The sequence below is a fragment of the Ruegeria sp. ABD4_443 genome, from assembly GCF_056160865.1.
Map to the genome: position 1 here is coordinate 1 of NZ_JBSWYA010000006.1, position 54,685 is coordinate 54,685.

The window sequence follows — 54,685 nt, forward strand, 5'->3', positions numbered from 1 at the left end:
CTCCCTTTTTTTTTTCCCTTTGGTTTTGGGTTGGGGTGGGGCTTCCCATGTCTGGGTGCAGGTGGACGGTTGTTTTTTTTTTGCCCTTTGGGGTCTTTTTTTTCCCCCCCCCCGCCAGCCTCAAACGCTAGAGTGACAGGCGTTCGATTTCTTCCTTGAGCTTTAGCTTTTGCTTTTTCAGTTGGGCGATGTGGAGATCATCGATTCCTGGAGAGCGCTGGGCTTCTTCGACTTCGACACTGAGGTTCTCGTGCTTCTTCTTCAGTTCAGTCAGATGTGCGCTCACGCTCATGGCGATCCTCCTTCTATCGTGTATGACTCTCACTTAGGAAGTTGACCACATCGTTTCCACCCTGTCACGCCGCAGGCGCACACAATCCGTCATAAATCCGACAAATTAGGCTGGTCATCGCTTATCGAAGCTTTGGCCAGGGCAGTTCTGCCGCGTCGCGCAATACGGCAGCAATGTCTTGGCGGTAACTTTCGGCGTCCTGAACGTGGCGGGTGCCCTCATGCAGAATCAGCGGAGTGTGCAGGCGAAACGCGGCTTTGCCGCCTTTGCGGGCCCGCAATATCAGCAATTCGGGGGTGCGACCGATGCGCGCGGAAAGCGGCAGAACCTCGATCGAGCCAAGCCGCCCCGAACAGGCGTTCAACATTTCCGGCAGGCGTTCTGCCCTTTGAATCATGTGCAGATACCCCCGCGGTGCCAGCCGTTTGGCGGCCACTTCGATCCAGCGATCCAGCGGGGTACGCTCGCCCAAAGCCACTTGGCGGCCGGTGTCCTCGGCGGGGCTGTGGGCGCCTGCGCGAAAATAGGGCGGGTTGGCGATGACATGATCGAACTGTTCCTGCCGGACCGCGTCGGGCAGCGCGGATAAATCGCCTTGGATCACCCGCACCGCCTGCATGTTCTCGGCCGCGTTTTTGCGGGCCAGCGCGGCATAGGCGGGCTGCAGCTCGACACCTGCGGCGCGCAGATCGGGAACCCGCGCGGACAGGCACAGAATGGCGGCACCAGCACCGCATCCCAGTTCAAGAACGGCCTGACCGCGTGTCGCCGGAACCGCAGCGGCAAGCAAAACCGGATCAATGCCCGCGCGGTAACCCGACACAGGCTGCCACAGCCGGACCTTGCCACCCAGAAAATTGTTGCAGCTCAGTTCGGTATCCTGGAACCCGGTCATCGGCCCAGCGGTATTTCGTTATCCAGCATCACCCGTTCCGCGCGCACCAGGTCGTCGGACCGCACCATCAGCCGGCGCGGGAAAATCCCGATTCCGCCTTCGAGGATGCTCATATTTACGTCCATCTGAAAGATGTCTATATCCTCGCCCTCAAGAAGAGCGGTTGCAAAGGCCAGGACTGTCGGGTCGGTACTGCGCAGAAGTTCTTTCATGGGGATGGATGTAAGGGCAAGGTGCGGTGGAAGTCGAGCCTTGTATCAGGAGTGTGATGACTATCAGCACGATCGCGAAACCACATGAGCGCCTGGCGGAAATACTGACCGGCGAGATGGATTTGGTAAACACGCTGATCCGGACACGGATGGCGTCGGAACATGCGCCCCGCATCCCCGAGGTTACGGCCCACCTGGTAGAGGCAGGCGGCAAGCGCCTGCGCCCCATGCTGACATTGGCGGCGGCGCGGCTGTTCGGGTATGGCGGCGATCACCACATCCGCCTGGCTGCAACGGTCGAGTTCATTCACACCGCGACCCTGTTGCATGATGACGTGGTCGACGAAAGCGCCCAGCGGCGCGGGCGGCCCACGGCAAACCTGCTTTGGGACAACAAATCCAGCGTTCTTGTTGGCGACTACCTGTTTTCGCGCAGTTTCCAGTTGATGGTTGAAACCGGGTCATTGCGTGTGCTGGACATCCTTGCAAACGCCTCGGCGACCATTGCCGAAGGTGAAGTATTGCAGATGACCGCCGCCACCGACCTGGCCACTGACGAATCCGTCTATCTGCAGGTTGTGCGCGGCAAGACCGCGGCGCTGTTTTCCGCCGCAACCGAGGTGGGCGGCGTGATCGCCTCGGCCAGCGAAGATCAGGTCAGGGCGCTGTTTGCCTATGGTGATGCGCTGGGCATTGCGTTTCAGATCGCTGATGACCTGTTGGACTATCAGGGCGACAGCAAGGCGACGGGCAAGAATGTCGGCGATGATTTTCGCGAACGCAAACTGACCCTGCCGGTCATCAAGGCCGTCGCACAGGCCACGCCCGACGAACGCGCCTTTTGGGACAGGACCATCGGCCGGGGCCGCCAGGAAGACGGCGACCTGGACCATGCGCTGAGCCTGATGAACAAGTACAGCACGCTGGACGCCACCCGCGCGGACGCGTTCGGCTGGGCGGCCAAGGCAAAATCGGCGCTGGAATCCCTGCCTGATCATGAAATCCGGTCGCTGCTGCGGGATCTGGCCGATTACGTGGTCTCGCGCCTTAACTGAGGGTCGCGGCCCGGCACCACCATTTCGGATGGGCGGCCCCGATTTCATAAGCAGCAAAATGTGCCGCCTTTTGCGACGGGTACAGCCCAAAGCAGGTTGAGCCTGATCCCGACATTCGGGCCAGCAACACATCGCGCGACGCGCCCAGCGCATCCAGAACCTGCGCAACCTCGGGCGCAATCTGGCAGGCCGGTGTTTCAAGGTCGTTGCGCTGGTCACAAAGCCAGTCGGCACAGTCCCCGACCCCGGAAAACACAGGGATGTTCGGCGGCATCGCCTGATTTTCCCGCGACGCAAGGGCAGAAAAAACGGACCCGGTGGGCACAGAAACACCCGGATTGACCAAAACCGCGTAAAGCTCGGGCAATTGCACCGGCTCGATCCGCTCGCCGATACCACCCATCCGGGCAGCCCTGGCGTGCAGACAGACCGGAACGTCAGCCCCCAACCGCAGCGGGATGTCCGGCGAAACGGCACTGCCCGCGCTGGCGGCCGCCTTCAAAAAGGCGGCGGCATCCGACGACCCGCCACCGATCCCCCCGCCATGGGGCAGAACCTTGTCCAGATGAACCGACCCAGTCCACCCAATGGCCTGCGCGGCCTGCCAGACAAGGTTTCGCGCATCGTCCGGGACACCGGGCGCGTATTCACCCGTGACCTCAAGCGTCATCCGCGCCTGGCGATTCAGCACCAGCCGGTCACCCACATCGGCGAAAACGACCAGCGAATCCAGCAGGTGATACCCATCGGTGCGCTGGCCGGTAATATGCAGGGTCAGGTTTACCTTGGCGGGCGCAAAGGCCTCAGTTGCCATTTGCCACCTTCAACGGATCGGCACCTTCGGCGGCCAGAACCGCGTCCAGCCCGGTTTCGATCTTGTTGCGAATACGTTCGGGGTCGGCTTCGCCATCGGTATCTTCGGGGTCGATGAAGGACAGCGCGCGCTTCCATTGGAACTCGGCCTCGCGGGCGCGGCCAACGGCCCAGTAAACATCCCCAAGATGGTCATTCACGACCGGGTCAACGGGCATCAGCTCGACCGCCCGTTCCATATGTGCGACCGCTTCCTGATATCGGCCCAACCGGAACAGGACCCACCCAAGGCTGTCGACGATATAGCCGCTATCAGGTCGCGCGGCGACGGCCCGCTCGATCATGTCCAGCGCCTCGTCCAGCTTCTCGCGCCGTTCGACCAGCGAATAGCCAAGGTAATTCAACACCTGGGGCTGATCCGGGTTCAGTTCCAGCGCCCGGCGGAAGTCGCGCTCGGCGCCGTCCCAGTTCTTGAGCCGTTCATGCGATATTCCGCGTGCGTAATGCAGGAACCAATTGCCGCCCGATTCTGTTTCCGTCAGGTCGATTGCACGGTCATAGGACGAAACCGCGCCGGCATAGTCTTCCTGCTGGCGTTGCAGATCGGCCAGGGCGACGTGGACACTGGGCAGGTCCGGCTGCTGGCTGGCCAACGCCTGAAGAACCTCGACCGCGGCGTCGACCTTGCCCGAACGGTTCAAAACGTCGGCGCGCCCCAATTCGGCAACATGGTGGTCAGTGCTGCCCGAGGGGACCGCGCGATAGGCCTCGACGGCCAGATCGTATTGCTGCAACTCTTCCAGCAGCTCGGCGCTCAGCAATATGGCGTCGATGTGATCCGGGCGCAGGTAGCTGGCGATGCGCGCATACATCAGGACATAGTCATGCGCCGCCTCGGCGTTGAGGGCGGCGCCCACCGAAAAGTAGATTTCGGCCATACCGTCCCGCGCCGACCGCACATGCGTAAAGGGCAGGGTTTCGCCCGCGCTCAGCCGCGAAACGTAATTGTCGATCGACGGATCGTTCCCGGCGGCGAATACGTCATCCAGGAATTGCAGCGCCTCCTGATTGCGGTCCAGCTGGGACAGCACCTCGGCGCGTGCAAGGGCCGCGCGGCGCGAAAACCGGCCCACGACGCCGCCGTTTTCCGCGAATATCGCGTCCGCGCCTTCGAAATCCCCGACCGAGGCAAGCGCCATCGCCTTGTGGTACATTGCGAATTCCGTCAGCCCGTCCTGCGTTGCGACTTGGTCGAACTGCCCCATCGCCTTGGTCATCTGGCCCTGGCCCATATAAGCCCAGGCGATCATCAACCCGTCGACCAGCGGCCCGACACCCTGCGTTTCGGGGTCGCGGGACAGCAGTTCGTCCAAACGGTCTTCGGCGACAAGGTTGGCAAAGATGACCATGCGCCCGGTCTGGCTGGACAGGTCCCCGCCCTCCATCGCTTGCGCAATCGGCAGCGCGCGGTCGACCTGACCCAGCGCCACACGGGCCAGCAGGACACTTTCCTGCAGCTTGGCATTGTAGGGATCGAAATTCAGCGCCTTGGCGTAATATTCGGCGGCCGCGGCATAGTCGCTTTCATAGATCGCCTGCCGCCCGGCCAGATAGGACCCCGCTCCGGTATCCGCGGCAGACGGGCCGGCGAAAAACGCTGTTACGAATGCGGCCAATGCCGCGCTGCGAACCAGGGAAACCACGAATATCCTGCCTTTTGTCATTGCTCGACAGGTAAGCTAGGGCTTTGCCCGGAAAGAGGCAATGGCACAGCCTTCACGACCGTGCCATTGCCCAGATTCTTGCCTACATATTGGGGTAGTTCGGTCCATCGCCGCCCTGGGGCGTGGTCCAGGTGATGTTCTGGCTGGGATCCTTGATGTCACAGGTCTTGCAGTGAACGCAGTTCTGGAAATTGATCACGAACCGCGGTTCTCCGTCGCCCTCGACCAGCTCGTACACACCTGCGGGACAGTAGCGCTGTGCCGGTTCGTCAAACTTGGGCAGGTTGACCTTGACCGGGATATCGGGGTCGCCAAGCCTCAGGTGGCAGGGCTGGCTTTCCTCGTGATTGGTCATCGCGAACGAGACATTGGTCAGCCGGTCGAAGGACAGCGTGCCATCGGGTTTGGGGTAGTCGATCGGCGTGTGCTTGCTGGCGTCTTCGGTCGCTTCGGCGTCGGACTTGCCATGCCCCAATGTCCCGAACAACGAAAACCCAAGCGTGTTGGTCCACATGTCAAACCCGCCCAGGGCAAGTGACGGCAACAGCCCCCATTTCGACCACATCGGCTTGACGTTGCGTACTTTTTTCAGGTCTGCGCCGATGGGGCCGTCACGCACATCCGCCTCATAGGCGGCCAGTTCGTCGCCCGAACGGTCGGCCTTGATCGCGGCGTGCGCGGCCTCGGCCGCGGCTTTGCCCGACAGCATGGCGTTATGGTTGCCCTTGATGCGCGGCACGTTGACCATACCCGCCGAACATCCCAGCAGCGCAACGCCGGGGGCCACCAGTTTCGGCATCGACTGATACCCGCCCTCGGTGATCGCACGCGCACCGTAAGCCACGCGTTTGCCGCCTTTCAGCAACTCGGCCACAACCGGGTGATGCTTGAAGCGCTGGAATTCCATATAGGGGTACAGATACGGGTTCTTGTAGTTCAGGTGCACCACGAAACCGACATAGACCTGATTGTTTTCAAGGTGATAGATGAAGGACCCGCCACCTGCGTTGCTGCCCAGGGGCCAGCCCATCGTGTGCGTGACGCTGCCTTCCTTGTGCTTGGCCGGATCGATCTCCCAGATCTCTTTCATGCCGACGCCGTATTTCTGCACTTCCTTACCGGCTTGCAGGTCGTATTTGGCGATGACTTCCTTGGACAGCGAACCGCGCACACCTTCCGAAAGGAAGACATACTTGCCGTGCAGCTCCATGCCCGGCTCGGTGTTCGGGCCATAAGAGCCGTCGGCTTCCAGACCAAAGACACCGGCGACCACGCCTTTGACTTCGCCATTGTCGCCATAAACCAGCTCGGAACAGGCCATGCCGGGGAAGATTTCGACGCCCAGCTCTTCGGCCTGTTCGGCCATCCAGCGGCACACATTGCCCATCGAGACGATATAGTTGCCATGGTTGTTCATAAGCGGCGGCATAGGCGCGTTGGGAATGCGGATATGACCCGCCTCGCCCAGCATATAGAAATTGTCTTCCTTGACCGGCACGTTCAGCGGCGCGCCTTTTTCCTTCCAGTCGGGGATCAGCGCATCCAGCCCGCACGGGTCCAGTACCGCGCCGGACAGAATATGCGCGCCCACTTCGGACCCTTTTTCCAGAACCACAACGTTCAGGTCGGCATCCAGCTGTTTCAGACGGATGGCCGCCGACAGGCCAGCAGGACCGGCCCCAACGATCACCACGTCGTATTCCATCGCTTCGCGTTCAATCTCGGCCATCGCGGGCTCCTTAGCTAACTATTCCGAATTGGCGCTTTCACCGCATGGTCCGCGCAATTTTGTTACTCGGCTGATTACCCGTTTGCAAAGACCTTGGTCAATCGAAACACGGCGTAACATCGCTGCAATGCGGCAAATTAGCCTTCAGGTGCGTCACCCATCAGGTATCTGGGGCCGCTGCCACGCGCCTGGGCCCGGTCATCGGGATTGTACAGCGCACATTTGGGCAGGCTCAGGCAGCCACAGCCGATACAGCCGTCCAGGTTGTCGCGCAGACGCACAAGCGTATCGATTCGCTGGTCCAGCCGGGTGCGCAACGCGATGCTGATCGCCTGCCAGTCCTGCGGTGTCGGGGTACGATTTCCGGGCAGGCCGGACAGGACAGTCCGGATTTCCGGCAGGGTCAGGCCGAACTGCTGCGCGATCATGACAAAGCTCAGGCGCCGGATGTCGGCGCGCTGATACCGCCGCTGCCCGCCGGGATTGCGCCAGGGCGAAATCAGGCCCTGTGCCTCGTAATACCGTATCGCCGATACCGCCAGCCCGGTTCGGCGCGCCAAGGCACCGATGGACAACCCGTCTGAAACCGCCATGAAAAACCTCGCCGAAAATATCTTGACCTAAAGTTAGGTTTAGAAATTACGGTGAGTCGAAGCAAGCCCGAATCTGGAAAGGAGTTCCCATGATGGCGACACTTGAACATACCAATTTCACCGTCCGCGACCCCAAAGCATCCGCTGACTGGATGAAAACCGTCTTTGGCTGGAAAACCCGCTGGGAAGGCCCGTCGATTGCGGGCGGCTATACGGTGCATGTGGGCAGCCAGCACACGTATCTTGCGCTATACGCGCCCGCTGACCCACAGCCCGCTGGCGAAAGCAGCTATGATACCGTTGGCGGCCTGAACCATGTCGGCGTTCTGGTCGAAGACATCGACGCCACCGAAGCCAAGGTTCGTGCCGCCGGTTTCGTGCCGCATAACCACGCGGATTATGAACCGGGTCGGCGGTTCTATTTCGACGATGGCGACGGTATCGAATTCGAGGTGGTTCAATATGATTGAACTGCTCTGGCTTGGAACCGATGTGCATCGTTGGCGCCGCGGCGACCTTCTTGGGCATCGCCACAGGCGGCCGCCACGCCCAACACGGCGGCGCTAAGGCGCAATTCCGCCACCGCAGCGGCCATGGCCTCTTGCAATTCACGCGCCATTTGGGTCAGGTATTCGCCAACCCATCATTCGCCCCGACGCTTGTCCAATGCGGCGGGGCGACTCAATTTATGCGTGGACAAAGACACTATGGAAAAAGTTCCAATGACGCCTACGGGCTTCTCCGCGCTCGAATCAGAGCTGAAACAGCTCAAATCCGTCGAGCGCCCTGCGATTATCGAAGCCATCGCCTCGGCGCGCGAGCTTGGTGACCTCAAGGAAAACGCTGAATACCATTCGGCGCGCGAAAAACAGGGCTTTATCGAAGGGCGCATCAAAGAGCTTGAGGGCATCCTGTCCCTGGCCGATGTAATTGACCCCAGCAAGCTGAAAGGCGCGATCAAGTTCGGCGCCAAGGTGACGCTGGTCGACGAGGACACCGACGAGGAAAAGACCTGGCAGATTGTCGGTGAATACGAGGCGAACATCGAAAACGGCCTGCTCAACATCAAGTCGCCGATCGCGCGCGCCCTGATTGGCAAGGACGAGGGCGACAGCGTCGAGGTCCGTACACCGGGTGGCGTACGTTCGTACGAAGTTCTGACCATCGAATACGCCTGACCGGAGCGTTCATTATGTCGGGACAAGACCCTGACCACGAAAACGACCGACCGACTTCGCTAGGTATCTATGACCGTCCGGGACGCCCCGCCGTCACCGCGATTGAAATCGTGGCTGTGGCGCTCAGCGTTGTCTGGTTGATTTTCTCGCTGGTTTTCCTGGTCTTTCCCGGCCAGGGCCAGGGCGGTGGCCCTGTGGTGACCTTGCTTGGGGTTTTCATGCCGGTTGCCATGATCTGGGTAGCGGCGACGGCCATGCGCGCAAGCCGGATCATGCGCGAGGAAAGCGCGCGGTTGCAGACCGCGATCGATGCGATCCGCCAAGCCTATGTCGTTCAGCAGCAACGGGCCGCCAGCACCTATGAGCCGGCAGTAACCAAGAAGCTGGACGAAATCGCGCAGGCCACCAAAAAGACCGAAGACACGCTGGCCACCTTTTCATCCAAGCGCGCCGAACCGGTCCGCACCAACACCCGGACGGCCGTACAGGGCGACCAGACATCGCTGGCGCTGGGAACCTCTGCCGAAGAAATGGCGCCGCGCCTGCCGACGGATATTTTCATCCGCGCCCTCAATTTCCCCGCGACCCAGGACGATGCCGAAGGGTTCGACGCCTTGCGCGCCGCGCTAAAGGACCGAAAGGCCGCGCAACTGATCCAGGCCTCGCAGGATGTGCTGACGCTGCTCAGCCAGGAAGGCATTTACATGGACGACCTGCGCCCGGATATGGCGCGGCCCGAAATCTGGCGGCAGTTCGCCCAGGGCGCGCGCGGGCGGTCCATTGCTGCATTGGGCGGGATTCGCGACCGGTCTTCGCTGGCGCTGACGGCAGCGCGGATGAAACAGGACCCGATCTTCCGGGATGCCGCGCACCACTTTCTGCGCCGCTTCGACACCATGATCGTCGATTTCGAACCCGAAGCCAGCGATGCCGAGCTTACCGCACTGGGCGATACCCGCACGGCGCGGGCCTTCATGCTTGTCGGCCGCGTCGCCGGAACATTCGACTGACCGGTTTCCTGGGCAAATCTCAGGGCCAAAAGCTGGCAAAGGGGATGAAACGGACCGGATCACCGGGTTGGATATGGCGTGCGCCGTCTTCGATTTCGACAAGGCCCTCGGCCCAGCTAAGGCCGCTGATCCGCCCGGACCCTTCCGAGTGAAACACCTCGGCCCGGCCATCGCGGATACGGGCGCGCAAATATTCACGCCGCCCCGGTTTCTTGCGTTTTTCAAAGGCCGCTGGAACCTGGAACGCTTGCGGGTCACGCCAGCCCTCACCAGCCATCAGCCCCAGTGCCGGGCGCGCAAAGATCAGCGTGCAGACCAGCGCGGCAACAGGGTTTCCCGGCAGTCCGAATACCGGCGTGCCATCCCACATGCCAAGCGCCAAGGGCCGGCCGGGTTTCAAGGCAATGCGCCATTCCTGCATCGCCCCGGCCTGACGCAGCAGCGCGGATACATGATCTTCGTCACCAGCCGAGGCGCCGCCGCTTGTCACGATGGCATCGGCCTGTTCAGCGGCCTGATTCAACCGCTGGCGCAGCGCATCGCGATCATCGGGCACCCGCCCCATATCAACCGGCGCAAACCCCATGCGGCGCATCAGCGACAACAGCATCGGGCGGTTGGCATCATATATCTGGCCGGGTCCCGCGGTCTGACCAGGATCAACCAACTCGTCACCGGTCGACAAGATTGCCACGCGCAGCTTGGTGCGGACTGGAACCGACGCCACGCCCACGGCGGACAACAAGGCAAGATCCGCAGGCGTCAGGCGCCTTTGTCGCGGCAAGGCCAGTGCTCCTTTGCACAGGTCTTCACCTGCCTTTCGCGTGTTTGCCCCCGTCTTCAACGGTCCGCGAAAGGCGATATGCCCATCCTGAACCTTGACGTCCTCTTCCAGAATCACGGTATCCACCCCATCGGGCAGCGCGGCCCCTGTCAGCACACGCAAGGCGGACCCATCAGGGACCTTGCCCGCAAAAGGCAGGCCCGCCGCCGCGCGCCCTTGGATCAACGGCAGAACATGTGCGCCATCCGGGCGGCCCCGTGCAAACCCATAACCGTCGACGGCGGTATTGGGCAAAGGCGGGTTGGACCGAAGCGCCCGCACGTCCTGCGCAAGCACCAGCCCCTCGGCATCGGCCACCGGAACCTCTTGCACATCTGTAACCGGGGTCAGCCTTTGGCGCAGCGTTGTCAGGGCGTCATCGACCGGTGTCCAGTCGACCCCGGCGGGCAATGCGAAACAATCGTTCCTGAGCGGCGGCGGCGTTATATCCGGCTTATCCTGCATATCTGCCAATCTTTTGCCCTTCCGCCTGGTTTCCGCGCGCTTGCCGTCACGACGCGCCGGGGATCAAACCGACCTCGGCCAGAACAAAGTCGGCGATGGCCCGCGTGTCATCAAGGTTGAATACCGGCCGGTCAATGTCCAGCGGCGTATCACTGGCAATGGCGCGGATGCTGTCGTCATCCACAGCGATCAGCGGATTGGACGGCGCGGCGCGAAAGGCTTCGACCTTGGGGTGACGCGCGCGTTTGTACCCCTCGATCAGCACCAGATCGACGGGTGACAGCCGCGCCAGCAACGTATCGAGGTCAGGTTCCGGCGCGCCACGCAGCTCTTGCATCAAAGCCACACGTTGCCCCGAGGCCAGCAAAACCTCGCGGGCACCCGCCGCCCGGTGGCGATAGCTGTCCGTGCCTACCTGGTCGACATCAACGCCGTGATGCGCGTGTTTGACGGTTGAAACCGAAAAGCCGCGCCCGGAGATATCCGCCACCAGCCTTTCCATGAGCCTGGTCTTGCCCGCGTTCTTCCAACCTGTAACGCCGTAGAGTTTCATGCCCCCTCCAGCATCTTTTGCGCTGCTTCAAGGTCCTGTGGCGTGTTTACGTTGAAAAACGGATCAAACGGGTCCGCAGGAAACAGCGCCTCGCGCCCCTGATGGCGGTCGGTCCACAACACGACCTTGCGCAGCCCGTCCTCAAGCGCCGACCGCAGATCATCCCGCAGGGCAACCGGCCACAGGCCAAAGGTCGGATGCCGGTTGACCGCGCCGCTGCCGCCGGATTTCAGCGCCTTGTCGCCTTGCCTGCGGGTCGTGGCCAACACAAGCGGGTGGTCCTGACCCTTTGCCGCCATGGTCAGGCGCGCCACCAGGTCATGCGGGAAAAACGGGGTATCGGCGGCGACCGAGACAACAGTGTCGGCCCCCTGTTGCGCGGCCCAGTCCAAACCGGCCAGCACGCCTGCCAACGGCCCGGCAAACCCGTCAATCGTGTCGGGCAGCACCGGCAGGTCGAACTCGGAAAAGCGGCCCGGTTCGCCATTGGCATTCAGCGCCAGCCCGGCGACCTGCGGGGCCAGCCGTTCAATCACACGCGACAAAAGGGGCCGCCCCCCGAGATCCAGCAGCGCCTTGTCACCGCCCCCCATTCTGGTGGCCAGTCCGCCTGCCAGGATTATGCCCAATGGGGTCTTCATGCCTGTGTCCCGCCGCCAGCTTGTTCATTCACTGTCCAAGGTTCTAGGGCCGTTTCCGAGCAAATGGAATGCTGTCGCACATGGTCGGTGCAGGACAAAGGGCCACAGCCGGACGTGTGGCACGGCTGTGCTGACCACCTTGCATGTGGCAAAGCCGATGCCGCTGGCTGATCAGGTCTCTGCGCCCTTGCGCCGCTGCTTGCCATCTTCGGCAGCGATACTGGCCGGGTCTGCATCCCGGACCAGGCGGTCTTCGCCCGCAAGACAGACGAAACGCTGGCCCCGCATGCGGCCTATCAGGGTCAGGCCAACCTCGCGCGCGATTTCGACACCCCAGGCGGTGAACCCGGACCGCGACGCAAGAACCGGGATACCCATCATCGCTGTCTTGATCACCATCTCGGATGTCAGGCGCCCGGTGGTATAAAGGATCTTGTCCGCCGCGCTTTGGTTCTCGGACATCATCCAGCCTGCGATCTTGTCGACCGCGTTATGGCGACCGACATCTTCCATATAGACAAGGGGCTGGTTTTCGCGGCACAGAACCGTCCCGTGGATTGCGCCTGCCTCAAGATACAGGGACGGCGTGCGGTTGATGCGCGAAGCCAACGCATAAAGCCAGGATGTGCGCACTGCCGCAGGCGGCAATTGCACGCCTTCCAGCCCGTCCATCATGTCACCGAACACGGTGCCCACGGCGCAGCCGCTGGTGCGGGTCTTTTTCTTCAGCTTGTCCTCGTACGAGGTCACGCGGGCCGTCCGCACAACAACCGTTTCAAGGTCTTCGTCATAATCAACCGCCGTGATTTCGTCATCGGCCAGCAACATCCCCTGATTGCGCAGAAACCCAAGCGCCAGATATTCGGGATAATCGCCAATCGTCATCGCGGTAACGATTTCCTGGGCATTCAGGAAAATCGTAAGGGGGCGTTCCTCGACCACCGATATCCGGGTCACGGCCCCATTCTGATCGCGCCCCTCGACCGCCCGCGTCAGACGCTGCGCGCCCGGATCGGGGGCGATAATGAAATCTGACGGATCTGCCTTGGTACCCAATTGCAACCCTTTCTCAAGCCCGATACTGCTGCTGCGGACACCATAGGATTTCAGCATGGTCTACACCACAGACAAGTCATTTTTCTGGAAAGGGTTTCGCGACGGCGCCCCGTTCGTTCTGGTCGCGATCCCGTTTGGGACCCTGTTTGGCGTCTTTGCCACCGAAGCAGGCTTGTCCGTCGTACAGACCCTTGCCTTTTCCGCCACGGTTTTCGCCGGGGCCGCCCAGTTCACCGCGCTGCAACTGCTTCAGGACAACACGCCCACGGCGATCGTTCTGGCCTCGGCGCTGGCGGTCAATCTGCGGGTGGCGATGTATTCCGCCTCGCTGACGCCGTTTCTGGGGGCCGCCCCGATGTGGCAAAGAGCCTGCGCAGCCTACCTGACCGTCGATCAGTCCTATGCCTGCTCGATCATGCAGTTTGAAAAAGAACCCAAGATGTCCGTGCCGCAACGCATGGCCTATTTCTTTGGTTCGGTCACACCGATCACGCCGCTTTGGATATTGGCCACATATCTTGGGGCAGTCCTGGGTGCGCGCATCCCGGACAGCTGGGCGCTGGACTTCGCCCTGCCGATCACATTCCTGGCCATGATCGGCCCGATGATGCGCACGCTGGCGCATGTGATCGCCGCGCTGGTGGCCATCGTCGTCGCCCTGTTGACCGTATCCGTTCCGTTCAACCTGGGCCTGTTGATCGCAGGGGCGGCCGGGATGGTCGCAGGGGCACAGGCAGAACGTATGCTGGAGCGCAGATCGTCATGACCCAAATCGACCCGACCACCATGTGGATCGTCATAATCGGACTGGCAATCGGCAGTTTCGCCCTGCGCTTTGTCTTTATCGGCTTTGTCGGCGACCGGGCCATGCCCGCATGGCTGCTGCGGCACTTGCGCTATACCGCGGTTGCCATCATTCCGGCGCTGATCGCCCCGCTGGTCGTCTGGCCCACGGCAACCGAAGGGCAACCCGATATGCCCCGGATGGCCGCCGCTGCCGTTGCGCTGTCGGTCGGAGTGCTGACAAAGAACGTGATCGCCGCCATCCTGACCGGGGCGGCAACACTGTACGGGCTGCTGTACCTATTGGCCTGAGGCCGCTTCCAGCTGGTTCAGCCGGGCATTGTTCGCGGCCAGTCCGGCCTGAAGGTCCGCATCGTCGGATTCACGGTATTCCGTTGTCCGGACGCCGGGCAACTGGCCGAATTGATCCGCAAGCTTGACCGGGTAGAACGTCGTCTTGATCTGCTCGAACCCCGGAACCTGCTGCAACAGGCGCGAGGTCGAATTGGCGCAATAGGCACCCGGTACCGGCCCCATCTGCTTGGCCAGACGCAAGGCGGTTTCAGCTTGTTGCGGCGAGACTTCGATCGTCTGGATACGCGCATAATGCGTTTCCCGCGCGTGGGCGCTGCGATAGGCGCGCTCGACCTCGGGCGTGATGCCGTACAAAACGTCATCCTTGACGGGAACCACATCCGCACGGAACGATCCCGCTGGGTCAAATATGACCCGCTCGCTGCCACCGATCATCAACGAGGTATGCGCACCAGACCCCGTTCGGGTGCTGATCATCGTATAGAGCGTCAGCGTAGACGGCCCCGGATCGCGGTAAGATCTGGCCACGATCTCGGATTGATCGGCCTGCGGGCGTTGAGAGCCGGCGCAGCCGGCCACGGTCACTGCCAACAGGCAGGCAAGAACAATCCTGATCACGGTAAGTCCCGTTCCGGGTTAAGCGGCGAAAACCGCCAGGAAAAGGCACAGGAACGCAATAGCGACCACACACCATGTGGTGGCCTTGATGAACCCGTCAAAGGTCTTGGTTTGAACGGTAATGTCCATTTCGCCGTGCTTGTGTTCAGCCATGTCAAAAGAATCCCAATTCGCGTGTTTGAGATGTTGGATAATCGAAAAACCCGGCCCTGTCACGACGTCATTCGCGCGCAGGGCCACCCGATGCGAACACCGAGCATCCGGGATACCCGAACCCCCACCGCCAGGGCAGCCCCGTGCAGGGCCCCCCGCCGAACCGAACCGCCATATACATGGCCTCGGCCGTTATGGAATGGGCCGAGCGGATCTGGTCGGGCGTCATATCATACCGGACAGCATAGTCGTCGGCATGTGTGTCACCATGCGCCCGGACACAGGCGCGCAGCTCTTGATCGGCGTGCAGGCGGGCATCAAAGCTGTCGTCTGCATCCTGCGCGCCTGCGGCATTGTGATAGGCCCTGTCGTGGATCACGCAACAGCCCTCCCACGGGGGGTGGGCCTCGTACAGTTCGGCAAAGCCCGGGAACGTGTCCGCCACCACTTGCCAGCTGGCCGACATGCCACCCGAACAACCATCGGTTTCAAAGGGTGACAATGTGGACGGGTCGATATCGTTCATCAGGGCCCGGTGCCCCGGCATCTCGATACTGCGCATAACATCCTGCGCCGGGGCCGGGGACGCGGCGCATCCCAGGCAGGCCGCAAGGGCAAGCGTCAGGTTACGGGCTGTCATCACGCATCCCTTCGGTATCGACAGACAGGCCAAAGGCCGTTGCCAGCCACAGCAGCAACCGTTCGGCAGGCCCCATCCCGGCGCGCACGCGCAAAACCTCGCGCGCCATTGCCGGGTGGTCGGTGATCAGGCCGTCCACGCCCATCGACGCCAGCGAGGACATTTGCAGCGGGTCATTCACGGTCCAGGCATAGATGTCTTTTCCGGCCTCATGAACCGACCGGATCAGTCCGGGCGTCACCATGCCCGCGTTCACCGCCACGAAATCTCCGTCCAGACCCGACAGGTCGCCCACCGCCGTGGCCGCCAGAACCCCGGCCCGCCAATCCGGGCGCAAGGCTTTCATCTTTTGCACCGCAGGGTATTTCAACGACATCGTCGCGATATCGTCCTGCATCCCGAATTCTTCGACAATCGCTGCAACGCGGTTTTCCAGATCGACGTCGTGGCCATAGTATTTCAGCTCGATAATGACCTTTGCGCGCCCCTTGGCCGCAGCCAGGACATCCCGCAATGTCGGGCTGCGTTCCGACGCATATTGGGGGTCGAACCAGCTGCCGATGTCGATTTGGGCGACATCCTCCATCGTTGCGTCCCAAACCTTGATGTTGACACCGGCCAGCTTCATGAAATCGCTGTCATGGGCCACGATGACAACGTCATCCGCGGTTTCCTGCACGTCGATCTCGACCCAGTCCGCGCCGTCTTCAATTGCCTTGATCACGGATGCCATGGTGTTTTCCGGCCGCAGCGCCGCGGCGCCCCGGTGACCGATCACATCCGCATGATCGGGGGCCTGGACCCTTTCCAGCAAGTCCTGACCGAACCATATACCGACAACAACGGCGACCGCAGCCGCCGCAACGGTGGCCAAAAGCGGCGCTCGCAGGTTCTTTGGGTCCGGGTGGGGAATACGCGCATCGTCGGTCTTGAAGAACCCGTCCAGCAGCACGGCCAGTGCGCCCAGCGCCAGCGCCGCCAACACAAGCCCGGCCAGCGACCAAAGGCCCGCAACGCCCAGGCTGAGGGCCAGCGCCAGCCTCAGGTTCGCGCCCTGTTGCAGGGGAACAAGCGCGAACAATCCACTGGCGACGGCGGCAATCGCTGCCGCAATTGCCAGACGCAGCCCAAGCCAAAGGACAAGCTCTAGCTTAAGGCGGCCGCGCCTGCCCTCCATGCGTCGGGCGCTTTCGGCGAATGCCGCTGATGGCGCGCAGCGTTCGAACAACACCAGGTGCAAGGCCAGTGCCCAGGCCGACAGGCGGCGGATCAACACCCATGCCAGCGCCAGCACAACCAGGCCGATCAACACGACCGCCACCTTGAAGGCAGGTGGGTGAAAAGTCAGGTAGTAGTTGATGTCGTATTCCGTCAGCGCCCACCATGCGATGGCCGCCGCCACGGCGGCAAAGGGCAGCGCCAGAACCAACACCCGCAGGATGAAACGCAGCGCAAAGCCGAACAAGGCCGGAAGCCGCGACAGGATCAGCCGCAGGGCCGAACCACCTGCGCGCCACGGGTCAGGCTCGTGCATTCTGAGCGAACCAGCCATCACCGAGAACACGAAAACCTCGGCCAGCAGGAACAGGCTTGCCACAAGGACCGCGGCGCAGAACCCCGCCGGAGACAGGATGAACATGGCAATGTCCTGATCGGTCAGCGCCGCCTGATCCGACAGCGACACCGCCAGATTCACGGCAACCGCCACGCCGGGCGCAATCAGCGCGACCAGCAGCAGGCGCACCGCGATATAGATGGGCACAAAGACCCGCCGGCGTGACCACGCACCAGCATAGGCGCTTGTAACGGTTGAAAAATAGCTCACACGGCATCCTCCTGAATGGCTGTGCCATTCAAGGCCGCGCGGGCCTCAATTGCAAGATGCGACGTCAGCCGTCGTCGAGGTTGCCAGCCAGGCGAAATCCGATGCGGTTGGCTGGCTTGTCCTCAACCGGTTTCGGCAGGGCGCGCAGCATCACGTTCAACTGGCTGACATGCTGCACCAGTTGTGTCCTGGCCCCGGTGGCGTCCGATCCGTAAAAGGTGATGACATCCGGGTCGAAATACCCCATGCCCTCGATCCGCATGACCCCGGCATCCCCGCCGGTAAAGCCCATGGCGACCTCGTGATTGGCATCCAGTGTCTTTTCGAAATTCTGGATATACAGGATCAACCGTTCATAGGCCCATTGGGCCGGGCTTTTGCTGGCCACCGGTTGCTGCATATTCGCAGGCAGCACCTTGGTGCCGGACTGTCCGTCCTGACCGGCATGAACCTCATAACACTTGGGCAGGGCGGCGGCCTCGGCGGCCTCGGCAGAGGTTTCGATCTTGTCCTGCATTCTGTCCCTACCCTTTGCGCTGATACACCCAAGCCCCGTCCGCGCGTCGCGTCCGGGTCACCGACCCAATGTGGTAAAGATGGTTAACATGTGCAACCGCTTCGACCAGCGCAAGACCATATTCACCCTCGCGTATGGTGCGCTTGAACAGGGGAGCAAAACACTCGGCGGCCGATTTCGGGGTGCCCAGATCGTCAAGCAGACGGGCAAGCGCGCCGTGGTGATTGTCGATCAACTGGCGCATCCGCGTCGGCAGACCGCCAAAGGGCAGCTTGTGCCCGCCCAGGGCCAGGTGATCCGGTTTGGCCAGCGCCTCAAGCCGTTCGCAGGCATCCAACCACTCGGCCACGGGGTCGGCCATCGGTTCGGTGACATAGACGCCCAGATTGGGGCTGATCGAGCTGAGAACCTGATCGCCGGTGATCACAAGATTGTCGTCGCGGCTCCAGAATGTTGCGTGTTCCGGCGCATGGCCGTTGCCCATGTGAACGTCCCAGTCGCGGCCACCCATCCGGATAACGTCACCCTGCTTGATCCGGGAAAAGCCCAGCGGCATCGGATAGACCACGTCGGCAAAGTTGAAGGGGCGCTCGGCCATCCGTTTGGCCAGAACATCGGACGCCATGCCCGCGCTGCGGTAATAGTCGATGGTTTCGCCGGGCCAGCTGTCCTGAACATCCAGGGTCAGCATGCGGGCAAACAGCCAGGCGGTCCGGCTGGCCACCAGCTCGGCACCGTGTTCCGACTGAAACCATCCGGCATTTCCGACATGATCGGGGTGGTGGTGGGTTACCACGACCCGGGTAACCGGCTTGCCCTTCAGCGGTCCGTCCAACAGGGTCTGCCAGATCGCGCGGGTCTTTTTCGACGACAGCCCGGTATCGACGATCGTCCAACCGTCACCGTCATCCAGCGCATAGACATTGACGTGATCCAGCGCCATCGGCAGCGGCAGGCGAAGCCACAGGACACCCTCGGCGACCTCGACCGCGCAACCGGCCTCGGGCGGGTCGGACCATGGATGGCGGATCGCCGCAGAGGTCATGCCATCCATCAGGACGCCAGCTCGTCAATGTCCAGGGCGAACAGGTCATGCGCCCCCGCCTGGGCCCGCGCCAGAAGGCCCGCATACTCGGGCAGCAGCGCGTTGATATAGTACCGGGCCAGCTTGGCGCGCGGCCCGGTCGGATCGGCCAAAGCCGCCGTCAGGTGATAATGCCCCCCCAGAACCCGCGAAAAGCCCCCCAGATAAGAGGTGGCACCGGCAAAACGGTCGGCCATGTCGTCCTGTGCCACAAGCCATTCGGTCACTTCCCGCAGGGTTTCGGTGGCTTCCCATACGGGCCCTGCCAGTTCGGGCATTGTTGCGCGCGCACGTTCGGCATGATCTTCGATCTCGTCCAGCAGGCGCGAGGCGGCCTCGCCCCCGTCCATCATCTTGCGCCCCACAAGGTCCATGGCCTGGATGCCGTTGGTTCCCTCGTAGATCGCGGTGACGCGGACATCGCGGTAATATTGCGCCGCTCCGGTTTCCTCGACATAGCCCATGCCGCCATGCACCTGCAGCCCGGTTTCGGCAACACGCATGCCGGTTTGCGTGCCGAACGCCTTGCCGATCGGCGTCAGCAGCGCCGCACGCGCCGACCATTCCGCATCGCCGGTGGCCAGCGCCATGTCAATTGCCTGGGCGTTGGCCAGCATGATCGCACGGGCCGCGAAAGTGTCGGCGCGCATCTCCAGCAGCATCCGGCGCACGTCCGCATGGTCGATGATCGTCCCCGACGGGGTTTTGCCCTGCTTGCGCTCAAGCGCATAGGCCAGGGCGTGCTGATAGGCCCCCTCGGCCGTACCGACGCCCTGCCCGCCGACACCCAGCCGCGCATTGTTCATCATCGTGAACATGGCCGCCATCCCGCCATGCTCTTTCCCCACAAGCCAGCCCGTTGCGCCGTCATACTGCATCACACAGGTCGGCGAGCCGTGAAGGCCCATCTTGTGTTCCAGGGATACGACCTTGAGGTCATTGGCCACGCCCGGATTGCCGTTTTCATCGGGGATGAACTTGGGAACCAGGAACAGCGAAATCCCCTTGGTGCCCGGTACGCCATCCGGCAGACGGGCCAGCACCAGGTGACAGATGTTTTCGCAGAAATCGTTGTCGCCCCACGAGATAAAGATCTTTTGCCCGGTCACCGCATAGGTTCCGTCGCCGTTGGGCACGGCCTTGGATGTCAGCGCGCCAACATCGGACCCGGCCTGCGCCTCGGTCAGGTTCATCGTGCCCGACCATTCGCCCGACATCAGCTTGGGCAGGTACAGGTCCTTCAGCGCGTCGCTGGCATGATGCTCCAGGGCTTCGACCTGGCCCTGGCTCATGAGCGGGGCAAGCTGCAGCGACAGGCACGCCGCGCTCATCATCTCGTTCACGGCCGTGGTGACGGTCATGGGCAGCCCCATGCCCCCGTATTCGGGGTTTCCGCTCATCCCGATCCATCCGCCTTCGGCAATGGCTTTCCAACCTTCGGCATATCCGGGCGATGTCCGCAGCACACCGTTTTCAAGCCGCGCAGGCTGCAGGTCGCCGGGGCGCTGCAACGGGGCCATGACCTCTTCGCACATTTTGCCGGCTTCGGTCAGGATCGCGCTGACCACATCCGGGCTGGCCTCCGAGAAACGCTCGGTGGCGGCTACATCTTTGAACCCGATCACGTTGTTCAGCAGAAATTCGTAATCGGAAACTGGGGCGCGAAATGGCATGATATCCCTCGGCTAACTGTCGAAATGGATGCGTGGGCTTGGAATCCGTATCCCGCGCCTGTATTCATCTGGGCTCGCACGATTACCTACCCGTCCCCATGTTGCAATCAACCAAAACGCGGCGTCACCAACCATGATCCCATACCGCACCCAGAATTTGCCGGCCACGCCGGCAGGTATTGCGCAGGCTGCTGATCTTTTGCGGCAGGGGTTGCTGGTCGCGTTCCCCACCGAAACCGTCTATGGCCTGGGCGGGGATGCCCGCAACGGGCAGGCGGTCGCCGCGATCTATGCGGCCAAGGGACGGCCCAGCTTCAACCCGCTGATCGCACATGTCGCCTCGGCCGAGGCGGCGCAGTGTTATGTCGAATGGACGGACGAGGCCGAGCGTCTGGCCCGCGCGTTCTGGCCCGGACCCCTGTCGCTGGTCCTGCCCCTGCGCGACGGTCACGGGGTGTCTTCGCTGGTGACGGCGGGGCTGGATACGCTGGCGGTGCGGGTTCCGGCCCATCCGACTGCGCGGGCTTTGCTGAATGCGGTTGATGGCCCGGTTGCGGCTCCGTCCGCCAATCCGTCGGGGCGCATCAGCCCCACCACCGCCGATCATGTCCGCGCCGGTCTGGACGGGCGGATATCAGCCATCCTGGATGACGGGCCCTGCGGTGTCGGGCTGGAATCCACAATCGTCGGACTTGCGGGCCAACCGGCGCTGCTGCGCCCCGGAGGGGTTGCGCTGGACCGGATCGAGACCGTTCTGGGCAAAAAGCTGCACCACCACAGCGCCGGTGATCCCTTGTCGGCACCGGGACAGTTGCAATCCCACTATGCCCCTGACGCGCCTTTGCGCCTGAACGCCGCCGCGCCCGAAGGCGACGAGATCCTCTTGGGTTTTGGTCCGGTCGAATGCGATATGAACCTGTCGCGGGACGGAAACCTGTCTGAGGCCGCCGCGAACCTGTTTGCCTGCCTGCACCGGCTGGACCAGACCGCCCGCCCGATTGCGATCAGCCCGATTCCCGATCACGGGCTGGGTGCTGCGATCAACGACCGCCTGCGCCGCGCAGCCGCGCCGCGCGATACCTAGTCACGCGGTCACGCGCGCCCTGCATCCGCCGACAATGTCAGCGGATCGACCCCAAGCGTTGCCAGCGCGGCTTCCCATTTTTCGTCGTCGGGCACGTCGAAGACCAGCTTGGGCGAAGCGTCGGTCGTCAGCCATCCGTTCATAGATATCTCGTCCTCAAGCTGACCGGGGCCCCAGCCCGCATAACCAAGCATCAGCATCGAATTCAGCGGCCCCTGCCCGGCCGCTATGTCTTCCAGAACATCCAGCGTCGCCGTCATGCTGAACCCGTCATTGATCTGCAACGAGTGCAAATTGGCCTCGTAATCCGAGCTGTGCAGGACAAACCCGCGCGACATCTCGACCGGCCCGCCGAAATGCACCAGCCGTTCTCCGACTACGGGAATGCTGCACGCAATGTTGAGCTGGCCCAGCAAGACCTTGACGCGCAGATCGGAGGGTTTGTTGACGATCAGGCCCATCGCGCCGTCATCTCCGTGGCTGCACATGTAAACCACCGAATGGTCAAAGCGTGGATCGCCCATGCCGGGCATCGCGATCAGAAGTTTTCCGGTCAGGTTCATGTGCCTAAACCTCTTGCGTGGGCCGTTCAACAATGGCCCCGCCGACCCGCCCTTGGCAAGGGATCAGCGCCGATTTCCGCAGATTTCAGCGTGGTGAACCGAACGTGACTTGGCATTCGGGGTCGCAGGGCGCATTTATAGGTCATGAACAACCGTTGGAAACACATCGCCGCAACCCTTGCGACACAGCTGTGCCTGGCCGTGCCGGGCATGGCGCAGGGGGTCGAGGGGCTTGTGCAGCTGGATGTCCTGGATGGCGGGAAATCCGACAGCGGGACCTATCTGGGGGCCATTCGACTGACTCTTGCGGATGGCTGGAAAACCTATTGGCGCGCGCCCGGCGATGCGGGCATTCCGCCGCAATTCGACTGGAGCGCGTCGGGCAATGTCGGCGAGGTGTCGATTACCTGGCCTGCGCCGCACGTATTCGACCAAAACGGCCTGCGGTCCATCGGCTATGCGGATCAACTTGTGTTACCCATCGAGATTTCACCGCGAAACCCCGCCAAACCCGTGCGCTTGCGCGGCGAGGTTGATCTGGGCGTCTGCAAGGATGTCTGCGTGCCCGGACAGCTGACATTCGATCACACCCTGAACGCGGATGCCGGGCGTCATCCCGCAATCGCGGCGGCCCTTGCCCAGCGCCCGTTTTCGGCGCGCGAGGCAGGTGTTGCCTCGGCCACATGCCGCCTGTCTCCGACCGCCGACGGCATGCAGATCGAAGCGCGGATCGTCATGCCCCCGGCCGGCGGCGAGGAATTGGCCGTGATCGAGCCCGGCAATCCGGGCCTGTGGGCATCGCAACCCGAGACCCGCAGAAACGGCGACACGCTGATCGCACGGTCCGAGGTCATAAGCGCGGCGGGGGGCGCATTTGCGCTGGACCGCTCTGACGTCAGGATCACGGTCCTCGGGGCCCGGCACGCGGTGGACATTCGCGGATGCGCTGCGGGTTGAACCGGTGAACCGTTCCCCGAAAATCGGTGCTCTGGCGGTGGTTCTGCACGACGCGCAGGTTCTGCTGGTGCAACGCAGCAAGCAGCCCGACAAGGGGCTGTGGGGGTTTCCCGGCGGCCATGTGGAATGGGGCGAAACAGTGCTTGAGGCCGCAGCGCGGGAGTTGCACGAAGAAACCGGCATCCGGGCGCAGCCGCTGCAATTTCTTGGCAACCTGGACCTGTTGCTCCGGGACCAAAGCGGAGAGGTCGGTGCCCATTACCTGCTGGTTGGTGTCGCGTGCCGTTACCTGTCCGGCGTCCCCGTCGCGGGTGACGATGCGCAGGCCGCGCAATGGTTTGCCGTTGATCGTATCCTTGACGGCGACCTGCAGATGAGCGCCCGGGTTCCCGATCTCTTGGAGCAGGCCCTGCGTGCCGAAGGCGGTCAGGCCCCGGCGCGCCCGGAAAGCCGTGCATAAAGCAGGCTGGACACCCCGACCGAAACCGCAACGATCAGCACCGCCCCCATGGCGAACACGCCCAGCCCCATGCGCAAGGCCGACAGGCCATCCGCACCGGGATACAGCCCCGCCAGTACCGATACAGGCGCGCCGGTGACAAATGGCCAGACCATCGTCGTCACCAGCCAGGCCAAAAGAAGCAAGCCCGTTGCCCCAACCGCGGCCTGAACCACACGGTCGGGCGCGCGCAGGGCGCGCCGCATCGCAGTCATCGGGCGCGACAGGTCATGCAGGATTGCCAGCAATGCAGGCACCAAGAGCAGGACCAGGATCATCCCGAAACCCAAACCGTAGACCAGCGTGATCACTGTGGGTTGCAGAAACTGGGCCTGTTGCGACCCTTCGTACAACAGCGGCGTCAGCCCCAGCACCGTGGTCAGGGTGGTCAGCATGACCGGCCGCAACCGGTCGGCTGTTCCTTCCACGATCGACGGCACCAGGCCGCGTTCCTGCTGATACCCGTCAATCGTCGTCACCAACACGATCGAGTCATTGATGATAATGCCCGTCATGCCCAAAAGGCCGACGACCGAGAACATGCTTAACGGTACGTCCCACAGGTAATGGCCCCAGATAGCGCCCACCAACCCGAACGGGATGATCGCCATGACAACCATCGGCCGCAACCAGCTGGCAAAAACCCAGGCCAATACCAGGTAAATACCGGTCAGGCACAGGATCAAACCGGCGCGCGATTCCGACAGAAACTCGTCCTCTTGCTCGCTCAGCCCGGCCAGGCGGAACTCAATCTGCCGCTCGATGGCGATGTCGGGCAGGATTTCTTCGCGCAAGGCGCGACCGATCTCGGCGGCACGCGCGGGGTCATCTTCGGATATGTCCCCGTTTACCGAAATGACCCTAACCCCGTTTTCACGCCGCACGGTGGAAAACCCCGACTTGCGCTCGACCGAAACAATATCGGCCAATGGCACGAAAATCCCGTCGGGCGTCCGCATGAGCGTCCGTTCCAGGAAATCCGCCGTCAATTCGGTTTCAGGCAGTTCGACCCTGATTTCGACGCTGCGCGGCCCGTCGGGGAAGGTTGCCGCCTCGATCCCGTTCAGCCGGTTCCGCAACACGTTGCCCAAGGATTCGATGGTGAAACCCAGCGCCTGGCCCTGGGCCGTCAGATCAAGGATGTATTCTTCCTTGTCATAGGCCAGGTTGTCCTCAAGCGCCGAAACCTCGGGGTATTTGGACAGGGCCGTTCGCAGGTCTTCGGACGCGGCCTTCAGTTCGTTCACATCCGCGCCAAACAGCTGAACATCAATTGCATCCCCACCGGGCCCCGAGCGCCAGCCCCGGAAACTGAGAACCTCGACCTTGGGATGGCGCGGGACGAAATCCTGCAACTCTCCGACAAACTCGAAACTGGAATAGGGGCGCAGGTCGGCATCGATCAACTCGATCGAGATGCTGCCCAGCAAGTCGTCATCCTTGCCTTCGGCCGCCGACAATCCGCGCCCGGCAGAGCCGCCAACCTCGGCCAGGACATAGTCGATCGGGTTTCGGCCGTGGCGCTCTTCGTAGATCGTGCCAAGGTTCTGGGCCGCGTCCTGAAGAATATGCATCATCTCAAGCGTATCGGCGCGGGTGGCGCCTTCGGCCATGATGAAATTGCCGGTCACCGATCCGCGTTCGGGCGCATTGAAGAACCGCCAGTTCACGTCACCACGGATGAACAGCGCAATCTGGCTGGCCAGGATGACGACCATAAAGGCAACCACCACGTAGCGCGCCCAGACGACCCAGGCCACAAGCGGGCGGAAGAGATGGTCACGCACCCACCGGAAGCCGCGATTGACGACCCGGTTCGGCAGGTCGTACCAGTGCTCTTTTGCCGAATGCTTGATGGCATGGGCCATGTGGTTCGGCAGGATCAGAAAACATTCGATAAGCGATGCGATCAGGACCGCAATGACCGTAAAGGGAATGTCGCGGATCAACTCGCCGAACCGCCCATCGACCAAGGTCAGGCCGAAAAAGGCAATCACCGTCGTGATGGTGGCGGCAAAAACCGGCATGGCCATGCGCCGGGCGGCGCGTTCTGCGGCGACTACGGGCGCCTCGCCCAGGCGGCGGGCGCGGAAATCGGCATGCTCGCCCACGACAATGGCGTCATCCACGACGATACCAAGCGTTATGATAAGCCCGAATAGCGAGATCATGTTGATCGACAGCCCGCCGACATACATGAAAGCCACGGCCGCCGACATCGCCACCGGAATACCCGCAGCCACCCAAAAGGCGATGCGGGCATTGAGAAACAGAAACAACAGGCAAACGACCAGCCCAAGCCCGACCAGGCCATTGTCGACCAGGATATTCAGGCGATCGGTGATGGCCTGGGCCCGCGTGCGGATCAGGTCAATCGTGATCCCCTCGGGCAGGCTGGCCTGCATGTCGGCAACTACGTCTTCGACCGTGTGCTGGATGTCGATCGCATCCCCCTGATTGGAACGGTCGACCCGCACCGACATGGCCGGGTTGTCCCCGACAAAATAGCTGCGGTTGCGGGTGACACCCTGGACCGTGATCCGGGCCACGTCACCAACCAGCAGCATGGACCCGTCCGCAAAGTTGCGCAGCGTGATGCGCTCGATCTCTTCGGGGGTGCGCTTTTCGACACCTGTCCTGATCCGGGCATTGGCGCCTGAAACATCCCCCGCCGGGTTCGCGGTAACTTCGGCCGCGATGGCCGAGGCGACTTCGGCCAGGGTGATGTCATTGGCAATCAACTGGGCCGTCGGAACCTCGACCGAAATGCGGGGCGCGGCCAATCCGCGGATCGTGGTTCGGGTGACACCTGCGGCAAACAGGCGGTTGATCAGCTCGTCGGTGAAATTCGCCAGCTGGCCGGGCGCGATCGGGCCGGTTATCACGACATCCGTCACCCGGTCGCGCCAGGCGGACCGCTGGATCACGGGCTCTTCGGCGTCATCGGGCAGGTTGGACACCCCGTCAACGGCGGTCTTTACCTCTTCGACGGCGCGCGACATGTCCCAGTTCGGCTCGAACTCCAGCTCGATGCGCGCATATCCCTCGCGCGAGATCGCTTCGGTGCTTGCGACCCCCTCGACCGCCAACAGCGCCGGCTCAAGGACCTGAACGATGCCATTGTCCACATCCTCGGGGCCCGCCCCGTCCCATGAAACCGCGACGTTGACCTGTTCCAGCACCACGTCGGGAAAGAACTGCGCCCGCATATTGGGCACTGCGGCAAACCCAAGCACCAGCATCACCAGCAACAGCAGGTTGGCAACTGTCCGGTGCCGGGTGAAATAGCTGAGAAGACCGCTTGCCGCGTCGGGGATCTCGCGCATCATGGGATTTATCCCCCGGCCCGTTCTTCAAGGCGGCGCAGCAAGGATGCGGGAACCTTTTCCGCCCCCAACTGCGCGATGACCCGCGCCTTGACGTCTTGGGTCATCCGCGCACTGGCTTCGACCTTTGCGACCAGTTCGGCCCGGCGGGCATCCGTCAGTTCGACAAGATCGGCCCCGGCATCGGCTTCGATCCGCAGTGGGCGCACCCGCACGCCCGATCCCAGCAACGGTGTGCGGCCGATCACGACCTCCCGACCCTCAAGGTTGGGGCCGCGCAGCAGAACCTCGTCGCCCTGTCGGCGCACCAGTTGCACAGCAATGACTTCCAGCCGGTCGTCCTGCCCCAGGACCAGAACGGTGCCCGCGGCATCCAACACGGATGCCGGCAATCGCACGACCTGGTCCAGCGGCTTTTCTTCTACCGACACGGTCACGAAATCGCCCGGCTTGAAACCTGGCGCATCGTTGAGGCGGGCATAGATCAGCCGTCCGGTCTGCCCTTCCCCGGCCGAGCCGCTGTCGCGGCTTATCCGCCCGGTGGCGGTCAGGTCCGTGCCCGTTACTTCAAGCGAGACCGTCACCGGGGCAGCAGTCAGGTCCCCGTTGCCGTCAAGCAACCGCACATACTGCGCCGTCGAGACCCGAAACGCGACCTCAAGCGCGTTGGGGTCCACAAGTTCGGCCAGCTTTTCGTTGGCGGCAACCAGCCTGCCCTCGACCAATGTGACGCCGGTCAGGGTGCCGCTGAACCGGGCCCGGATGGTCATGTCTTCCAGGTCCCTCTCGGCGGCCTCAAGCGTGATGCGCGCCCGTGCCAGCAACGTCGTGGCCTGATCAACGCGGGATTCAGCCTGGGCCAGGGAAATTCGCCGGGCCAGCACCTCTTGGTGCGCGGATGTGGAGGCCAGCTCGGCCTCTTCGACGCTGGCGGTTGCGCCGACGCCGCGGCTTTCCAGGTCGCGCTGACGTTGCAGGGCCCGGTCGCGCAGACCAGCCTGCGCCTCGGCCGCCTTCAACTCGTCTTGCGCCAGCAGCAGCGACCGTTCCGCGTCGCGTTCTTCGAATTGCGCGTCCAGCAGGTCGGAATGGGCGCGGTCCAACGCCGATTGGGCATCTGCGGGGTCAAGCTCGACCAGCATTTCACCGGCCGTGACCACACCGCCATCCTCGAAATCATCAGCCAGCGACAGGACGCGCCCACCCAGCGCCGCCCTCAGCTCCAGCCTGCGGCGACTCTGAATTTCGCCAAACGCCTCAAGATACGGGGTAACCGTTTCCAATTCGGCGGTCTGCAAAGTGACCGCAAAAACACGTTCGCGCGCCTGCGGTGGCTTGCTGTCGCGGGTCAGAACATCCCTGACCGCACCGACGACCAGCTGCGACGCAACAAACAGCAAAGCAAACGTCATGGACGTCAGAAACACACCGACAAGGCTTTGCCTTAGAAATCGCATCGATCAGGTACTCCGGTTGCGTCGGGCTGCCATGCGCAAATGGTAGTCGCGCGATCAAAAATGCCAAGCCACAAAGCGGTTTAGAGTTCTTAAACGTATGAACACTCTACTTCCGTCGCAGATGTTCGTCCAATCTGGGCATTATTTCCACAAAGTTGCAGGGCCGGTGGCGATAGTCGAACTGCTTTACCAGGATTTCGTCCCAGGCGTCCTTGCAGGCACCGGGGCTGCCCGGCAATGCGAACAGGTAGGTGCCCCCGGCAACGCCGCCAGTGGCGCGCGACTGCACGGCAGAGGTGCCGATCTTTTCCATCGAAACCATGGTGAAAACGGTTCCGAACGCCTCGATTTCCTTTTCATAGACGTCCCGATGCGCCTCGACCGTCACGTCCCGGCCCGTCAGGCCGGTGCCGCCGGTCGAAATCACCACGTCGATATCCGGGTCGTTTACCCAGGTACGCAGTTGCGCCGCAATCTCGGCGCGCTCGTCGCGCAGAATCCTGCGATCGGCGACGGCATGGCCTGCCGCTTCGATCCGGTCGACCAATGTCTGCCCCGACCGGTCCTGTTCGATGGCGCGCATGTCCGAAACGGTCAGAACTGCGATGCGAACGGGGATAAAGTCCTTGGTTTCGTCAATCCGAGACATAAGGCGTCAGGCCCTTTCCATTATGGCAAGCCGGATTGCCAGCGCGGCAAATATTCCGCCGCTGACCCAGCCCAATATCCGCGCGGCGCGTCGATTGCCAACCAACACCTGCCCGGCCCGACCCGCAAAAACACCCACCATCGCGTTCACGATGAACCCGCCGGTCGAAATGATTGCCCCAAACGCCAGGAATTGCAGCAGCACCGATCCGGCGGCCGGGTCGACAAATTGCGGGATGAACGCCAGCACAAACAAAATGACCTTGGGATTGGTCAGGTTGACCAGCAACCCGTCGCGAAAGGCAAACCGTGTCGGCCTGCTCGGGGTGTCCTCGGACACCGCGCCACCGCGCAAGGCCCCCCAGGCCAGGTAAAGAAGATAGGCGACGCCGATCCAGCGGATCGCGTCGAACATCCACGGCACCGCCGCGACCGCAGCCCCCAGGCCCAGCCCGGCCAGCATGACGTGGATGAAAGCACCGACCGAGACACCGGCACTGGCTGCCATGGCCGGTCGCGCGCCTGACCGCAAGCCCTGGCCAAAGCAGAACATCATGTCCGCGCCAGGTGTGAAGTTCAGTGCCAGCGCGGCGGGAACAAATGCCAGCAGGGTCACGGTGTCGATCACGCGCCCACCTCGAACCAGTTCACCTTGGGGCCAAGGTTGGCAACCTGGCTGCGCCCCACCGTTCCGCGATACCCCCAACTGTCGTGGATATGGCCGCAGAATACATGCGACGGCTGAATGCGCTCGACCGCGTCGCGCACGGCAACCGAGCCGACCGAGGCGCCCAGCGACGTTGTATCGCCCAAGCCCTTGGGCGGCGAATGCACGACCAGGATATCGGCATCGTGACATCGGCTCAGCAATTCCGTGGCCTCGCCCTCGGTCAGGTCGCAGGACCATTCGCCAAAGGGCGTGACGGGGATACCGTAGCCCAGGCCAAACAGGCGCACCCCGTCAAGCGTCATCGCGGACCCGTGCAGAACATGGGCCCCGTCCGGTGCGGCCTCTGTCAGTTCATCGGCGCTTTCGGCGTTTCCGGGAACCAGAACCAAAGGCGCGGCGATACCCGAAAGCATCTCCATCGCGTCGCGCAGGCCCTGACGCATGTTGCAGTAATCCCCGGCCCCGATGACGATATCCGCATCGGCGCTGGCCGCAACCAAATCCGCCGCCCGGCTGCGTGCCAGGTGCAGGTCGGAAAAGGCCAGAACCTTCACGCGTTGCTCCTTAGCCATGCCTGAAGTTCCAGCAGATCGGCCCAGGCCTGCCGTTTCATCGCTGGCGTGCGCAACAAATCCTGGGGGCGCAACATCGGCAGTACCGGCAGGTCAAAGGCCCGGCCCCATGTGCCGCGCAACCGCGTGATCCCCCGCTTGCCCAGCACCGCCTGGCAACTGATATTGCCCATGGGGATCAGAATATCCGGCGCAGCCAGCCCAACATGCTGTTCCAGAAACGGTGCCATCATGGCAATTTCCTGCGGGTTGGGGTCGCGGTTCTGGGGCGGACGCCATGGCAGGACATTGGTGATATAAACAGTCTCGGACCGGTTCAGGCCGATCGCCGCCAGCATCTTGTCAAGCAGCTGACCGGCCGCCCCGACAAAGGGTTTTCCGGCGCGGTCCTCTTCGCGGCCCGGTGCCTCGCCAATGATCATGACCCGTGCCCCGGGCGCGCCGTCGGCAAAGACCAACTGCCGGGCACCGCGTTTCAGATCACAATGTTCGAATTCGCGCATTGCCGCCTGCAGGGCCTCCAGCGACCCGGCGGCACGCGCGTCCTGCTGTGCCGCCTTGACCGGATCGACCGGGGCCGGTTTTTCCGCGACCGCCTGCGCAGGCACGGCCTTGGCTGCACCCGGCTGCGTGTCGGGCAACGCGTAGCGGTCAACCGGCGCGTCGCCGATTGCCTCGGTCGCGCCCAGTTCCACCTGCCATTCCAGCAGGACCCGTGCCGTGTGATGGTCCAACACCGATTCCATAGGTTCCAATCTAACCGCCTTTGGGCTGAGGGAAAGCGAATAGACCTTGCCATGGCGCTCGGTCGCACCGACCATGAGGGCGACCATGTTGGCGTATTTGCGATTCCTCTTTTTCGGTCTGGTTGTGTTGCTGGCCAGCGGCGTGCCCGCTGTCGCCACTTTTCACGACACCCACGGGACCTGCCGCGCCGGACAGTTTCAGTGCGGAACCGGAAAGTGCTGCTCGGCCGGGCAAAGATGCAGCTTTGACGGCCACTGCATCCCCGCGGGCGGCACCTATTGCGGCGGAGGCCGATCCTGTGGCCCGTTCGAGCGCTGTGTTGCCGGGGGAACCCGCTGCGCACCGGCGAATGCCAATGCCTGTACCTCGCGCCTGGACTGTCCGGGTGGCAGCTTTTGCAACGGGCGCGGCGAATGCGAATATGTCTCGCCGGAACTGGCGCCCCGGTCCGAACGCGACCGCCGCCCCGCGAAACCATGCCCCGACGGGCTGACCTGCGCGCCCGGCGCGTATTGCCTGCCCGGTGGGGGATGTTCCCGCGCGGGGTGGTTCCTGTGCGAAAAAACCGGGTCACAGTGCCGGCCCGGGTTCAAATGCTCGAAAAATCAGGGATGCGTGCCGGTCAAAGCCGTCGATTGCGGCTATGGCATATGGTGCAAACCCGGCGAACTCTGCCTGCCGGACGGCGGATGCAAGAAACAGCCGGACGCCGCGACCGAAGACCAGCCCTAGGTGTTGCCCCGCCGCGCAGTCCTTTCTATAAGCGGGCCGACTGTCAGACAGGAGCCCGGCCCATGCGTTTCGCCCATCGTCACCTACTTGGCATCGAGCATCTGGCCCAATCCGACATTACCGCCATCCTGGACCTTGCGGAAAAATACGTCGACATGAACCGGCAATCGTCCAAGCATTCCGATGTGCTGGCCGGGCTGACGCAGATCAACATGTTCTTCGAAAACTCGACCCGCACGCAGGCCAGTTTCGAACTGGCGGGCAAGCGGTTGGGCGCAGATGTGATGAACATGGCGATGCAGGCCAGCTCGATCAAAAAGGGCGAGACCCTGATCGACACCGCGATGACCCTGAACGCGATGCACCCCGATTTGCTGGTGGTGCGCCATCCCCATTCGGGCGCGGTCGACCTGTTGGCTCAGAAAGTGAACTGCGCCGTGCTGAATGCGGGCGACGGGCGGCACGAGCATCCCACGCAGGCCCTGCTGGACGCGCTGACCATCCGCCGCGCCAAGGGCCGGTTGCATCGGCTGAACATCGCCATTTGCGGCGATGTGGCCCATTCGCGCGTGGCGCGGTCGAACCTGATCCTGCTGGGCAAGATGGAAAACCGCATCCGCCTGATCGGGCCGCCGACACTGGTGCCTGCGCAATTCGCCGCGTTCGGGGCCGAGATTTATGACGACATGACCGAGGGCCTGCGCGACGTGGACGTGGTGATGATGCTGCGCCTTCAAAAGGAACGGATGGATGGCGGGTTCATCCCCTCGGAGCGGGAATACTACCACCGCTATGGGCTGGACGCTGCCAAGCTGGCGCTGGCCAAGGCAGATGCCATCGTGATGCATCCCGGCCCCATGAACCGCGGGGTCGAGATTGATGGCACCCTGGCCGACGACATCAACCGCTCGGTCATCCAGGAACAGGTGGAAATGGGCGTCGCAGTGCGCATGGCCGCAATGGAACTGCTGGCCCGGAACCTGGGTCAGGCTGCATGAACGACCTGGCAATCGCCCCACATGAACACGGCGTCTTGCGCCTGTTCGCGCTGGACATGCGCCCGCAAGAGGCAAAGTTCCTGCGTGAACCTGGTGCCGTGGACCAGGTCCTGGGCGTTCAGGGGCTGGACCCGGCACAGATCGACATCTTTCCGGTCTCCGACCTCGAAGATCTGGGGCTTTTTGGCTATCTCAGCGAAGGCTGCGGCGTGTCCGAAGACCAGTTGGACCGGAACATGCTGCAGGCCATAGATGGCTGGGTCATGGTGCTGCGCAGCGCCGCGTTTCAGGGCCGGTCGGCGACGCTGTCGCCTGATCCGCGCCTGCGTCTGATCGGCCTTTTCACCGAAGAGGCAACCAACTGGACCGGCGGCCCGATCGAGACAGACAGCGCCAAACCGTTCTCGGCCCCGCAATCCCCGAAAGGCGGGGGGCGGCAACACCGCGTGGGTTCCGCGCTTATCGCCTTGCTCATTCTCTTGGCAGTCGGAGGCGCGCTGTGGCTGATCCTGTGACCTTTTCGCCAGACCGGGGCGCGTATATTCGCACCAATACCTGGCTGGCCGCCGGGGCCATGGCTGGCGCCATGATCGTCCTGTGGCTGATTGGCAATCCTTACGTCTGGACCGGTGCCCCCGCGGGGCTGGCCGCCATCGGCATCCGCGCGTGGTACCTGGCCTCGGAAGAGCTGGCCGTATCCTGGGCAATGTCGGAAACCACGCTGACCGGACCCGGGCAGCGTCAGGTCGCGCTGAGCCAGATTGAAAAGGTCAACATCATGGGCAGCTTTGTTCAGATCGTCACCAATGGTGGCGACAAGCACCTGATCAAGTACCAGGCGGACCCGGCCGCCACCAAAGCCGCCATTGAAAGGGCGATGAGATGAGCAATGTTATTTTCACCAATGCGCGCCTGATCAACCCCGAGGCAGGCACCGACAGCACTGGCTGGTTGCAGGTGACCGATGGCCGGATAGCGGCACTTGGTGCAGGCGAGGCCCCGCCACCAAGCGACGCGCAGGTGATCGATTGCCGCGGACAATGCCTGGCCCCCGGCATTGTCGATATTGGCGTCAAGGTCTGCGAGCCGGGCGAGCGGCACAAGGAAAGCTATAAATCGGCGGGTCTTGCCGCCGCCGCCGGAGGTGTGACCACCATTGTCACACGGCCCGATACGATGCCTGCGGTCGACACGCCGGAAACGCTGGAATTTGCCACCCGCCGGGCGCAGGCGGATGCCCCGGTCAATGTGCTGCCCATGGCGGCGCTGACCAAGGGCCGCGAAGGGCGCGAGATGACCGAGATCGGGTTCCTGATGGATGCGGGCGCCGTGGCCTTTACCGATTGCGACCATGTCATCGCCGATACCAAGGTATATTCGCGGGCGCTGACCTATGCAAAATCCTGTGGCGCGCTGGTCATCGCGCACCCTCAGGAACCGGGGCTGAGCAACGGCGCAGCGGCCACCAGCGGCAAGTTTGCCGCCCTGCGCGGCCTTCCGGCCGTATCTGCGCGCGCCGAACGGATGGGGCTGGACCGCGACATCGCGCTGCTGGAAATGACAGGCGCGGCCTATCACGCCGACCAGATCACCACGGCCCGCGCACTGCCCGCACTGGAACGGGCCAAGCGCAACGGGCTGGACATCACCGCCGGGACCTCGATCCACCATCTGACGCTGAACGAGCTGGACGTGGCCGATTACCGGACCTTCTTCAAGGTCAAGCCGCCGCTCAGGTCCGAAGACGACCGGCTGGCCGTGGTCGAGGCCGTGCGCGACGGCCTGATTGATACGATCAGTTCGATGCACACGCCGCAGGACGAAGAAAGCAAGCGCTTACCGTTTGAAGAGGCCGCCTCGGGTGCGGTGGCGCTGGAAACACTGCTGCCCGCGGCCCTGCGCCTGTATCATGCCGGGCAGTTGGACCTGCCGACCATGTTCCGCGCGATGGCTCTGAACCCGGCAAGGCGCCTGGGGCTGGACGCGGGCCGCCTGAGCGCGGGCGCACCCGCCGACCTGGTTTTGTTCGACCCGGATATTCCGTTTGTCCTGGATCGTTTCACCCTGAAATCCAAGTCCCAGAATACGCCGTTTGACGGGCAGCGCATGCAGGGTAAGGTCACGGCAACCTATGTCGCGGGCCGCGAAGTATACCGGAGACCCTGATGCCGCAAATCGACAGCACCACGACCCAGATCCTGCTTTGGGCGGTGACCGGATACCTGATGGGTTCGATCCCTTTTGGCATGATCATCGCGCAGACCATGGGCCTGGGAAACCTGCGGAAAATCGGATCGGGAAATATCGGCGCAACCAATGTGCTGAGAACCGGAAACAAGGCGGCGGCGGCCCTGACCCTGCTGCTGGATGGGGCCAAGGGCGCGGCGGCCGTCTTGCTTGCGCGGTCCTATGCGGGCGAGGACGCAGCGCAAGTCGCTGCATTGGCCGCCTTTGCGGGCCATTGCTTTCCCGTCTGGCTTGGGTTCAAGGGCGGCAAGGGCGTCGCGACATTTCTGGGCCTGTGGCTGGCATTGGATTGGCGGGTCGGCATTGCCTGCTGTCTGACATGGCTGGTTGCCGCCGCGATCTGGCGCATCTCGTCGGTGGGGGCGCTGGCTGCGGCGGCGCTGTCCACAACCTGGGTCGTGGTGCTTGGCGATGGCTCGGCCTTTGTTCTGGGCATCGTGCTGACCCTTTTGGTGTATTGGCGCCACAGCGCGAACGTCAAACGCATCCGGGCCGGAACCGAGCCCAAAATCGGCAAATCCTGAACCGCGGGCAAACCGCACATTGCGACCTTGCAAAAACCCGCGTTCGGTTTCTGACGCCTGACGCCAGGCGCAATTGCGCGTCCTCACGGTGCGCTCACTTTTGTTTGCTTTGTACGTGACCGAACGGCTTCCCACTTGGGTGGCGTGACGGCCAATTACCGGCCGCACGGCTCAAATCCCCAAGGGTGCCACGGCCTGATTTCTCGGGCCCTGCAAGCCCGGTTCACGAAAGGTGAAACAATGAACAAGTTCAAATCCATCCTGGGCGGCGTCGCGCTGTCCGTTGCCATCGCCAGCTCGGCCCTTGCAGCCGGTGTTGAAATCAACGCTTCGTCGACCGGGCTTGCCATGCAGGGGTATGACCCCGTTGCCTATTTCGCCGCGGGTGAGGCGACAAAGGGCGACTACCGGATTACCGCGCTGCATGACGAAGCGCTGTACCGTTTCTCGTCCGAAGAAAACAAGGCCGCCTTTGAGGCCAACCCCGAGGCGTATCTGCCTGCCTATGGCGGGTATTGCGCATTCGGCGCCGCGATGGGCTTCAAGTTTGACGGTGACCCGAACCATTGGAAGATCGTTGACAACAAGCTGTACCTGAACCTGTCCCAAGACATCCAGGAACGCTGGGAAGGCGACATTCCGGGCTTTATCGAGAAAGCCAGCGCCAACTGGCAGGACATCGCCGACAAGGACCCGTCGGAATTGCAGCAATAATCCGCTGAATTGTACAGCGTTGATCGGCGGGGAAATTCATCCTCGCCGATTGGCATTTGAAACGGCCAATCGGCACGCCTATCTGGTCGGAACAAGAACGGCCCAAAAGGGCCACGCGCACCCCAAATCCCAACCGGGCTGCGCGCATATTCGAGCGGGACACAGTGAAATCCAGTGATCCGGTCATCGTGCCGGAGATTTTTGGTCAGTCTATGCATGCGTCCGAGAAAACCCCTCGGCGCGTGCCAGTGGACGAAAGGAAAGAGAAATGACAGGTAAATTGGCATTCGTCACCGCAGTCGCGACCCTGGCCGCAGGGTCCGCCATGGCACAATCTGCAAATGATTGGACCGGCTTCTATGGCGGTGGCCAGATCGGTTACGCAGATGTCGACACCAGCGCCTCGGGCGTGGACGGCGACGGCGTGATCGGCGGTATCAACCTCGGCTATGATTACGACCTGGGCGACTGGGTCGTCGGTGGCGGTTTCGACTATGACTGGACCGACGTTGACCTGTCCAGCACGGCCAACCTCGAAGACGTATGGCGGCTGCGCGCACGGGCCGGGTACAAGGTCAACCCGCAGGGCCTGCTGTATGCGACCGCGGGCTATGCCGAAGCGGGCACCGACAACCTGGGCAGCGACGATGGCTGGTTCATCGGCGCAGGCTATGAGCAGTTTGTGACCCCCAACGTCACCGTCGCGGGCGAAATCCTGTATCATGAATTCGACAATTTCAACGCGACCGGCGTCGATGTCGATGCCACGACGTTCCAGGTAAGGGCCGCGTACCGGTTCTGATCACAACATAGAGGACAGACCCGGCGCATCGGGGCCGGGTCTGTCGTCAATCACGGCTCAAGGATCGTGCTGCCCGTGGTCTGGCGGGCCTCAAGCGCCCTGTGGGCCTGGGCAACCTGATCCAGCGGGAAACGCTGGTCGATATGTATCTTGACCTCACCGCCCTGAACCTTGCCGAACAGGCGCCGCGCCATTGCCTGGCAAACGGAATGTTCGGCGATATGCGTAAACAGCGTCGGGCGCGTGATCTTCAATGACCCTTTCTGCCCCAGAATGCCGATATTGACCGGCGGCACCGGGCCCGAGGCATTGCCGAATGAAATCATCATGCCCAGCGGCTTCAGACAATCCAGCGAGCCTTCGAACGTGTCTGCGCCAACAGAATCCATGACCGCATCAACGCCTTTGCCGCCGGTGATCTCGGCCACGCGCTCTGCAAAGTTCTCGGTCCGGTAGTTGATGCAATGTGCAGCGCCGTTGAATTGGGCCAACCGGCATTTTTCATCGGTTCCGGCGGTGCCAATCAGGGTGATCCCCTCGGATTTGGCCCATTGGCAGGCAATCAGGCCGACACCGCCCGCCGCGGCGTGAAACAGGACGGTATCGCCACGTTTCAACGGGGTCGTGCGGTGGAACAGGTATTCCACCGTCATACCCTTGAGCATCATCGCGGCGGCTGTCTCAAAGGCGATATCGTCCGGCAAGGGACAAACCTGCGCGGCGGGCATGACGCGCGCCTCGCAATAGGCCCCCGAGGGCATCGCGGCATAGGCCGCGCGCTGCCCCGGTTCCAGATGCGTGACGCCATCGCCGACGGCTTCGACGATACCGGCCGCCTCCATCCCCAATGCATGCGGCAGGTCCATCGGGTACAGGCCCGACCGTTGATAAACATCTATGAAATTCAACCCGCAGGCATGATGACGGATACGGACCTCGCCCGGGCCCGGATCGCCCAGGGGCCTGTCTTCGATCCGTAACACCTCTGGTCCGCCGGTTTCATGAATGACCACGGTGCGCGCCGTTTGCTGCATGCTGACCTCCTGTTCTCGGTGACCCAAGGCTATCACGCCTGCGGGTGAGGGCAATCACCGTGATCCGGCAAGCGTGATTAGAAAAAGGGCCGGGATGTGCTATACTTATGACAGGCGTTGCCGGCTGATCCGGCGACGGGCACGCCCATGCCGGATGCGTTCTGCGGCGCGATCACGCCAAGGAAAGGGACGACAATGGCCAAGACAATCGGAAACCCGATCAGCTGGACCGCCCGAAACCTGGGGGCAACCAGCGATCACATCGTCGAAAGCGTCACGCGGATTGGCGGCGCGGAAACCGACAAGCCGCCCACCGTGCTTACGCTGACACGGCAAGACCTATTTGCCTGCCTGAAGGCCGGATATGACGATTTCCTGGAAACCCGCGCCGACGCGATTTTCGTGATACTTGTCTATCCGATTGCGGGCTTGCTGATGTTCGGAATAGGCCTGAACCGGAACCTGGTGCCGCTGTTGGCCCCGCTTGTTGCGGGTTTCGCCCTTGTCGGACCCGTGGCCGCCGTCGGGCTGTACGAGATCAGCCGCAAGCGTGAACAGGGGGGCGACGCGCATTGGCTGGACGCACTGGGCGTTTTCCGTTCGCCAAGTTTCGGGGCAATCGCCGCCCTGGGCCTGTATCTGGTGCTGCTGCTTCTTGTCTGGCTCATGGTTGCGCAAAGTATCTATGCACAGACGCTTGGTCCCGATCTGCCGAGCTCGGTCGCGGCATTTGCAGCGCAGGTCTTCACCACCGGCGCGGGTTGGACCATGATCCTGTTCGGGTCTGCCGTCGGGTTTCTGTTTGCGCTGATCGCATTGGCGGTCAGTGTTGTCAGCTTTCCCCTGCTGCTGGACCGCAAGGTGGGGCTTCCGGTGGCGGTCGTCACATCGGTCCGGGTCATGCGTCACAACCCCGGGGTCATTCTGACCTGGGGCTTCATTGTCGCGGCCCTTCTTGTGCTGGGGGCGATTCCGATGCTTTTGGGGCTGATCGTGATCATGCCCGTTCTGGGTCACGCAACCTGGCACCTGTATCGCCGCGCGGTTGCCTGAGCGGGCAACTGGCCGTCAGCCCGCCACCGAAAGGACGATCTTGCCGATATGGTCCGAGCTTTCCATACGGGCATGCGCCCCAGCCGCGTCCGCCAGGTCAAACGTGCTGTCCATGACCGGGGCTACCCGGCCTGCGGCAAGCAAAGGCCAGACGGCCTCGCGCAGGTCCTGCGCGATCCGGGCCTTGGCCAGATCGCTTTGCGGGCGCAAGGTGCTGCCGGTCAGCGTCAGGCGTTTGACCATCATCAGGGCAAAGTTCAATTCGGCCACCGGTCCTTGCAAAAAGGCGATCTGAACCAAACGCCCATCCTCGGCCAGGGCCTTGACGTTTCGCGGGATATAATCGCCGCCAACCATGTCCAGGATCAGGTTCGCGCCACCTTCGGCCCGCATGGCCGCGACGAAATCGTCCTGGCGGTAGTTGATTGCCTTTTCGGCACCCAGGGAAACACAGGCCGCGCATTTCTCATCTGATCCGGCAGTGGCAAAAACCCGCGCGCCAAAGGCGCTGGCCAGTTGGATTGCCGTCGTTCCGATCCCGCTGGAGCCGCCATGCACCAGAAACCGTTCCCCCGCCTTCAGACCGCCACGCGAAAAAACATTCGACCACACGGTGAAAAAGGTCTCAGGCAGGCACGCGGCCTCTTTCATCCCCATGCCGTCCGGCACGGGCAGGCAATGGGCCGCCGGGGTTGCAACATATTCCGCATAACCGCCGCCCGGCAGCAACGCGCAAACCTGGTCGCCGATGACGATGCCTTCGACACCTGACCCGATGGCCACAACCTCGCCCGAGGCTTCGAGGCCGGGCAAATCGCTGGCCCCCGGCGGCGGATCATAGGCACCGGCCCGCTGCAAGGCGTCAGGCCGGTTCACCCCGGCATAGGCGACCTTGACTATCACCTGCCCGTTGCCCGGTTCCGGTATCGGACGTTCGGTCAGTTTCAATACATCGGGGCCGCCGGGCGAAGTGATCTCAACGGCGCGCATCATCTGGGTCATCGTGGTCTCCTCTGATCACTTGCTATCAGGCGAAAATGCCGAGGCCCAGAAACAAGTTGCGCCCGCACGTTATTTTCGCGGCGTGATCGAGCCCGGCAGGTCGGACCGCCCCCGTGCCGGGGCCTTGACCTGACCGACCAGCCAGTTCGGAACAGCGAGAAACGGTTTCAGCAGCGGGTTGTCGTTGACCTGCGCCTTGAGCTTTTCGAACTGCATCACCCCTTCGATACGGCGGTCCAGGAATTCCCAGGTTGCCTGATTGCCAGCCGAATCATCGCCCAGCCAGAACAACAGCGTGGACGAGTACACACCCGACAGCGTGGCGCGCTTGGTGTACCAGTTCACATCGTCCGAGGTGTCGCCAAGCGCATCCCAGATCAGATCGCATGTTCCCCAAACGGCCTTGGCCCCATCGGCGGCGTATACAGGCAGCGAAAACAATGTCACGCCACGGCGCACCGCCTCTTTGTCGGGTACGACCTGCAGGCGAAACCGGACGGCGGCGGCAATTTTCTCGCGGAATTTCAACCCGCCAAGGTCTTCGGTCTTAAGGCGTTCCAGCATCGCGGCATCACCGCGCGCGTGAAAGGCAAGCGCCAGATCGACCGCTCCGCGGGGGCAAATTGCGCGGGCCAGCGCATCGTCAATATCACAATCGGTGATCGCGGCGCGAAAGCTTGTTTCGGACCAGCCATCAAATGGCACATGGTCCAGCATCGCGTCCAACAAGCGTTGCTTGGTGTCTTCATAGGTCACGGTCATGGCGGTTCTCCGGTTCTCGGGGCCAGTACTAGACAAGATAAACGGGCTTTGCTATACGGCCAACTCCTGCAATTTCCTTGCAACTCTATCTAGAAAGGTGGTGACAACCACATGCAGGTTAGTGTTCGCGACAATAACGTCGATCAGGCGCTTCGTGCCCTGAAGAAAAAGCTGCAGCGCGAAGGCGTGTTCCGTGAAATGAAGCTGAAGCAACATTTCGAGAAACCGTCCGAGAAAAAAGCGCGCGAGAAGGCTGAAGCGATCCGTCGTGCCCGTAAACTGGCACGTAAGAAAGCACAGCGCGAAGGTTTGCTCTAAGCACCTGACGCTCGTCCAGCTTTGGATGACACTATTTGACGACCCCCGAGGCATCGCCCGGGGGTTTGTCGTTTCCGGGCAGCGTTTCTGCCCGGAAGGTCAATAGATTTTCGGAACGTAAAGCTCGTCCGGAAGAACCCGTCTTTCGTATTCGGGGTTATAGCGCCGGTCCGGCAAGGTGACCTTTTCCTGCGGCACGTCCTCATAGGGGATCTTGGTCAGCAGGTGCTCGATACAATTCAGGCGCTCGCGCTTTTTGTCATTGCCTTCCACGATATACCAAGGTGCTTCGGGGATATTGGTGCGAAACAGCATGTCTTCCTTGGCCTTGGTATAGGATTCCCAGCGGATGCGGGATTCAAGGTCCATCGGGGACAGTTTCCACTGTTTCATCGGGTCGTGAATCCGCATGAGAAAGCGCAGCTGCTGTTCTTCGTCCGTGATCGAGAACCAGTATTTCAGCAGGATAATCCCCGACCGCACCAGCATACGTTCAAATTCGGGGACGTCCTGAAAGAACTGCCCGACCTGGTCCTCGTCGGCAAAGCCCATCACCCGTTCGACCCCGGCGCGGTTGTACCAGGACCGGTCGAACAGAACGATCTCGCCGGCCGCAGGCAGGTGGGGGACGTATCGCTGGAAATACCACTGGCTCTGTTCGCGGCGGCTTGGGGCGGGCAAGGCAACGACGCGGGCAACGCGTGGGTTCAACCGCTGCGTGATCCGCTTGATCACACCGCCCTTACCCGCGCTGTCGCGTCCTTCGAACAGGATACAGACCTTTGCACCGGTGTGCTGAACCCAGTCCTGAACCTTGATCAGTTCCGCCTGCAGGCGCAGCAGGTTCCGGAAATACACCTTTCGGTCCAACATCTCTGGGTGCTGGTTGCGATAGATCTTGCGAATTTCCATCGAGAGCATCGGCTCGCTGAATTCTATCTCGAAATCTTCGTCCAGCGTGTCTTCAAGCTCAGCTTCCAGCCAGTCTGTGGGCTCATAACTCTTGTCGTCAGCCAAGGTCTGCTCCTTATCTTTCATCGGGTTCGGACCGTAACGGGTATGTGTAACCGGCAAATGTCATCCGTTGCGATGATTGCGACCCGAGGACCCGAATGTGAACCCGTCCGGCGCGGGATACAAGCGTTCCTATTGACGCAACGGGGCCTCGGGCGGGTCGCCCCTGCCGACCACGCCCATTAAACAGGCAATGCCGTTGTCTTAAAGACGGTCCGCAGCGCAAATGAGCTTTGCATTTGCGCCACGCCGGGAAGGCGCGACAGGTATTGGCGGTGAATGCGGGCAAAGTCCTCGGTATTTTCGGCGACGACTTTCAGGATATAGTCCGCGGTTCCCGCCATCAGGTGACATTCCAGCACATCAGGGATACGGCCCACCGCCTTTTCAAAGGCTTCCAACACCTCTTCTGCCTGACCCTGCAACGTGATTTCCACGAACACCGTGGTCGGAACCCCCAGCTTGCGGGCGTTCAACAGCGCCACATAGTCACGAATATACCCCTCGGCCTCAAGCCTCTGAACCCGCCGGTGGCAGGCCGAAGGCGACAGGTTGGCCTGCTCGGACAGTTCAGCATTCGACATCCGGCCCTTACGCTGAAGGGCCGCCAGAATCTTGCGGTCTGTTGTATCCAGGCTCATTTACGCACACTTTTTGCAGATGGATCATGCTTAGCGGAAGATTCTCCCGCAATCCACCCCGGATGCGCGTGGGATTTCACAGAAATTGCGTCTTCGCCCGCACATATTTGAATCAGGTACAGGATGGAGAGCCCACATGAAAATCGGATGCCCCAAGGAAATCAAACCCCAGGAATTCCGGGTTGGCATGACCCCGAACGCGGCTGGCGAGGCCGTTGCCCACGGCCATGAGGTCATAATCGAAACTGGCGCCGGTGCCGGATCGGGTTTCGATGACGCGGCCTATGTCGCTGCGGGCGCGCGGGTCGTCGATACCGCCCAAGAGGTTTTTGCCACTGCCGACATGATCGTCAAGGTCAAGGAACCACAGGCCATCGAACGCAAGATGCTGCGCGAAGACCAGGTGCTGTTTACCTATCTGCACCTGGCGCCGGACCCTGATCAGACGCATGACCTGCTGAATTCGGGTTGTACGGCCATCGCCTATGAAACCGTGACCGATGCGCAGGGCGGGCTGCCCCTGCTGGCCCCGATGTCCGAAGTGGCCGGGCGCCTTGCGCCGCAGGTCGGGTCGTGGACTCTGCAAAAGGCCAATGGGGGGCGCGGCGTTCTCATGGGCGGCGTTCCCGGTGTCGGCCCCGCCAAGGTTGTTGTGATCGGCGGAGGCGTCGTCGGCACGCATGCCGCACAAATCGCCGCCGGTATGGGCGCCGATGTTACCGTTCTGGATCGGTCCCTGCCGCGATTGCGGTATCTCGACGATGTGTTCGGCGGCCGGTTCAAAAACCAATATTCAACCGCCGGAGCAACGGCCGAGTTGATCCAGGACGCTGACATGGTGATCGGGGCTGTGCTGATCCCCGGCGCGGCGGCCCCCAAGCTGGTCACGCGCGAACAACTGTCCACGATGAAACCCGGCGCTGTTCTGGTGGATGTCGCGATCGACCAGGGCGGATGTTTCGAGACCTCGAAGGCCACGACCCATGCCGATCCGATCTACGACGTGGATGGCATCATGCATTATTGCGTGGCCAACATGCCGGGCGCTGTTGCGCGCACCTCGACCATCGCGCTGGGCAATGCAACCCTGCCTTTCCTGCTGTCGCTTGCCGACAAAGGTTGGAAACAGGCGTGCCAGGACGATCCCCACCTGCTGAACGGGCTGAACGTTCACGCAGGCCAACTGACCTATTACGCGGTTGGCAAAGCGCTGGGGATCGATGTCGTATCGCCATCCATGGTCATCAAGACCTGACGGGCCACCTGCGGCACCACGCTTGCGCGGCATAGACTCGACGCAATAAAGGCGCCGCGCAAAAGCGCGGCGCCCGGCCCAACAGGAGAAGAGCATTCCCGAATGCTCGTACGACTGGCGGGAGCTTCAGCCCTGTTTCTGAATTTCCACCGAATGGGGATAGGGAATGGAAACACCCTTGGCATCAAAGGCTTCTTTGACCGCTTTGGTTGTTTCAAACTTGACGTCCCAATAATCGGCCGCCTTGCACCACAGCCGCGCGGTCAGGTCGACCGAGCTGTCGCCCAGATTGGTCACGCGAACCCATGGCTCGGGGTCTTTCAGGACACGGGCATCGGCACCGGCGACATCCAGGATGATCTTCATCGCATCATCCGCATTGTCGCCATAGTCAATTCCGAAAACCAGGTCGACGCGGCGCGTGTCATGGGCGGAATAGTTGGTGATGATCGACCCCCAGGCCTGGCCATTGGGCACGATGATCTGCACGTTGTCCGGCGTCACCAGTTCCGTGGTGAACAGGTTCAGATCCTGCACCGTCCCGGCTGTTCCGCCGATATCGACGAATTGACCCAGCTTGTAGGGCCGGAAAACCACCAGCATGACACCGGCCGCCAGATCGCTGAGCGTACCCTGCAATGCCAGACCGATGGCAAGCGAGGCTGCACCCAGGATTGCAACGATACTGGTTGCCTCGATCCCGAATATGCCCAGCACGGCCACCAGAACGATGGCCAGGACAACCCATTTGACCACGCTGGCGGCAAAATTCCCCAATGTCGGGTCGATCTGCGACGCCTTGTTGATCCGTTTTCGGACCGCGCCCGAAATCCATCCGGCTGCGATCCAGCCCAATACCAAAACGACCAGTGCCTTGCCCGCACTGATCAAAAGCGGCCATGCCTGGTCCGCCAAATCCATTGCCTGATCCATGTTACTCTTCTTTCGAAATGGGATAGCGGCAGCCGCAAATCAGCTGCCGCAGGTTTCGTTACTTTTTCAACGAATCCCGGATTTCCATAAGGATATCAAGCTCGCTTGGGCCTGCGGGCGCCTCTTCTGCGGCTTCTTCCTCTTTCGCTGCTGCATCTTTGACCCGGTTGACCATTTTCACCAGCATGAAAACAACCCAGGCAATGATCAAAAAGTTGATAATTGCCATGATGAAGGCACCATAGGCGAAAACCGACGCCCCGGTTTCCCGCGCGGCTTCCAGGCTTGCGCCATCCGGAACATCACCGGCCAGAACGGCGTAGTTGTTCGTAAAGTCCACCCCGCCGGTGAACAGCCCAATCAGCGGGTTGATCAGATCACCGACCAGGGATGTGACAATCGCGGTAAAAGCGGCACCGATGATGATACCAACGGCCATGTCCATCACATTGCCCTTGGCAATGAACGACTTGAATTCTCCCAGCATTTTTCCCTCTTTCCTGTTTGCCTGACGCGGATGCGCATAATAGTTGTTAGCTCATTTCACAAAGCGGCAGCCAGTTTTATGGGAAACGCCAGAAAGTTTTCCCCAGAATGTATGTTTTCAGGGTCAGGTCCGCCGGACTGCCAAACCGGTCTTGGCCACACCGACGCATATCGACGGGCGCCTGTTCCCGGCGCCATGGCTGCAAAAGGCGGTACGGGGTTTCGAGGGCTAACTGGTCAGCCCGGCAGTTTACCCGTCAGGACATAACGCAGAATGTCCACGACCTGCGACGGGTCCTGCGCGACGGCAAGTGCGGCGGCGTCAACCTCTTTCAGGGCATGCTGATGGTCGTCACCGTGCAAGACCACCAGCGACTTTCCCAATGCCGCAGCATAGCCTGCATCGAATGCCGCGTTCCATTGCCTGTACTTGTCGCCAAAGCGCACAACGACCACATCTGCATCGGCGATCCCCTTGCGGGTCCGGATGGCGTTGACCATTGCACCCTTGTGATCGTGCCAGTACTTGTTCGCTTCGGCCCCCAGAATGGCGACACCGCAATCATCGCTGGCATCATGATCGGTCACCGGGCTGTTGAACGTGACATCCAGCCCCTGCGCCCCGTCGATGATCTGTTCGCGCCAGTCCGTGTGGATTTCTCCTGAAAGGTAAACGTTCAATCCCATGGCGTTGTCTCCGCGTCTTGTTTCACACCCTGTTTAGAGTGCAAACGCGCAAAGCCCAATGCGGAAATTTCCAGCCACGGTATTGCCCGGGTCAGACCCGGCGGGCCACCAGATAGCGAGAGGGCGGCGTGACCGGGAAGTTCCCGCTTTCGATGATTTCAAACCCGGCGTTCCCGACGGTGGATTCCAGCGTTTTGATGTCGAACTGATTGACGTATGGGGCTTTGCCGACAAGTTGCATGACCGGCAACAGCAGCTTCAACAATCCGAATTTGAACCCCAAACCGCCCTGTGCAAGACAGGGCGTTTTCGAGATGAACAGACCGCCGGGTTTCAACACCTGATGAACCCGGGCCAGGGTTGCGTCCAGGTCCTGCACAAGGTGCAACAGATTGAACGTCATCACCACATCATAGGTCCAGTTCGGGGGCTGGCTCGCCTCTGCCTGTACAAGTGTGACGTTCTGGGTCTTTTGCTCCTGGGCAAGTCTGCGCCCCACGGCCAGCATGCCGGGGGACACATCGCTGGCCGTGATCGTATCGACATGATCCGCCAACCGCAAAGCAGTGCGGCCGGTGCCGCATCCCAGTTCCAGCACCTGATCGGTCGGCTTCAGGTAGGACGCGGTGCGTTGCAGGGTGTGTTCGTATGCTTCCATGTCCCTGATCGGGGATTTCGCGTATTTCTCGGCGATTCCGTCCCAGAATTTGGCTGTGGCGGTCATATCGGATCTCCTTTGCGGGCAGGGTACTGATACGCATTTCAAAGATGAATTGCCGAAATTCGCAAAACCCTTATACATTTACGTATGGACGATCCGCGCAAATTTGACTGGAACCATATCCGCGCCTTTCTTGCCACGGCTGAGACCGGGTCGCTTTCGGCGGCGGCGCGACGGCTGGACCAGACGCAGCCGACGCTGAGCCGGCAGATCGCCGCGCTTGAATCCGATCTGGGCGTGATGCTGTTTGAACGGGTCGGCAGGTCCTTGCAGATGACAGGCGCCGGGGTCGAGCTGTTGGAACATACCCGCGCAATGGGGTCAGCGGCAGACCGCATCGCGCTGGCGGCCTCGGGCCAGGTGCAATCCATCGAGGGGCAGGTTCGCATCACGGCCAGCGACATCATGTCGGCCTATGTCCTGCCCGACATTCTGCGCGATATCCGCGCCCAGGCACCCCGGCTGCAAATCGACGTCATCGCCGCAAACGATATTCGCGACCTGATGCGCCGCGAGGCCGATATCGCCATTCGACATGTCCGCCCGGACCAACCCGACCTGATTGCGAAACTTGTGCAGAACGCCGCGGCGCATTTCTATGCCTCGACCGCGTATCTGCAAGACAACGGCTACCCAAAGTCAAAGAACGATCTGTCCCGGCACGCGTTCATCAGCTTTGGCGATCCCGACAGAATGATTGAACATTTCGAACCGCTGGGTGTGCACCTGACACGGGACAATTTCCGGCTGGGCTCCCAAAGCGGCATTGTCGCCTGGGAATATGTCAAACAGGGGTTCGGCATTGCGCCAATGTCCCACGAGGTCGGGGACAGCACGCCTGGCGTCGTGCGCCTGTTGCCGGAAACCGACCCGATCCGGTTTCCCGTTTGGCTGACAACCCACCGCGAATTGCACACCAGCCGACGCATCAGGCTGGTGTTTGATCTTTTGGCGAAACATCTGTCGAAATGAAAACGCGCCTGAAGGCGCGTTTTGTTTCAGCGTCGGTTCAGGCCTTTACCCGCGCAGGGTGCCGCCTGTCGCCTTGGTCACCTTGGCGATGATCTTTTCGGCCACCGCATCGATGTCTTTTTCTTTCAGCGTCTGGTCGCTGGGCTGAAGGCGGACGGTTATGGCCAGGGATTTCTTGCCCTCGCCCAGGCTGCCGCCGATGAACTCGTCAAAGACGCGCACATCCTCGATCAGCGTCTTGTCCGCGCCCGCCGCCGCGTTGACCAGTGTCAGAGCCTCGACATTTGCGTCCACGACAAAGGCGAAATCGCGTTCAACCGCCTGCAGGTCGCGCAGTTCCAGCGCCGCGCGCGTCGCACCCGATTTCCGCGGCATCGGAACGGCGTCCGGCCAGATCGTAAAGGCCATAGCCGGGCCTTTGATATCCATCGCCTGAAGAACCCGCGGATGCAGTTCGCCAAACACGCCAAGTACCTTTTTCGGGCCCAGGCAGATTTTGCCGTGCCGACCGGGATGCCACCAGGCATCGCCATCACGCAGGACCTGCACTTTGGCCGGGGCGCCGATGGCGGCCAAAACGGCCTCGGCATCGGCCTTGGCGTCATACAGATCAACCGGCCGGGATGTTCCGTGCACGTCCTTGGGGCCGGTCCGCCCCACGATCAGGCCGGTAATCTGGGTCTGCTGGTCGCCGGGCTCGCCGTCGTGGAACACCGGCCCGACCTCGAACAGCGCAAGGTCGTCATAGCCGCGCGCCTGGTTGCGTGCGGCGGCTTGCAACAGCCCGGGCAGCAGGTCAGGGCGCATATGGCTCATCTCGGACGAGATCGGGTTTTCCAGCTTCGTCGTATCGTCGCCCCCACCGAACAGCGCGGCTGCGCGCTGGTCGATAAAGGTATAGCTCACGCATTCGTTGTACCCCAGCGCGGCGCAGGTACGGCGCGCCATGGACTGGCGGCGCTGCGTGGGTGTCATCACGGGCTTGGGAATGCCTTCGGTCACGCGGGGCAACGGCTTGCCCTGAAGCTTGGTCAGCGACGCGATACGCGCAACCTCTTCGACCAGATCGGCCTCGCCCATCACGTCGGGGCGCCAGCTGGGCACATGCGCCATCTCTCCGTCCAGCCGGAACCCCAAACGCGTCAGCGTCTGGCGCTGTTCGCTTTCGGGAATCTCCATACCGACCAGCGATTGCACACGCGCCGCATTCAGCTTGTAGGCGCGCGAATGATCCGGGGCCTTGCCCGCCTCGACCACGTTCGAGACTTCGCCGCCGCAGATATCAAGGATCATCTGCGTTGCGTGCTCCAGCCCCTCGCGCGTGTATTCCGGGTCGACGCCCCGCTCGAACCGATAACGCGCATCCGAGTTGATCTTGAGCGCACGACCCGTCAGCGCGATCTGAACATGATCCCAGAACGCGCTTTCCAGAAAGACGTTCACCGTGTCGGCGGTACATCCTGTTTCCTCGCCGCCCATGATACCGGCGATGGATTCGGGGCCTTTGTCATCCGAGATCACCATCATGCCGGGCTGCAGGGTGTATTCTTTTTCATCCAGCGCCACCAGCTTTTCGCCGCCCTTGGCGCGGTGCACGCGCAGGTCGCCCTGAACCTTGTCCGCATCGAAGACATGCAACGGCCGGTTCTGGTCGAACGTCATATAGTTGGTGATATCCACCAATGCCGAGATCGGACGCAGCCCGATTGCCTTTAGCTGATCCTGCAACCATTGCGGGCTGGGGCCGTTCCTGACGCCCTTGATCAGACGGCCGGTGAAATGCGGGCAACCATCCAGCGTGTCGTCATCAATCGACACCTGGATCGGGCTTTTATAGTCGCCGGGCACCGGGACATAGTCGCGTTCCTTCAGGGTGCCCACACCACGCGCGGCCAGGTCGCGGGCAATGCCCGCCACGCCCAGCGCATCCGGGCGGTTCGGGGTGATCGCAATCTCGATCATCGGGTCGACCTTTGCCGGATCGTTCTCGGCCAGCCAGTCCACGAACCGGTCGCCGACCTCGCCCGAGGGCAGTTCGATGATGCCGTCATGTTCATCCGACAGCTCAAGCTCGCGCTCGGATGCCATCATGCCAAAGCTTTCGACACCGCGGATCTTGCCGACGCTGATGGTGATATCCAGACCGGGGATGTACATGCCCGGCTTGCAGACCACGACGGTGATGCCTTCGCGCGCGTTTGGCGCGCCGCAGATGATCTGCAGGTCGCCCTCATCCGTCGCCACCGTGCAGACGCGCAGCTTGTCGGCGTCGGGGTGTTTCTCGGCATGTTTCACATGGCCCAGGGTAAAGCCCGACAGCCGGTCCGCCGGATTTACGATTTCTTCGACCTCAAGGCCAAGGTCGGTCAGCGCCTCGGCGATCTCATCAACCGACGCATCCGTATCAAGGTGATCTTTCAGCCAGGACAGAGTGAATTTCATTGCAGCAGGCCTTTTTGGGCAAACATCCGTTTGGCACAGGCAATGGCAAAGATTGCGCCAAGGTGCAAGCGCTGCGCGTCAGGGATAGGTGGGGGTGCGGCCCAAAAGCTCGTCCAGCTGCCGTCCGATCCATCCATGGGGGATGAAATGCCCGCCCGGATGGGTGTCCAGCGTGACCTGGCCTTGCGCGCAATCGGCCCATTCCACGCGGCTGAGGGTCAGGAATGGCTCAACGCTCCAATCCCCGCGCGGGGTCGCGTCGGAACAGCCATAGGCCGCGCGCCACAACGCCACCGGATAGGTCGTATCGCCATTCGCGCCATAGGGAAAATCCATCACCGTATCGCTGAGGCCATGTACATGGCGCGCCTCACGCGGGGCCTCGGGGCAATCCTCGGTCTGACGGATACTGCCCGCGACGGCCAGCAAGGCGGCGATATCATTGCCCGACTGGCAGACATAGCGCCACGCCATCGCGCCGCCATAGGAATAACCCGAGACATAGATTCGGTCCGGATCAACCGGATAGCGCTTGGCGACATCCTCAAGCACCCGGTCGGCAAAAGGCACATCACCCGTGTCCGAGGTCCAGAAATCCCAGCTTTTGCCCAGCCCGTTCGGGGCCACCAGCAACACGCCGCGCCGTCTGGTCGCCCCGGCAATGCGTTCATGGTTGATAACCACATCCCCCTGCCGCGCCCAGCCGTGGAAATGCAGCAATACGGGCAGAGGCGTTTCGCCATCCCAGCCATCGGGTTCCAGCACATGGTATGAGCGGTCGCCGACCTCACAGGCCGTATCGCCGTGGCAGGTCTCGATAGCGGTGGCTTGGGTGGCGGTCAGCAGGAGAAGGCAGAGCAGTCGGTAAATCATCCCTCGAACCCTAGCGAGCCTGCGCGCGCTGTCACGTCACAACCCTGTGGGGAAATGCAACAAGCCGCGCTGTCGCCAGACCGCGGGGTGGCGATCCAAGGCTTGTGCTGGGCACTTTATGCCAGCCAAGTCCGCGCACTGTTCGAACGTTGCGCGGGAGGAGACAAATCGCCAGCCCGTGCGGGCGGTCTGGCGATGGCGCGGCGGCCTATCGGCCTTTGCTCCGCGCATTCTACTTTCTCTTTTTGGTCCCATTCTGGACGCGCATAATTCGCGCTTTTTCTTCTTCTCGCGCTTTGTCTCGAATAGAAGTTCGCACCCATATCGCCCAGAAGCCAGGAGATATGACGACCAGCATGAACAAACCCAGCCACTGATGCTGCGGACCCAGAAGATAATCGATCCCTCTTGATACCAAGGTCAGCGCAGCAGCCAGTCCAATCGCCCAACGAATGGGGAACTTTGAAACTCTATTGTCCCACCAATCGACATATCGGCCCAGATAAACACCAAGCGGGTACATTTACCGTGACAAACCACCATGCAAATTCGGCATATCCAGCGCCGCGAACCCATAGTGGCGCAGCCAGCGAAGATCACTATCAAAGAACGCCCGCAAATCCGGAATCCCGTATTTCAGCATCGCCAGACGGTCGATGCCGATTCCGAAGGCAAAGCCCTGATAGACCTCGGGGTCGATGCCACCAGCGGCGATCACCTTGGGGTGGACCATGCCGGAACCCAGAATCTCCATCCAGTCGTCGCCCTCGCCGATCTTCAGCTGGCCATTGTCCCAGGAACAGCGGATATCGACCTCGGCCGACGGCTCGGTAAAGGGGAAGTGCGAGGCGCGGAAGCGCAGTTCGACATCGTCGACCTCGAAGAACGCTTTGACGAATTCTTCCAGAACCCATTTCAGGTTCGCCATTGAGATGTCTTTATCAATCGCCAGCCCCTCGACCTGATGGAACATCGGCGTGTGGGTCTGGTCATAGTCGGCGCGGTAGACGCCGCCCGGACAAATGATGCGGATTGGCGCGCCCTGCTTCTCCATCGACCGGATCTGTACCGGCGAGGTATGGGTGCGCAGCACATGCGGCGGGCGGTTATCGCCCTCGGCGCGGTGCATATAGAACGTGTCCATCTCGGCCCGCGCGGGGTGGTGGCCGGGGATGTTCAGGGCGTCGAAATTGTACCAGTCGTCCTCAATCCGCGGCCCTTCGGCCACCGAGAACCCAAGCTCGGCAAAGATCGCCGTCAGCTCTTCGGTTGCCTGGCTGATCGGATGAACCGAGCCCTGGCCGCGCGGGCGCGTGGGCAGGGTGACGTCCAGCCATTCGGTGCGCAGACGTTCATCCAGCGCGGCATCGGCAAGGGCCGCTTTCTTGGCGGACAGGGCCGAGTTGATCTCGTCCTTCAGCGCATTCAGCGCGGGACCGGCGACCTGGCGTTCCTCGGGCGTCATCTTGCCCAGCTCACGCATCTTCAGCGCGACCTCGCCCTTTTTGCCCACGGCTGCGACGCGGATCGCTTCGAGCGTGTTTTCGTCACCTGCATCGGCGATCTGACCGAGATATTTTGCCTTGAGATCGTCCATGACGTTTCCTGAACCTGGCCCCTGAATGCTGTTGGGGACCTGCTATCACAGCGACGCGCGAAAGCAAGAGGGGCTAGACCATCGGTTCAAGGACATATTCGCCCGGCGCGGCACAAACAGGGGCAAAGTCGCGGCAACCGGGCGCAGAAGGCGCGGGGTGCAGGCGTCCGGCGTGCTGCCGCAACCAGTCCGCCCAGTCCGCCCACCATGTGCCAGGCCGCCGCTGCGCGCTGCGCAACCATTGGTCGGGGTCCGGGGGGTGGGTGTCATTCACGAAATATTCGCTGTTGGCCAGGTTGGGCGGCCGCAGGATGCTTTGCACATGGCCGCTGGTCGACAACACGAACCGGTTGTCGCCGCCAAAGGCATGCACGGCCCGATAGATGCCGCGCCAGGGCATCAGGTAGTCTTCCAGCCCACCGACGAAGTAGGTCGGGACCGATACCTTGCCATAGTCGACAGGTGCCCCGAACAGAACCTGCCGCCCGGGATGTCGAAAGACATCATACAGGAAAATATCGATGAAATCTGAATGCAGCTGCGCCGGGACACGGGTGGGGTCGTTGTCCCAGAACAGCACGTCCAGAGGCGGCGGCTGCCGCCCCAGAATGTTGTTGTTCACCCAGTAGCTCCAGACCAGGTCCTCGGGTCGCAGCCAGACAAACAGATGCGACAGGTCCAACCCGTCCATCGTGCCTTCTTCGCGCGAAATACGCCGCGCCAGTTCCAGATTTTCGCGGGTGGTAAAGGCTTCGAGAACCGAACCGTTGCCGGGATAAAGCGCCGTCACAAGCAATGAATGGCTGGCGATCTGCGGGTCGCGGGTTTCTGCCAGATACCCCAGCAGAGACACGGCCGTCAGCCCACCGGCGCAGGCCGAAATCAGGTTGACCTTGTCCGCGCCGGTTGTGGCGCGGATTGCATGGATCGCCTGCAGGGTCGCCGCCAGATAGACCTCCATCCCCCAATCCGCGCTTTCGGGGCCGGGGTTCTTCCAGCTTAGGGTGAAAACCTGAAACCCCTGCCCGACCAGGTAACCCAGCAGGCTGTTCTGCGGTTTCAGGTCGAACGCATAGTATTTGTTGATCTGTGGCGGGATCAGCAGAACCGGGCGGGCATGGACCTGATCCGTCTGGGGCGCGTATTGGATCAGCTCCAACTGCTCAAGCCGCAGGATCACCGCCCCCTCGGTCACAGCCAGTGTTTCACCCAAAGTGTAAGCGCCAGGTTTGATCTGCCGGGGCATTCCACGGTTATACTGTAGATCAAGGGCAAAATTCTTGATGCCCTGAACCGCGGACCGCCCCGCGCTGCTTTCGGCGCGCTTGATCGCCGACGGATGCAACGGCAGATTGGTCGGGGACAGGGCCGCCTTCATCTGCATCACGAAAAACTCGATCCGCTGACGGTCCTGTTCATCCATCTCCTGTGCGTTCAGCCAGTTCTGAACATGCGTGTTCCACGCAAGGTAAAGCTGCATCAGCCCGCGCAGCACCGGGCTTTGCCGCCACAAAGGGTCCCGGAACCGGCGGTCGCGGGGGCTTGGCTGCAGGTCGACAGAGTCGGGCTGTTGCAATATCTCGGTCGCCTGCGCGGCAAAGGCGGAAAAATGACGCGCCAAAAGGTCCGGGTTGTCCAGGGCCAGCGACAGGATATGGGCCAGTGTGTCCGCGACCCCCTTGCCCTGCGCCGCCGTATCATTGGGCGC

At 62.1% G+C, this 54,685-nt stretch carries 59 protein-coding genes (1 of these 59 cut by a window edge); 21 read left to right on the plus strand and 38 right to left on the minus strand.

Annotated features, from left to right (window positions below):
- Positions 1–127: 127 nt before the first annotated feature.
- From ACXAG8_RS12515 to ACXAG8_RS12525, 3 genes are all read right to left on the minus strand, one after another.
- Entirely contained in the window at positions 128–292 is a 165-nt protein-coding gene (locus ACXAG8_RS12515) for a YdcH family protein (RefSeq protein ID WP_475225420.1), read from the minus strand.
- Positions 293–413: 121 nt separating this feature from the next.
- Positions 414–1,187 carry a tRNA1(Val) (adenine(37)-N6)-methyltransferase gene (locus ACXAG8_RS12520; protein WP_475225425.1) on the minus strand — a complete coding sequence of 258 codons (774 nt, stop codon included), beginning with the start codon at positions 1,185–1,187 and terminating at the stop codon, positions 414–416.
- Entirely contained in the window at positions 1,184–1,399 is a 216-nt protein-coding gene (locus ACXAG8_RS12525; protein ID WP_475225430.1) for a putative signal transducing protein, read from the minus strand. Before ACXAG8_RS12525 ends, ACXAG8_RS12520 begins: the two co-directional genes overlap by 4 nt.
- A gap of 56 nt (positions 1,400–1,455) precedes the next feature.
- Between ACXAG8_RS12525 and ACXAG8_RS12530 the strand changes: the two genes are divergently transcribed.
- Complete coding sequence (locus ACXAG8_RS12530) at positions 1,456–2,454, plus strand: polyprenyl synthetase family protein (protein ID WP_475225435.1); 999 nt, start codon at positions 1,456–1,458, stop codon at positions 2,452–2,454.
- Here the strand turns inward: ACXAG8_RS12530 and ACXAG8_RS12535 are convergent.
- From ACXAG8_RS12535 to soxR, 4 genes are all read right to left on the minus strand, one after another.
- Entirely contained in the window at positions 2,447–3,268 is an 822-nt protein-coding gene (locus ACXAG8_RS12535) for a 4-(cytidine 5'-diphospho)-2-C-methyl-D-erythritol kinase (RefSeq protein ID WP_475225439.1), read from the minus strand. The two genes, ACXAG8_RS12530 and ACXAG8_RS12535, sit on opposite strands and share 8 nt — an antisense overlap.
- A complete protein-coding gene (locus ACXAG8_RS12540) occupies positions 3,258–4,991 on the minus strand; it encodes a tetratricopeptide repeat protein (RefSeq protein ID WP_475225442.1) in 1,734 nt (577 codons plus the stop codon). Before ACXAG8_RS12540 ends, ACXAG8_RS12535 begins: the two co-directional genes overlap by 11 nt.
- A gap of 82 nt (positions 4,992–5,073) precedes the next feature.
- Positions 5,074–6,720, minus strand: coding sequence for an electron transfer flavoprotein-ubiquinone oxidoreductase (locus tag ACXAG8_RS12545; protein WP_475225445.1), 1,647 nt, complete (start codon positions 6,718–6,720; stop codon positions 5,074–5,076).
- A gap of 137 nt (positions 6,721–6,857) precedes the next feature.
- On the minus strand, positions 6,858–7,313 hold the full coding sequence (soxR, locus tag ACXAG8_RS12550) for a redox-sensitive transcriptional activator SoxR (RefSeq protein WP_475225448.1): 456 nt from the start codon (positions 7,311–7,313) through the stop codon (positions 6,858–6,860).
- Positions 7,314–7,402: 89 nt separating this feature from the next.
- On the opposite strand from soxR, the gene ACXAG8_RS12555 reads away from it, so the two are divergent.
- From ACXAG8_RS12555 to ACXAG8_RS12565, 3 genes are all read left to right on the plus strand, one after another.
- On the plus strand, positions 7,403–7,783 hold the full coding sequence (locus ACXAG8_RS12555) for a VOC family protein (RefSeq protein ID WP_475225451.1): 381 nt from the start codon (positions 7,403–7,405) through the stop codon (positions 7,781–7,783).
- Positions 7,784–8,020: 237 nt separating this feature from the next.
- On the plus strand, positions 8,021–8,491 hold the full coding sequence (greA, locus tag ACXAG8_RS12560) for a transcription elongation factor GreA (RefSeq protein ID WP_475225454.1): 471 nt from the start codon (positions 8,021–8,023) through the stop codon (positions 8,489–8,491).
- A 14-nt stretch (positions 8,492–8,505) separates the two neighbouring features.
- Positions 8,506–9,501 (plus strand): hypothetical protein, encoded by a 996-nt coding sequence (locus ACXAG8_RS12565; protein WP_475225460.1) that lies wholly within the window; start codon positions 8,506–8,508, stop codon positions 9,499–9,501.
- Positions 9,502–9,520: 19 nt separating this feature from the next.
- Here ACXAG8_RS12565 and ACXAG8_RS12570 read toward each other — a convergent pair whose 3' ends face one another.
- From ACXAG8_RS12570 to ACXAG8_RS12585, 4 genes are all read right to left on the minus strand, one after another.
- Positions 9,521–10,789, minus strand: a complete 1,269-nt coding sequence (locus tag ACXAG8_RS12570) for a molybdopterin-binding protein (RefSeq protein ID WP_475225464.1) — start codon at positions 10,787–10,789, stop codon at positions 9,521–9,523.
- 46 nt (positions 10,790–10,835) lie between these two features.
- Positions 10,836–11,342: a molybdopterin-guanine dinucleotide biosynthesis protein B gene (gene mobB, locus ACXAG8_RS12575; RefSeq protein ID WP_475225467.1), complete on the minus strand. Its 507-nt coding sequence runs from the start codon at positions 11,340–11,342 to the stop codon at positions 10,836–10,838.
- Positions 11,339–11,983 (minus strand): molybdenum cofactor guanylyltransferase MobA, encoded by a 645-nt coding sequence (gene mobA / locus ACXAG8_RS12580; protein WP_475225473.1) that lies wholly within the window; start codon positions 11,981–11,983, stop codon positions 11,339–11,341. Before mobA ends, mobB begins: the two co-directional genes overlap by 4 nt.
- A 171-nt stretch (positions 11,984–12,154) precedes the next feature.
- On the minus strand, positions 12,155–13,045 hold the full coding sequence (locus tag ACXAG8_RS12585; protein ID WP_475226664.1) for a formate dehydrogenase accessory sulfurtransferase FdhD: 891 nt from the start codon (positions 13,043–13,045) through the stop codon (positions 12,155–12,157).
- A gap of 49 nt (positions 13,046–13,094) precedes the next feature.
- Between ACXAG8_RS12585 and ACXAG8_RS12590 the strand changes: the two genes are divergently transcribed.
- Both ACXAG8_RS12590 and ACXAG8_RS12595 read left to right on the plus strand, forming a co-directional pair.
- Positions 13,095–13,805, plus strand: a complete 711-nt coding sequence (locus tag ACXAG8_RS12590) for an AzlC family ABC transporter permease (RefSeq protein WP_475225480.1) — start codon at positions 13,095–13,097, stop codon at positions 13,803–13,805.
- Positions 13,802–14,134 carry an AzlD domain-containing protein gene (locus tag ACXAG8_RS12595; RefSeq protein WP_475225486.1) on the plus strand — a complete coding sequence of 111 codons (333 nt, stop codon included), beginning with the start codon at positions 13,802–13,804 and terminating at the stop codon, positions 14,132–14,134. Before ACXAG8_RS12590 ends, ACXAG8_RS12595 begins: the two co-directional genes overlap by 4 nt.
- Here ACXAG8_RS12595 and ACXAG8_RS12600 read toward each other — a convergent pair.
- The 7 genes from ACXAG8_RS12600 to ACXAG8_RS12630 all read right to left on the minus strand — a co-directional run bounded on the left by ACXAG8_RS12600 (position 14,123) and on the right by ACXAG8_RS12630 (position 20,647).
- The gene (locus tag ACXAG8_RS12600; RefSeq protein ID WP_475225489.1) at positions 14,123–14,755 is read right to left on the minus strand and encodes a hypothetical protein; all 633 of its coding nucleotides are present in this window, start codon (positions 14,753–14,755) and stop codon (positions 14,123–14,125) included. The genes ACXAG8_RS12595 and ACXAG8_RS12600 overlap by 12 nt on opposite strands.
- Positions 14,756–14,773: 18 nt before the next feature.
- The gene (locus ACXAG8_RS12605; protein WP_170415165.1) at positions 14,774–14,908 is read right to left on the minus strand and encodes an aa3-type cytochrome c oxidase subunit IV; all 135 of its coding nucleotides are present in this window, start codon (positions 14,906–14,908) and stop codon (positions 14,774–14,776) included.
- Positions 14,909–14,975: 67 nt separating this feature from the next.
- The gene (locus ACXAG8_RS12610) at positions 14,976–15,548 is read right to left on the minus strand and encodes a hypothetical protein (RefSeq protein WP_475225499.1); all 573 of its coding nucleotides are present in this window, start codon (positions 15,546–15,548) and stop codon (positions 14,976–14,978) included.
- Positions 15,535–17,373 carry a glycerophosphodiester phosphodiesterase family protein gene (locus tag ACXAG8_RS12615; protein WP_475225505.1) on the minus strand — a complete coding sequence of 613 codons (1,839 nt, stop codon included), beginning with the start codon at positions 17,371–17,373 and terminating at the stop codon, positions 15,535–15,537. The genes ACXAG8_RS12610 and ACXAG8_RS12615 overlap by 14 nt, the downstream gene beginning before the upstream one ends.
- 64 nt (positions 17,374–17,437) lie before the next feature.
- Positions 17,438–17,890, minus strand: coding sequence for a DUF6173 family protein (locus ACXAG8_RS12620; RefSeq protein WP_475225508.1), 453 nt, complete (start codon positions 17,888–17,890; stop codon positions 17,438–17,440).
- Positions 17,891–17,897: 7 nt separating this feature from the next.
- Positions 17,898–18,944, minus strand: coding sequence for an MBL fold metallo-hydrolase (locus tag ACXAG8_RS12625; protein ID WP_475225511.1), 1,047 nt, complete (start codon positions 18,942–18,944; stop codon positions 17,898–17,900).
- Positions 18,944–20,647 (minus strand): acyl-CoA dehydrogenase, encoded by a 1,704-nt coding sequence (locus ACXAG8_RS12630; RefSeq protein WP_475225518.1) that lies wholly within the window; start codon positions 20,645–20,647, stop codon positions 18,944–18,946. The genes ACXAG8_RS12625 and ACXAG8_RS12630 overlap by 1 nt, the downstream gene beginning before the upstream one ends.
- A 133-nt stretch (positions 20,648–20,780) precedes the next feature.
- Here ACXAG8_RS12630 and ACXAG8_RS12635 point away from each other — a divergent pair, with 133 nt between their 5' ends.
- Entirely contained in the window at positions 20,781–21,731 is a 951-nt protein-coding gene (locus tag ACXAG8_RS12635; protein ID WP_475225521.1) for an L-threonylcarbamoyladenylate synthase, read from the plus strand.
- A gap of 8 nt (positions 21,732–21,739) precedes the next feature.
- Here the strand turns inward: ACXAG8_RS12635 and ACXAG8_RS12640 are convergent, their stop codons facing one another.
- Positions 21,740–22,294: a YqgE/AlgH family protein gene (locus ACXAG8_RS12640; RefSeq protein WP_475225524.1), complete on the minus strand. Its 555-nt coding sequence runs from the start codon at positions 22,292–22,294 to the stop codon at positions 21,740–21,742.
- Positions 22,295–22,438: 144 nt separating this feature from the next.
- Between ACXAG8_RS12640 and ACXAG8_RS12645 the strand changes: the two genes are divergently transcribed.
- Positions 22,439–23,251 (plus strand): protein-disulfide reductase DsbD domain-containing protein, encoded by an 813-nt coding sequence (locus ACXAG8_RS12645; protein WP_475225527.1) that lies wholly within the window; start codon positions 22,439–22,441, stop codon positions 23,249–23,251.
- Between the two features lie 4 nt (positions 23,252–23,255).
- Positions 23,256–23,711, plus strand: coding sequence for an NUDIX hydrolase (locus ACXAG8_RS12650; RefSeq protein WP_475225531.1), 456 nt, complete (start codon positions 23,256–23,258; stop codon positions 23,709–23,711).
- Here the strand turns inward: ACXAG8_RS12650 and ACXAG8_RS12655 are convergent.
- From ACXAG8_RS12655 to ACXAG8_RS12680, 6 genes are all read right to left on the minus strand, one after another.
- Complete coding sequence (locus ACXAG8_RS12655) at positions 23,678–27,079, minus strand: efflux RND transporter permease subunit (RefSeq protein WP_475225538.1); 3,402 nt, start codon at positions 27,077–27,079, stop codon at positions 23,678–23,680. The genes ACXAG8_RS12650 and ACXAG8_RS12655 overlap by 34 nt on opposite strands.
- 5 nt (positions 27,080–27,084) lie before the next feature.
- Positions 27,085–28,533: an efflux RND transporter periplasmic adaptor subunit gene (locus ACXAG8_RS12660; RefSeq protein ID WP_475225544.1), complete on the minus strand. Its 1,449-nt coding sequence runs from the start codon at positions 28,531–28,533 to the stop codon at positions 27,085–27,087.
- Between the two features lie 106 nt (positions 28,534–28,639).
- On the minus strand, positions 28,640–29,182 hold the full coding sequence (moaB, locus tag ACXAG8_RS12665) for a molybdenum cofactor biosynthesis protein B (protein WP_475225551.1): 543 nt from the start codon (positions 29,180–29,182) through the stop codon (positions 28,640–28,642).
- Between the two features lie 6 nt (positions 29,183–29,188).
- A complete protein-coding gene (locus tag ACXAG8_RS12670; protein WP_475225558.1) occupies positions 29,189–29,809 on the minus strand; it encodes a LysE family translocator in 621 nt (206 codons plus the stop codon).
- Entirely contained in the window at positions 29,806–30,405 is a 600-nt protein-coding gene (locus ACXAG8_RS12675; RefSeq protein WP_475226670.1) for a metallophosphoesterase family protein, read from the minus strand. Before ACXAG8_RS12675 ends, ACXAG8_RS12670 begins: the two co-directional genes overlap by 4 nt.
- Complete coding sequence (locus ACXAG8_RS12680; RefSeq protein ID WP_475225567.1) at positions 30,402–31,169, minus strand: uracil-DNA glycosylase; 768 nt, start codon at positions 31,167–31,169, stop codon at positions 30,402–30,404. The genes ACXAG8_RS12675 and ACXAG8_RS12680 overlap by 4 nt, the downstream gene beginning before the upstream one ends.
- Before the next feature lie 85 nt (positions 31,170–31,254).
- Between ACXAG8_RS12680 and ACXAG8_RS12685 the strand changes: the two genes are divergently transcribed.
- The 8 genes from ACXAG8_RS12685 to ACXAG8_RS12720 all read left to right on the plus strand — a co-directional run bounded on the left by ACXAG8_RS12685 (position 31,255) and on the right by ACXAG8_RS12720 (position 37,187).
- A complete protein-coding gene (locus tag ACXAG8_RS12685; RefSeq protein ID WP_475225574.1) occupies positions 31,255–31,902 on the plus strand; it encodes a scavenger receptor class F, member 2 in 648 nt (215 codons plus the stop codon).
- A 62-nt stretch (positions 31,903–31,964) separates the two neighbouring features.
- Positions 31,965–32,900 (plus strand): aspartate carbamoyltransferase catalytic subunit, encoded by a 936-nt coding sequence (locus ACXAG8_RS12690; protein WP_475225581.1) that lies wholly within the window; start codon positions 31,965–31,967, stop codon positions 32,898–32,900.
- Entirely contained in the window at positions 32,897–33,415 is a 519-nt protein-coding gene (locus tag ACXAG8_RS12695; protein WP_475225588.1) for a hypothetical protein, read from the plus strand. Before ACXAG8_RS12690 ends, ACXAG8_RS12695 begins: the two co-directional genes overlap by 4 nt.
- Positions 33,400–33,786, plus strand: a complete 387-nt coding sequence (locus ACXAG8_RS12700) for a hypothetical protein (RefSeq protein WP_475225595.1) — start codon at positions 33,400–33,402, stop codon at positions 33,784–33,786. The genes ACXAG8_RS12695 and ACXAG8_RS12700 overlap by 16 nt, the downstream gene beginning before the upstream one ends.
- Positions 33,783–35,066 carry a dihydroorotase gene (pyrC, locus tag ACXAG8_RS12705; RefSeq protein ID WP_475225602.1) on the plus strand — a complete coding sequence of 428 codons (1,284 nt, stop codon included), beginning with the start codon at positions 33,783–33,785 and terminating at the stop codon, positions 35,064–35,066. Before ACXAG8_RS12700 ends, pyrC begins: the two co-directional genes overlap by 4 nt.
- Positions 35,066–35,671 carry a glycerol-3-phosphate 1-O-acyltransferase PlsY gene (plsY, locus tag ACXAG8_RS12710; RefSeq protein ID WP_475225608.1) on the plus strand — a complete coding sequence of 202 codons (606 nt, stop codon included), beginning with the start codon at positions 35,066–35,068 and terminating at the stop codon, positions 35,669–35,671. The genes pyrC and plsY overlap by 1 nt, the downstream gene beginning before the upstream one ends.
- A gap of 240 nt (positions 35,672–35,911) precedes the next feature.
- The gene (locus ACXAG8_RS12715; RefSeq protein WP_475225615.1) at positions 35,912–36,385 is read left to right on the plus strand and encodes a YHS domain-containing (seleno)protein; all 474 of its coding nucleotides are present in this window, start codon (positions 35,912–35,914) and stop codon (positions 36,383–36,385) included.
- Positions 36,386–36,653: 268 nt separating this feature from the next.
- The gene (locus ACXAG8_RS12720) at positions 36,654–37,187 is read left to right on the plus strand and encodes an outer membrane protein (protein ID WP_475225622.1); all 534 of its coding nucleotides are present in this window, start codon (positions 36,654–36,656) and stop codon (positions 37,185–37,187) included.
- 50 nt (positions 37,188–37,237) lie between these two features.
- Here ACXAG8_RS12720 and ACXAG8_RS12725 read toward each other — a convergent pair whose 3' ends face one another.
- Positions 37,238–38,221, minus strand: coding sequence for a quinone oxidoreductase family protein (locus tag ACXAG8_RS12725; protein ID WP_475225630.1), 984 nt, complete (start codon positions 38,219–38,221; stop codon positions 37,238–37,240).
- 195 nt (positions 38,222–38,416) lie between these two features.
- Here ACXAG8_RS12725 and ACXAG8_RS12730 point away from each other — a divergent pair, with 195 nt between their 5' ends.
- On the plus strand, positions 38,417–39,274 hold the full coding sequence (locus tag ACXAG8_RS12730; RefSeq protein ID WP_475225633.1) for a DUF2189 domain-containing protein: 858 nt from the start codon (positions 38,417–38,419) through the stop codon (positions 39,272–39,274).
- A 15-nt stretch (positions 39,275–39,289) separates the two neighbouring features.
- Here ACXAG8_RS12730 and ACXAG8_RS12735 read toward each other — a convergent pair whose 3' ends face one another.
- Entirely contained in the window at positions 39,290–40,276 is a 987-nt protein-coding gene (locus tag ACXAG8_RS12735; RefSeq protein ID WP_475225636.1) for an NAD(P)H-quinone oxidoreductase, read from the minus strand.
- Between the two features lie 69 nt (positions 40,277–40,345).
- Entirely contained in the window at positions 40,346–41,038 is a 693-nt protein-coding gene (locus tag ACXAG8_RS12740) for a COQ9 family protein (RefSeq protein WP_475225639.1), read from the minus strand.
- Between the two features lie 111 nt (positions 41,039–41,149).
- On the opposite strand from ACXAG8_RS12740, the gene rpsU reads away from it, so the two are divergent.
- Entirely contained in the window at positions 41,150–41,356 is a 207-nt protein-coding gene (gene rpsU, locus ACXAG8_RS12745; RefSeq protein WP_005614280.1) for a 30S ribosomal protein S21, read from the plus strand.
- A gap of 99 nt (positions 41,357–41,455) precedes the next feature.
- Here the strand turns inward: rpsU and ppk2 are convergent, their stop codons facing one another.
- Together ppk2 and ACXAG8_RS12755 are read right to left on the minus strand one after the other, a co-directional pair.
- Positions 41,456–42,394: a polyphosphate kinase 2 gene (ppk2, locus tag ACXAG8_RS12750; protein ID WP_475225642.1), complete on the minus strand. Its 939-nt coding sequence runs from the start codon at positions 42,392–42,394 to the stop codon at positions 41,456–41,458.
- A 158-nt stretch (positions 42,395–42,552) separates the two neighbouring features.
- Positions 42,553–43,011 carry an Lrp/AsnC family transcriptional regulator gene (locus ACXAG8_RS12755; protein WP_475225645.1) on the minus strand — a complete coding sequence of 153 codons (459 nt, stop codon included), beginning with the start codon at positions 43,009–43,011 and terminating at the stop codon, positions 42,553–42,555.
- A 136-nt stretch (positions 43,012–43,147) separates the two neighbouring features.
- On the opposite strand from ACXAG8_RS12755, the gene ald reads away from it, so the two are divergent.
- A complete protein-coding gene (ald, locus tag ACXAG8_RS12760; RefSeq protein ID WP_475225648.1) occupies positions 43,148–44,266 on the plus strand; it encodes an alanine dehydrogenase in 1,119 nt (372 codons plus the stop codon).
- A 126-nt stretch (positions 44,267–44,392) separates the two neighbouring features.
- On the opposite strand, the gene ACXAG8_RS12765 is transcribed toward ald, so the two are convergent.
- From ACXAG8_RS12765 to ACXAG8_RS12780, 4 genes are all read right to left on the minus strand, one after another.
- A complete protein-coding gene (locus tag ACXAG8_RS12765) occupies positions 44,393–45,199 on the minus strand; it encodes a mechanosensitive ion channel family protein (RefSeq protein ID WP_475225651.1) in 807 nt (268 codons plus the stop codon).
- 58 nt (positions 45,200–45,257) lie between these two features.
- On the minus strand, positions 45,258–45,686 hold the full coding sequence (gene mscL / locus ACXAG8_RS12770; RefSeq protein ID WP_475225655.1) for a large conductance mechanosensitive channel protein MscL: 429 nt from the start codon (positions 45,684–45,686) through the stop codon (positions 45,258–45,260).
- Between the two features lie 236 nt (positions 45,687–45,922).
- The gene (locus tag ACXAG8_RS12775) at positions 45,923–46,372 is read right to left on the minus strand and encodes a YtoQ family protein (protein ID WP_475225660.1); all 450 of its coding nucleotides are present in this window, start codon (positions 46,370–46,372) and stop codon (positions 45,923–45,925) included.
- Positions 46,373–46,463: 91 nt separating this feature from the next.
- On the minus strand, positions 46,464–47,096 hold the full coding sequence (locus ACXAG8_RS12780; protein ID WP_475225663.1) for a class I SAM-dependent methyltransferase: 633 nt from the start codon (positions 47,094–47,096) through the stop codon (positions 46,464–46,466).
- A gap of 84 nt (positions 47,097–47,180) precedes the next feature.
- Between ACXAG8_RS12780 and ACXAG8_RS12785 the strand changes: the two genes are divergently transcribed.
- The gene (locus ACXAG8_RS12785; RefSeq protein ID WP_475225668.1) at positions 47,181–48,065 is read left to right on the plus strand and encodes a LysR family transcriptional regulator; all 885 of its coding nucleotides are present in this window, start codon (positions 47,181–47,183) and stop codon (positions 48,063–48,065) included.
- A gap of 45 nt (positions 48,066–48,110) precedes the next feature.
- Here the strand turns inward: ACXAG8_RS12785 and pheT are convergent, their stop codons facing one another.
- The 4 genes from pheT to ACXAG8_RS12805 form a co-directional block, all read right to left on the minus strand.
- Entirely contained in the window at positions 48,111–50,507 is a 2,397-nt protein-coding gene (gene pheT / locus ACXAG8_RS12790) for a phenylalanine--tRNA ligase subunit beta (RefSeq protein ID WP_475225675.1), read from the minus strand.
- A 78-nt stretch (positions 50,508–50,585) separates the two neighbouring features.
- Positions 50,586–51,380, minus strand: a complete 795-nt coding sequence (locus ACXAG8_RS12795; protein WP_475225683.1) for a CE1 family esterase — start codon at positions 51,378–51,380, stop codon at positions 50,586–50,588.
- A 523-nt stretch (positions 51,381–51,903) separates the two neighbouring features.
- The gene (pheS, locus tag ACXAG8_RS12800) at positions 51,904–52,977 is read right to left on the minus strand and encodes a phenylalanine--tRNA ligase subunit alpha (RefSeq protein ID WP_475225688.1); all 1,074 of its coding nucleotides are present in this window, start codon (positions 52,975–52,977) and stop codon (positions 51,904–51,906) included.
- 73 nt (positions 52,978–53,050) lie between these two features.
- Positions 53,051–54,685, minus strand: the 3' portion of a protein-coding gene (locus tag ACXAG8_RS12805) for a PHA/PHB synthase family protein (RefSeq protein ID WP_475225696.1). 147 nt of this gene lie beyond the right edge of the window; the window shows 1,635 of its 1,782 coding nt (coding positions 148–1,782); its start codon lies beyond the right edge, outside the window; the stop codon is at positions 53,051–53,053.

Excerpts from the sequence above, each read along its gene's own strand:
- ACXAG8_RS12620 (WP_475225508.1), bottom strand. The coding sequence starts at position 17,890 with ATGCAGGACAAGATCGAAACCTCTGCCGAGGCCGCCGAGGCCGCCGCC.
- ACXAG8_RS12680 (WP_475225567.1), bottom strand. The coding sequence starts at position 31,169 with ATGGAATCGGTGTTGGACCATCACACGGCACGGGTCCTGCTGGAATGG.
- ACXAG8_RS12725 (WP_475225630.1), bottom strand. The coding sequence starts at position 38,221 with ATGCAGCAAACGGCGCGCACCGTGGTCATTCATGAAACCGGCGGACCA.
- ald (WP_475225648.1), top strand. The coding sequence starts at position 43,148 with ATGAAAATCGGATGCCCCAAGGAAATCAAACCCCAGGAATTCCGGGTT.
- ACXAG8_RS12610 (WP_475225499.1), bottom strand. The coding sequence starts at position 15,548 with ATGACAGCCCGTAACCTGACGCTTGCCCTTGCGGCCTGCCTGGGATGC.
- pheT (WP_475225675.1), bottom strand. The coding sequence starts at position 50,507 with ATGAAATTCACTCTGTCCTGGCTGAAAGATCACCTTGATACGGATGCG.
- ACXAG8_RS12730 (WP_475225633.1), top strand. The coding sequence starts at position 38,417 with ATGGCCAAGACAATCGGAAACCCGATCAGCTGGACCGCCCGAAACCTG.
- ACXAG8_RS12635 (WP_475225521.1), top strand. The coding sequence starts at position 20,781 with ATGATCCCATACCGCACCCAGAATTTGCCGGCCACGCCGGCAGGTATT.
- mscL (WP_475225655.1), bottom strand. The coding sequence starts at position 45,686 with ATGCTGGGAGAATTCAAGTCGTTCATTGCCAAGGGCAATGTGATGGAC.
- ACXAG8_RS12555 (WP_475225451.1), top strand. The coding sequence starts at position 7,403 with ATGATGGCGACACTTGAACATACCAATTTCACCGTCCGCGACCCCAAA.
- ACXAG8_RS12625 (WP_475225511.1), bottom strand. The coding sequence starts at position 18,944 with ATGGATGGCATGACCTCTGCGGCGATCCGCCATCCATGGTCCGACCCG.
- ACXAG8_RS12660 (WP_475225544.1), bottom strand. The coding sequence starts at position 28,533 with ATGCGATTTCTAAGGCAAAGCCTTGTCGGTGTGTTTCTGACGTCCATG.
- ACXAG8_RS12530 (WP_475225435.1), top strand. The coding sequence starts at position 1,456 with ATGACTATCAGCACGATCGCGAAACCACATGAGCGCCTGGCGGAAATA.
- soxR (WP_475225448.1), bottom strand. The coding sequence starts at position 7,313 with ATGGCGGTTTCAGACGGGTTGTCCATCGGTGCCTTGGCGCGCCGAACC.
- ACXAG8_RS12525 (WP_475225430.1), bottom strand. The coding sequence starts at position 1,399 with ATGAAAGAACTTCTGCGCAGTACCGACCCGACAGTCCTGGCCTTTGCA.
- ACXAG8_RS12565 (WP_475225460.1), top strand. The coding sequence starts at position 8,506 with ATGTCGGGACAAGACCCTGACCACGAAAACGACCGACCGACTTCGCTA.
- ACXAG8_RS12780 (WP_475225663.1), bottom strand. The coding sequence starts at position 47,096 with ATGACCGCCACAGCCAAATTCTGGGACGGAATCGCCGAGAAATACGCG.
- ACXAG8_RS12685 (WP_475225574.1), top strand. The coding sequence starts at position 31,255 with ATGTTGGCGTATTTGCGATTCCTCTTTTTCGGTCTGGTTGTGTTGCTG.
- ACXAG8_RS12765 (WP_475225651.1), bottom strand. The coding sequence starts at position 45,199 with ATGGATCAGGCAATGGATTTGGCGGACCAGGCATGGCCGCTTTTGATC.
- plsY (WP_475225608.1), top strand. The coding sequence starts at position 35,066 with ATGCCGCAAATCGACAGCACCACGACCCAGATCCTGCTTTGGGCGGTG.
- ACXAG8_RS12595 (WP_475225486.1), top strand. The coding sequence starts at position 13,802 with ATGACCCAAATCGACCCGACCACCATGTGGATCGTCATAATCGGACTG.
- ACXAG8_RS12755 (WP_475225645.1), bottom strand. The coding sequence starts at position 43,011 with ATGAGCCTGGATACAACAGACCGCAAGATTCTGGCGGCCCTTCAGCGT.
- ACXAG8_RS12690 (WP_475225581.1), top strand. The coding sequence starts at position 31,965 with ATGCGTTTCGCCCATCGTCACCTACTTGGCATCGAGCATCTGGCCCAA.
- ACXAG8_RS12645 (WP_475225527.1), top strand. The coding sequence starts at position 22,439 with ATGAACAACCGTTGGAAACACATCGCCGCAACCCTTGCGACACAGCTG.
- ACXAG8_RS12795 (WP_475225683.1), bottom strand. The coding sequence starts at position 51,380 with ATGATTTACCGACTGCTCTGCCTTCTCCTGCTGACCGCCACCCAAGCC.
- ACXAG8_RS12655 (WP_475225538.1), bottom strand. The coding sequence starts at position 27,079 with ATGATGCGCGAGATCCCCGACGCGGCAAGCGGTCTTCTCAGCTATTTC.
- mobA (WP_475225473.1), bottom strand. The coding sequence starts at position 11,983 with ATGAAGACCCCATTGGGCATAATCCTGGCAGGCGGACTGGCCACCAGA.
- ACXAG8_RS12520 (WP_475225425.1), bottom strand. The coding sequence starts at position 1,187 with ATGACCGGGTTCCAGGATACCGAACTGAGCTGCAACAATTTTCTGGGT.
- ACXAG8_RS12630 (WP_475225518.1), bottom strand. The coding sequence starts at position 20,647 with ATGCCATTTCGCGCCCCAGTTTCCGATTACGAATTTCTGCTGAACAAC.
- ACXAG8_RS12775 (WP_475225660.1), bottom strand. The coding sequence starts at position 46,372 with ATGGGATTGAACGTTTACCTTTCAGGAGAAATCCACACGGACTGGCGC.
- ACXAG8_RS12715 (WP_475225615.1), top strand. The coding sequence starts at position 35,912 with ATGAACAAGTTCAAATCCATCCTGGGCGGCGTCGCGCTGTCCGTTGCC.
- ppk2 (WP_475225642.1), bottom strand. The coding sequence starts at position 42,394 with ATGAAAGATAAGGAGCAGACCTTGGCTGACGACAAGAGTTATGAGCCC.
- ACXAG8_RS12570 (WP_475225464.1), bottom strand. The coding sequence starts at position 10,789 with ATGCAGGATAAGCCGGATATAACGCCGCCGCCGCTCAGGAACGATTGT.
- ACXAG8_RS12735 (WP_475225636.1), bottom strand. The coding sequence starts at position 40,276 with ATGACCCAGATGATGCGCGCCGTTGAGATCACTTCGCCCGGCGGCCCC.
- ACXAG8_RS12590 (WP_475225480.1), top strand. The coding sequence starts at position 13,095 with ATGGTCTACACCACAGACAAGTCATTTTTCTGGAAAGGGTTTCGCGAC.
- ACXAG8_RS12540 (WP_475225442.1), bottom strand. The coding sequence starts at position 4,991 with ATGACAAAAGGCAGGATATTCGTGGTTTCCCTGGTTCGCAGCGCGGCA.
- ACXAG8_RS12640 (WP_475225524.1), bottom strand. The coding sequence starts at position 22,294 with ATGAACCTGACCGGAAAACTTCTGATCGCGATGCCCGGCATGGGCGAT.
- ACXAG8_RS12720 (WP_475225622.1), top strand. The coding sequence starts at position 36,654 with ATGACAGGTAAATTGGCATTCGTCACCGCAGTCGCGACCCTGGCCGCA.
- greA (WP_475225454.1), top strand. The coding sequence starts at position 8,021 with ATGGAAAAAGTTCCAATGACGCCTACGGGCTTCTCCGCGCTCGAATCA.
- ACXAG8_RS12605 (WP_170415165.1), bottom strand. The coding sequence starts at position 14,908 with ATGGCTGAACACAAGCACGGCGAAATGGACATTACCGTTCAAACCAAG.
- ACXAG8_RS12740 (WP_475225639.1), bottom strand. The coding sequence starts at position 41,038 with ATGACCGTGACCTATGAAGACACCAAGCAACGCTTGTTGGACGCGATG.
- mobB (WP_475225467.1), bottom strand. The coding sequence starts at position 11,342 with ATGAAACTCTACGGCGTTACAGGTTGGAAGAACGCGGGCAAGACCAGG.
- ACXAG8_RS12515 (WP_475225420.1), bottom strand. The coding sequence starts at position 292 with ATGAGCGTGAGCGCACATCTGACTGAACTGAAGAAGAAGCACGAGAAC.
- ACXAG8_RS12545 (WP_475225445.1), bottom strand. The coding sequence starts at position 6,720 with ATGGCCGAGATTGAACGCGAAGCGATGGAATACGACGTGGTGATCGTT.
- rpsU (WP_005614280.1), top strand. The coding sequence starts at position 41,150 with ATGCAGGTTAGTGTTCGCGACAATAACGTCGATCAGGCGCTTCGTGCC.
- ACXAG8_RS12535 (WP_475225439.1), bottom strand. The coding sequence starts at position 3,268 with ATGGCAACTGAGGCCTTTGCGCCCGCCAAGGTAAACCTGACCCTGCAT.
- pheS (WP_475225688.1), bottom strand. The coding sequence starts at position 52,977 with ATGGACGATCTCAAGGCAAAATATCTCGGTCAGATCGCCGATGCAGGT.
- ACXAG8_RS12695 (WP_475225588.1), top strand. The coding sequence starts at position 32,897 with ATGAACGACCTGGCAATCGCCCCACATGAACACGGCGTCTTGCGCCTG.
- pyrC (WP_475225602.1), top strand. The coding sequence starts at position 33,783 with ATGAGCAATGTTATTTTCACCAATGCGCGCCTGATCAACCCCGAGGCA.
- moaB (WP_475225551.1), bottom strand. The coding sequence starts at position 29,182 with ATGTCTCGGATTGACGAAACCAAGGACTTTATCCCCGTTCGCATCGCA.
- ACXAG8_RS12785 (WP_475225668.1), top strand. The coding sequence starts at position 47,181 with ATGGACGATCCGCGCAAATTTGACTGGAACCATATCCGCGCCTTTCTT.